The sequence below is a fragment of the uncultured Enterovirga sp. genome (assembly GCF_964242715.1).
In the GTDB taxonomy this organism is placed as follows: Bacteria; Pseudomonadota; Alphaproteobacteria; order Rhizobiales; family Beijerinckiaceae; genus Enterovirga.
Map to the genome: position 1 here is coordinate 1 of NZ_CAXTAZ010000016.1, position 56280 is coordinate 56280.

A 56280-nucleotide genomic window follows, 5' to 3' on the forward strand; every position below is an offset into this window, starting at 1 on the left:
GGCGACGAGGCCGTCCTCAAAGCCGTTCGAGAGCCTTCTTCAACAGCCTGCTAGGAGAAGAAGGTTGCGGCTCTGGCCGCTCCTCTGCCCGTTCAGAGCGTCAGCGCCCGCCGGCGATGATGCTGAGGTGCCCGGCTTCCGCCCCGACAATATACTTCACGATCTCGTCCATGATGTCTCGACCATGTATCAGGTCGCAGACCGGGAAGATATCCTGAAGGCGATACTGATTAGTATCACGGATTCGCCAGCTTCCTTGAGGTGCCGCACGGTGTCGAAGCACCTTTCCCACCTCTCTCACCGCGAGCGCAGCGGTAGGCTCATCCATTGGGTAGGCTCCTGATGTCCGGTGATGGCGCAACCGAGACTCAACATCCTACCATTGCGAGACGAGCGTAGGCGGTCCCCGGCCGGCTCGGATGCCAGCATGCCGTTAGCACCGAGAGGTGGAGGGCGGGTCCAAGCAGGGCCGCCAGCACCGTAGCCGCGAGGACCTAGCCGAGGCCTCGCTGTCCGAAGCTAGCCCTGAGCGCGGTTACGCCCCGATTAGCTGGACCCACGATCCTGACCAGGCGCGGTGATCGGGCATGCCGCGCAGGAAGCGTAGATTCTCCTGAGGTAGGGCCAGTCGCACACCAACTCCGCGGTCACATGATCCAGATCACTTGGCGGCTCGAGAGCGGCCGGACCGCTTACGGCCAGGTCCGGCCGCAAGCTGATCAGTCTGGATGTGCTGCCGCCGCCGCGGCGCGCCGTTGGACGTCCGGAGTCGGGCAGGCACCTTGAGTTCGGTTGTTGGCCCGAGGCAGACCGGTCCACGTCGTGGCGCTGCTGACGGCGTCCCGACTGCTAGCGCTCGACGCTTATAACGTGCCCGACACTGTAGCAGGCTTTAAAGTGACCCAAGGCGAGCACACCATACCGGACGAGTTCGACTACGTAATCGTGGGAGCCGGAGCGGCTGGCAGCTTGCTAGCAAATCGCCTGACGGAGGACGGCACAACGACCGTGTGCCTTCTGGAAGCGGGGCCGGCCGACCGCAATCCATTCATCCACATACCCGCCGGCTTCATCAAGACGCTATTCGATCCATCCTGCACATGGCAATTCAAGACCGAGCCGACGGAACTGACTGGGGGGCGAGCGATCTCGACGACGCAGGGACGGACGCTCGGAGGCAGCTCGTCGATCAACGGTCTCGTTTACAACCGGGGACAGCCCGCGGATTTCGACAGCTGGGCTCAGCGCGGCAACCAGGGCTGGGGCTGGCAGGACGTGCTGCCCTATTTCCGGCGTTCTGTGCGCCGGATCGCGATCGACGACGATCAGGAGGGCATGCTGCCTGTCAGCCGAATGGACTGGACCCATCCCGTATTGGAAGCTTTCATTCGCGGTTGCGTCAGAGCCGGCATCCCGCTCAACCCCGACTACAACAACGGCCACCAGGCCGGCGTGGGCTATTTCCAGCGCACGATCCTGCGCGGTCGTCGGGTCAGTGCCGCACGCGCGTTCCTGCTGCCTGCCACGGGGCGTCGTAGCCTCGAGGTGCGAACGAACGCGCGAGCGTTCCAGATCCTGCTGGAGGATCGGCGCGCCGTGGGCATCCGGTACGTGCGGCAGCGCGGGGACGTCGGTACGACCGTTCGGGCGCGGCGCGAGGTGATCCTGTCGAGCGGAACGGTCAACACTGCCCGTCTCTTGCAAGTGTCGGGGATCGGTTCGAACTCGCTGCTCGCACAACTTGGCGTGCCCCTTCGACACGCGTTGAACGGCGTCGGGGAGAACTTTCGAGATCATTATGCCGTCCGGGTGGTCATGCGGGCGAAGCCCGGGATCCCCACCTTGAACGAGCTGTCACGAGGATTGCGCCTTGGCGGGCAGATTGCCCGTTGGGCGGCCGGCCGGCCCAGCATCCTGGCCACCTCGCCTTCCCAGGCCCACGTTTTCTGGCGGTCTTCGGACGCTTTCGATGAGCCTGACCTGCAATGCGTGTTCACCCCTGGCTCCTACAGACAGGGTGCCGTCTACGTGCTCGACGACTACCCCGGCGTCACGGCTGGCGCCTGGCCGCACAGGCCGGAAAGCCGGGGCCATGTCAGAGCGCGGTCGGCCGATGTGTTCGATGACCCCGTCATCCAGCCGAACTATCTCGCCGACGTGCAGGATCGCCGTGTCACCGTGGAGGGGCTCCGCCTCATTCGTCGCCTTCTCGCGACGCCGGAACTCGCTCCCTATCTCGCCCACGAGACGTTGCCGGGGCCGGCCGTGCAGACCGATGACGAGTTAATCGACTTCGCGTATCGCAACGGCAGCACCTGCTACCATCTGATCGGCACAGCCCGCATGGGCCCAGCGAGCGACCCGAATGCCGTCGTGGACGATCGGTTGCGCGTACACGGCCTTGAGGGCCTCAGGATCGTCGATGCTTCGATTATGCCGTCTATGCCGTCAGCAAAAATCCCGGTGAGGGTTCTGAGTCAGTCTCGGCCTGTCTCGTGCAGCCGCCGGATAAGGTCGTTTGGATTGAAGCCGATAACGTCGGCCAAGTCGAGTAACTCGACCACGTCGATCCTTCGCTGCCCGTTTTCGATGTTTGAGATGAAGGGTTGATGTCGCCCGAGCCGCTCGGCGACTTCGGCCTGCTTGAGGCCGCTCTCCTCGCGGTACAGTATCAGGAGCTCGACCAAGCGCCGGTGGCGAGGGGAACGCAGCGAGCGAGGCATGCCGGGCCGGGTTGAGGAGAGCCGGCCGGCTGAGTAGGCGCAAGAAGCGGATATCTAAAAATCAGATAATTCTCTGGACTGTCCCGCACAGGAGAGCGACACCGCTCGTCGCCCTGTTCAGGAACGCTGCCATGTCCTCAGCCATTAGCAAAAGCCCAGGTACCTCGGCCGTCGAGGTGCTCTCGCCGCCGCCGGTGCGCTACATCAAGCTCGGCCCGGGCGGGCGCTGGGCCAAGCGCTCGCTCTCGGCCGGCGAGATCCATTTCGGGCACTCTTCCGTTCCGCACAAACTTGCGGCTTCGGGAAATCGCGAGGCGCTCGTCACCGTCCTCGTCGAGCGCGGACGGACGGCCGGCAAGGCTAGCGACTTCGCCCGCGAGATCACCGACTTCTACCAATTGGGACCTGAGACGATCTGGATCACGATCGAGGCCGGGCAGCTCTGGTGGGCGAGGGCGGAGACCGAGGTGATCCCGATCGAGGAGACCGAGAACAACGGCGGGCGCTATCGCCGAACGATCGGCGGCTGGCGCAACACGGACGCGCTTGGACGGCCGCTCCTCCTGGAGACACTCAGCACGAAGCTCACCAAGGTCGGGGCCTACCGCCAGACCCTGTGCGCGGTCGAGGCGTCCGACTACCTGCTCCGCAAGCTCGCGGGCGAGGCCGAGCCGGTCATCGAGGCCGCGCTGAAGGCCCGCACGGCACTCGTGGCGTCGGCCGAAAACCTGATCGCTGGCCTGCACTGGGCTGACTTCGAGACCATGGTCGACCTGATCTTCGCCCGCGGCGGCTGGCATCGGGTGTCAGCGCTCGGCGGCACGATGAAGGATGCCGACCTCGTGGTCGAGCAGGCCGTGACCGGGGAGACCGCGCTCGTGCAGGTGAAGTCGGTGGCCTCGCAGCGCGTCCTCGACGATTACGTGGCCCGCTTCGACGCAAACCCGGCATGGTCGCGGATGTTCTTCGTCTGCCACAGCCCGCGGGGCGACCTCAGCCCGAAGGATCGGACCGAGGTCGCGGTGTGGGCCCGTAAGACCCTCGCCGAGACCGCCATCCGCAACGGCCTCTTCGACTGGCTCGTCGAGCGCGCCGGGTAGTGATCAGGGTGGGTCAGGCTCTCCGTCTTCGGCATCAGGCGCGATCGCGCTCCGAGGTGGCTCCGCGGCCTCAGGAAGTGCGCCCTCAACGGCGGCGCGGCCCTCGTGGATACGGGTACCCGGCCGACCCGTGACGGCCTCGTAGCGGCGTAAGACCACGTCCACGTACAGCGGGTCGAGTTCGATCCCGCGGCAAACCCGGCCGCAGCGGTCGGCCGCGAGCAGGGTCGAGCCGGAGCCCAGGAACGGGTCGAGCACGACTTCGCCCCTGTGCGTGAGGTCGAGGAGCGCGTCCTCGAGCATGGCGACCGGCTTTACGGTCGGATGCAGCTGCAGGCCCTTTCGGGAGTCCGAGCCGATGCTGGACGCGCCCGGATAGGTCCACACGTTAGAGCGCCAGCGTCCGTGCTGCCCGAGCGCGACGTTGTTCACATGCGGGGCTTTACCCTTCTTGAACAAGGGCAGGAGCTCGTGCGCGCTCCGGTAGAGGCTGCCCATCCCGGCATTCGTTTTCGACCAAACGACGAGGTTCAGCGGTTCGAGCCCGTTTCTCTCGGCCGCGGTATGAACCGCCGGATAGCCGCGCCAATCGATGAATGTACCAAGCACGCCGCCGTTGACGAGGTAGCGAAGGGCGGCCGCGATCCAGGCGGCGTTGAAAGTTCCGAACGCCTCCGAGGTCATCTCGCCGCTTGCCATCGCGAACTCGCGATGGTCACCGCCACTCACGTGACCGCGGATCGGGACGTTGTAGGGCACGTCCGTGAGGACGATGCGGGCCTCGTCTCCGGCCATGAGAGCGGCGAGGAGGTCGGGGTCTCGCGCGTCGCCGCAGGCGATCCGGTGTGGACCGAGGCTGAAGATGTCGCCGGGCCGGACGATCGGCTCGGCGCCGACCTCCGGCTCAAGCGGTCCGGTCTCGTGCGGGTCCGGCTCGTCCTCGAGCGCGATCTGGTCGATCTCGAGGGAGGAGAACCCCGTGATCTCAATCGGCGCGTTCTCGATGATGAGCTTGGTCATTTCGAGCTTCAGTTCGGCCAGGTTCCAGCTGCCCTTCTCGCCGACCCGATTCAGGGCGATCCGGATGAGGCGACGTTCGGCCGGCGTGAGATGCCCCGCGAGGATACAGGGGAGGCGCGTGAGCCCGATCTGGCGCGCCGCCTCGACCCGCGCCCAACCGTCGAGCACGCGGTCCTCCTGGTCGATAAGGACCGGCGCACAGAACCCGAGGGTTGCGATCGAGTTTGCGATCTCGCGGACATGGGCCGGGTCGGCAGGCCGAACGTTCCGGGCCGGCGGCCGCAGCCTTTCGACCGGGCGGTCGACAAGGTCCAGTTGGGGCAAGAGGTCGTTTCGGGGGCGAGCAACCGCGGCGTCAGCCGTCGTGAGCTTGGTCAGCCCGTCCCGGCGGCGGCGGCTCTTCCGCTTCAGGTCATCGATCAATCTTGCCATCCTACGACTCCAGACGTGGTTGGCTCGCGCGATCGGGCCTCGAGTCCACGTCAGTACGCCCCGATGAGAAATCCGGACGTGGCTCGCCTCGACCGGCGCAGGGCAAGGTGGTTCAAGGCCTGCGAGAGAGCGTCCACCTGGTCGTCGTGCTTTCCGGCCGGGAAAGCCAGGATTTCGCGTTTGAACTCGTGAAGCCATGCCGCCTCACTCGGCAGCCACACGGCCCCGCTCTCGATCGTCACAGAGGGGCCGTTCATGCGATCGACCTTTTCGCGGGTGGCAACTACTGGGATGGCATGGATGCCCCGTGACCGGAGGTCTTGCCAGAGAGACAATCCTGAGCCGTTTTGCTCGATCAAAAGGCTAAAGGACGCGGCAAGGCCTTTCCATTGGCGATGCATGGCGATCACCCGCGCCCTCAGCTGAGGGAAGCCAAGGCGCTCTCGAACGATATCGAGGACGAACACGCGCTCGCCCCGGACTTGGAGCACGATGCCGACTGTGTAGTCCGCGGTGGTGGTCTCGCTGGAAGCCGTATCCCAGTTTACGATGATCTCATCTCCAGGCAGGATGTCCGGAGCGCGATCATAGGACTTGAACCAGCTCCACTTCACGAGATTGCCGTCGACCTGCACCGGCTCCTGCTGGTACTGGGCTGCAAAGTTCATCGAGCCGATGTTGGCCCTGATCATCTCAAGCGTCGCTCGCGACTCCCGCTCCGGATGCAGCACGTCGCCGATCTCGCGACGGTACGATCGTCCACCTCCGAGGCCGAATGCCCTGCCTTCTTCGGCGATAGCCTGAAGGTAGAGCTGCTGCCATTGTCCCGTCGCGAGCAGGCGCCCGGCGAGGTCGTCCATGTGGACGCGCTGCATCACGACGATGATGTTGCCTTTCGCCTTGTCGTTCAGGCGGGTGAAGGCCGTGGTCGTGAACCATTCATAGGCGGTCTCTCGAGCCGCCTCGGAGAAGACATCCTGGGCTTTGAGTGGGTCGTCGATGATGATGAGATCGGCGCCCCGGCCGGTCATCGTGCCACCGGTGGACGTTGTGAAGCGCCCGCCACCCGCGATCGTCTCGAACTCCCATACTGTGTCCTTCTTCGGGCTGATCCGGGCGCCCGGGAACAGGTTGAGGTACCAAGCCGAACGCATCAGCCGCCGCGTGTCGCCGGCAAGAAGATTTGTCGGCCGCCAAAGACAGCCTCCTCTTCCTTCGAGCGCCCAACCTTTCAGGTCAGACCTCTGAGCTGAGAACTTTCTTGGAGGTTTTCGACCGAGTCGTTCAGGCCAGGCCAACCTTCAAATTTACTATCGCAGACTGAGCTAACGTTAGGCATTGGTTGCCTGACGTGCCATCTCTCCGTTTTACGAGGCCAAGGCTCTTGCGGAAGCCTGATCCTGGGAGCAACATCAAGGGAGATCAAGTCGGCGGGCGGCGATCATGGTCTCCTTTGATTGCGTTCAGAATTCCTTGAATCGTTACGCGGTTGAGAGACCGTACGACGTGAGCCTCCGTCGAGCGACTAGGGTCGTGCTTAGCGGTCTAGCTATCGTGGCGGCTAGCCTCGTTCCTCATACCGCTACGGCGCAACAATCGCCGCCCCGCCGGATCGTTCACGCCGACGTGGTCGCGCTGGACCAGCTCCTAGTCTACAACCGGTTTGGGTCGTTCAACCCTTATGGGATGATTTTCGCGCTACGCCGGGACGTGTCCGCCCTGGCCACGGGCGAGCCGGTCGATGCCGATGCCTGCTCGGCCCGGGACGGATCGGAGGCGGGAGTCGGCAGCCTCGAGCCTGGAGCGGTCCGGCTGAAGGACTGCAAGCGTCCGAGGCCGCTGACGCTGCGCGCCAATGTCGGCGACATCCTTGAGCTCAACGTCGAGAACCTGCTGATCGAGGGGCGGCAGCAACCCGATATCTCCAGGCGTTGGTGCGGCGACCGGCAGGCCGATACCGGCAATATCCCGACGCGGCGGGACGAGCGCCGGACGTATGACGAGCAGTGCCGGGAGGCCGCGCGCATCGAGGGGGAAGCCGATCCGCAGGAGCAGGCCGAGCTGAGGCGGGAGGCAGGAGGGGACTGGCCGGCGACGCGACGCGTGTCGCTGACCATCCCCGGGCTGGAGCCGCTGCCGACCGCTGACGGGACCGTGCACAGGGCCTGCCTCGGACTGTCCGCCGTCGATCCGGGCGAGCGCTTCGCTTGCCGTTTCAGGCTCGACCGGGAAGGCACTCACCTGTTCTCAAGCGTCGCCGCGCCGTCAGGTGGCGAGGGTGATGCAGGCTCGCTGGGCCACGGCCTGTTCGGAGCCCTGATCGTCGAATCGGAAGGGGCCTCCGTCCTGCGAAGCCAGGTCACGCGCGCCGCCTTCGACGCCGTCTGGAAGCCAAGCCCTGCCGCGCGGCACGCACGAGAGAGCGCCGTCAGCTATGCGGTCGCCTCGGCGCGACCGGACTCGATCGACACCCGGCCGGGCGCCTTTCCGTGCGGGTCGACGGGCGTGCCGATCCTCATGATGATCCGGCCATGCGCTGGCACGGAAGCGGTCGGCGGCTTCAACTACGCCAAGGCCGAGATCGTCCACGGCGACCTGAACGCGATCGTGGCGCCCGATCCCGGCCGTCCGCTGCCCGCGATTCCGGCGGCGCTCGTCGGCGAGGATCGACGCACCGCCGAGCGGCTAGCGACGGAGGCGAAGCTGCCGTTTCGCGAGTTCACGGTCGTCTTTCACGACGAGCTGAAGACCTTCTATGCGGACCCGTTCCGGGAGCTGGGCGAGTTCGGCCAGCTCTCGGCCGCCCGCGACGGCTTCGCCATCAACTACGGCGCGTCCGGAGCGGGGCCGATGGTGGTCGCGAACCGTAAGGGCATCGGCCCCGCGGCCGGCTGCCCGGAATGCCTCTACGAGGAGTTCTTCCTGGAAAGCTGGGCCAACGGGGACCCGGCCCTCCTCGAAAGCTACGCGGACGACCCATCCAACGTCCATCATAGCTACCTGAACGATAAGGTCGTTTTCCGGAACTTCCACGCCGGCAAGGAGACGCATGTCTTTCACCTGCACACGCACCAGTGGTTCGCGGGAAACGACGAGAACCGGGGCGCCTACCTGGACAGCCAAACGATCGGCCCCCAGCAAGGCTTCACCTACAGGATCTACCACGGTGGCCATGACCGCAATCGGCCGGAGGGCTCGGCGTCCGGCTGGTGGGAGGACGGCCACGGGTCTGGGAACCGCAACCGGACCGTCGGCGATGCCATCTTCCATTGCCACCTCTACCCCCACTTCGCGCAGGGCATGTGGGCCCTGTGGCGCGTCCACGACGTGCTAGAGGACGGGACGAGAGTCCTGCCCGACGGGCAGAAGCAGCCGGGGCCGTCCGTGTCGGAGAACGGGACGCCCAACGAGAGGCGGCTCGGTTCCGTCGAGCCAGCGATGGGCCATTGGCTGGGAGGCGGCCAGGGCCAAGGCACGCCCGTCCCGGGCCTTATCCCACTTCCCGGTGAAGCCGCGCCCTTGCTGCCGACTTACGCGGCGAACGCGACTCCGCAGGGCGGAGCGGACGGCATGCCCGGCTTCCCTTTCTATCTTGCGGGCGAGGCCGGCCATCGCGCGCCTCAGCCCCCCCTCGACATGGCGCGGGGCGACGGCGGGCGCCTGCTCGACGGCGGCCTGCCCCGGCATCTCGTGACAGGCGGGCTCGCCCTGCCGTCGGTCCTGACGCCAGACGAGCGCGAAGCCATCAAGACCGATCCCACGCAGGCGCGAGCCCTCCGGCAAACCCTGGTCGCGCGCATGCTCGCGCTGGGCGACGTCACCTCCGAGTTCGAGCGGCTCGACCTCAGGCTCCTGCCGCATGCCGGAACGCGGCTCGAGCAGAACGCAATGGGCTTCCACCATGACGGGACCCGTCCGGGCGGCGGGCAGCTCTCGCTGCTCACGCCACTCGGGCAGGCGCCAGGCGCACAGGCCCTGGGAGGCTACGCCACCTTCCGCATGCCGCCGCTCGTCGGCGCGCCGAAGACGGATCCGCCGCGTTTCGGTGTCAACGGTGCGCCGCCCGCGCCGGGCGCGCCTTTCGCGGATCCGTGCGGAGCGCCCACCACCCTGTCGGGCGCTCCTTTCAGGCGCTTCATCGGCCATCGACCGATGACGAACGAGCGGGACGTCTTCGAGCCCGCCACTCTCACGCTAACCCCAGATCCAGCGATCGCCGGGGACGCGGCGCTGCAGGCGCTCCGGGGTTCCCTGGACTTCGTTCCCGATCCCGCCCTGCTCGGCTTCCGTCGCTACGACGTTTCGGCCGTCCAGTTCGACATGACGGTCAACAGGGCCGGCTGGCACGACCCGCAGGCCCGCATCGCCGTTCTCACTTCCAAGGCGGATAACTGGAAGGAGAGCCGAAGCGCTCGCGCCGAGCCATTCTTCTTCCGGGCGTTCTCGGGCGAATGCATCGAGCTTCGCCACACCAACGATCTGCCCAAGGATCTTGAGCTTGACGACTTTCAGCTTAAGGTCCCGACGGATACGATTGGGCAGCACATCCACCTCGTAAAGTTCGACGTCACCTCATCGGACGGTTCCGGCAACGGTTTCAACTACGAGGACGGAACGTTCGCTGCGGACGAGCTGCTGGCCCGCATTTGCGCGGCCAGGAAGCCGGGCGGCACGATCGTCGGCGAGACCGCGGATCGCCGCGTCGCCGATCGGGCCGCTGAATGCGCCGCCCTCGGGGCCGCCAAGGCCCGCCTCGACGAGGGGATCGCGCGAGGCGACGCCGGCGCCATTCGCGAGGCGCGGCTCGCGCTGCGGCAGGCGCAGCTCTGGTGGCGCAAGGGGGCGGACAGGAAGGACTACTTCCAGACCACGGTCCAGCGCTGGTTCGCCGACCCGATCCTCTCCAACACCGGCGACGGCAAGGCGGCGGATCGAACCCTCAGAACCGTGTTCACGCACGACCATTTCGGTCCGTCGAACATCCAGCAGCACGGCTACTATGCGGCGCTGCTGATCGAGCCGAACACGCACGCCGTGTCACGGTTCGCGGGACCCGACGAGGCGAAATCGGACATGCCCGGGCGGGAGCTGCCGCCACCCCTGCCGGGACCGGGCCAGCCTGTGCAGCCCGTCCTAACAATGGGGGGCGAATCGCTCGTCGGGACCCGCGCCGTCGTGCGGGCGATTACGAAGGCGCAGCGGCCTTGGTTACCATCCGCCGACAACGTCTTCGAATATGGCGAGCCGATCCATCCCAACGCCCGTGAGTTCGCGCTCGCTATCGCGGATTTCGCCTTGCTCTACGATGGTCACGCGCAGAGCCGGAGCGAGTTCGACCGAGAGGCGTCCGCGGCGGGGGGCGATCCGAAGGGCCTCGTCCGCCTCGTTGCCGAGGCGAATTGCCGGATCGACGAGGTCGACGAGGCGGCCACGCGCGCCAACCCGGATCTCGAGGGCGGTGAGCCGATCCCTGCCCGGCGCGGCCGGCTCTGCGTCAATGGGTTGGGCGAGGCGCCGAAAGACGAGCCGGCGAGCCGGCGGGAGGCCGGAACGCCCAACCCTCTGTTAGCCGGTCACGTGGTCGCCCTGGAGGACCATGCGCGGGAGGTCCGCGCCAAGCATGGTCGCCCGGTCGCTCCGCCGCCTCGACCCGAGTCGTTCAGCCAGAAGCATCACGACCCCTATCTCGTGAACTATCGCAACGAGCCCGTGCCGCTCCGGATCGGAGCGCGCGACAGCGCTGGCACGCCTTTCGCCTTCGTCCGCAACCCTTGCGCCTACCCGGCGGCCTCGCCTCTAGCCCTCCCGGAGGATGACAGCCAAAGGCGAAACACGGCGTCGCACAACGATATTCGGCATCAGCGCCACGGCGAGGAGGGCGACCTCTCCAACGTCTTCCGCAGCCTGTGGGCTCGGACGGCGCCAGGAGCCGAGGCGGGTCACGGCGATCCGTGCACGCCTCTAATCGAGGCGTTCGGGCAGGAGCGCGTGCTCCTTCGGATGGTGCAGGGCGCACAGGAGGTGCAGCACACGTTCCGGGTCGAAGGCGTCTCCTTCCGGCGCAACGTCGATCAGGCCTTCCCGACGGCGCGCTCGCATCTCGCGCGGCTCGCCGGCTCGCCTCGCCCCCGGACGGAGCGCTGCCAGGATGACGCGGTCGCCCGCGACGGCCGCCCGCGACAGTATCGCGACTGGGTCTGGGGCGGGCTCGACGCCCCGCCGGGCGACCGGGCGTTCTGGGCGGCGTTCGAGGCCCTCGCGGCCGGCTGCGACAACCTTTCGGGGGTCGTCTCCGCGCAGGAGATCGGCCTGTCGGAGCATTTCGAAATCGGCGGCTACTACCGCTCCGAGTCGCCGAACGTGTCGACCTTGCGTGAGGTCGCGAGCGGCCCACCTTCGCCGGACGGAACCCGGACAGGCCGTGACCTGCTGGCGAACCGGAGCTCCACGAACCCGCTGCTTCATCCCGAGCTGCTGCAAGGCCAGAGGCCGGGAGCCTCGGAGGCCGACCTCCGGCAGTCGCTCGACTACATGTACAATTTCGGATCGTCGGACGCCGTCTGGAATGGCGCCTGGGGACTGATCAGGGTCTACGACAGCCCGGGCTCGAAGGACCTCGGCCGCTGCCTGCGTGACCCAGAACAGGTCGATCGATGCCTGGATGGCTCGGCGGTCCCTGTGATCTCCGCGCGGCTGGACCTTCTCGAGCCGCGGCCCCTGCCGACGGCGCCCACGCCGCCTACCGCAGGGAGCACGGCACCGCCTTCCGTGAGCACGACCGCCGCATCTCGTGTCGCCACCGCCGTCAAGCTCGCCTGCCCGTCCTCCGCGCCGCAGGTCGAGGCGATCATGGTCGCGGTGCGGGCCGGCGAAATCCTAGACAAGGCGGCGACGCCGCTTCCAGGCATGCCATACGATGCGGCGGCGGCGGCAGGCATCTTCGATCCGGACGGCCTGATGATCGTGCCGTTGTCGCTAACGTCCGACCTTGCACCGCGTATGGCGTCCGGGCATGCCGCGTCGTCGTTCTACGACATCCTCGCCGGGCCCGGTTTTCCGTCTCGTGAGGCGGTCCTCTCCATCCTCAAGGCGCGCTACGTGGGGCAGCGTCGGCCCGAGCCTTACGTGCTTAGGGTGAACGCCGGCGACTGCGTGTCCGTACTGATGGTGAACGCGCTCCGGCCGCTGGGCGGAGAACCCGACGCGATCCGCGATGTCCCGGGCGATGCCCTGATGCCCAAGATCGTGCCGCTCAACACCGATCCGCTGCAGAACGGCGCGCCAGGCGACGGCGTAAGGCCATCGACCCGCGTGACGTTCACGCTGCCGGCCGCGATCACGACGCCTCGTGCCGGCGTTCCGTTCCCCTTCGGCGTGAACCAAGCTCCGGCCCTGAAGACGCAGGCGGAAGCGGGCGGCCCCGCCATGTGCAGGGGCGCGCCCTGCTTGCCGGACGCGTCGCGCGCCACCCAGACGTTCTACGCGGGTAACCTGTGGGTGGATACGGCCGACCTCAGGGCCGCGCTCGGCCACCCTGCGGCGCCATGGTCGACCGCGATCGTCGGCGCCGGCGCCGCGACGGTCCGGGCCAGGGAGGAGACGGGGTGCGGGCCGATGATCGAGCTCGCGATCCTGGGCAGCCTGTTCTGCGTCGAGCATGGGGCCATGCCTCTCGATTTCAGCCCTGGCGCGACCGGTCCGGCGGCCGCCAACGCAGCTATCGTGGCGGAGCGGCTCGTCGCGCATCTGAGATCGAGAGAGGGGCAGTTCCTCAAGGCCATCCCGTACGCCTTCGGGGCGCTCCCGATCCGGGTCGCCGGCGACCTGATCGGCCATGCGTCCCACGGCCTGTCCGGAACGCTCGTGGTGGAGCCGAAAGGCGCCGATTATGCTGGGCGGGTCGCGAGCCTCGTCCCGGGTGGCCCCAACCTCGTCGAGGTGCTGCCGCCCGCATCCGGCGAGGGCGTGCTCGTCGCCATGAAGCCGGTGCCCGATTGCGGGAGTGAGCCCGGTTGCACGACGAGGCTGGGGGCGGGCGCGGTTCGCGAGCACGTGCTGCTCTGGCAGGACGGCCTCAACCTTTGGTCCCGACGCTGGTCGGGTCCGTCCGGGACGGGCGAGCCTCAGCCTTGGGGATACGACGATGGCATCGATCGCCCCTGGGACGAGCGCCTTCCGGCGTCGAAGCGCGGCTTCGTGGGCCATCCGCTCCCGAACTGTCCCGTGTGCGACGATTCCTACGACCTCGGCGAGCGCGCCGTGAATTACGCGACGGCCCCTTTCAGCCGTCGCCTGGCCGAATGGGACGGCGCCCCGTCCTCGCTCGACCTGACCGATTATCCGGACAGCAAGATCAACCTGAACAGGCAGGTCTTCCCGAAGGCCTTTCTCGACCCGCGCGCGAAGGCGATCCCGACGCCGATCCTGAAAGCCCATCCGGGCGAGGAGGTGTCCATCCGCGTCACCCATCCGGCCGGGCGCGCGCGTCAGCGGGCCTTCGTGATGCTCGGCGCATCGTACGACGACGTGCTGCCGGGCTTCGGATCGGGCCATTCAGGGCTGCTTGCTCCCGGAAAGGCGATCACGGCCTCGATCTGTGCTTCCCGCGCGGCCGGCGACTATCTCTGGCGGGACGGCCCGCAACCGATCTTCGCGGCCGGAGTCTGGGGCCACCTGCGGGTGGACGGAGCGCTGCCCAGTGCGCAGCCCTCATGCGTGCCTTGAGGAGACGGGCGACGGCGGTCGCGCGCTTGGCGATCGGGCTCGCCTTGTCCGGCGGCGGTGCCGCAAGCGGTCAGCCGAGCTCCTTCGAGACGGCGGGATTGTCGGTCGCCGTCTCGCTTGCAGACGCTGATGGCCGGCCCATCCCAAATGCGGAGGTCGACCAGCCTTTCTGGGTGAGGCTGCGGTTCTCCGAGGCCTCGGGCGCGGCGATCAAGCCCGGCCTCAGCCCGGCGGCATGGCTCCGGAGGTCGGGGATTGGCCGCTCCGCCTGCCAAGACGCCGGTCGAGCGGCCCGGGCCACGGGCAGACTTCCATCGGACAGCGTTCCCCTCGCCGGGCTCTCTGTCGTCACGCTCGATGGCGAGAACCGGATCGCGACGGTCGATCCGCATCGGCCGTCCAGCGCCAGGATCGTGTCCTCCATCGTCCCCATCGGGGAACGCCCCGCCGCGATGGTCGTCCATCCCGGCCTAGGCGAGCTTCTGGTATCGCGTCCCGAGCGCGGCGATGTCCTCGCGATCCCGCTGCCCTGGGGACGCGCCACCGTTCGAGCGGCGGGGCTCGGACGGCCAGGCGTAATCCTGCCGTCTTCGAGCGGGCGCATGTGGGTCGAGGACACGAGCGGGGATCGAGCCCTGCTGCTCGACCGGGCAGGCGGGATCGTCAGCGAGGCGCGGATAGCCGCCCTCCGCCTCATCGAGGCAGGACCGGACCGCGTCCTCGCGACGGGTGCCGATGGCGGGGCCCGGCTGCTCGACCGCGCGACCGGCGAAGAGGTCGGGTCGTACCCGCCTCGGAGCCTCTCGACCGTCGTGGCGGCGACCCGCGAATCCGTGCTGACGACCAGGGGCGGCCGCCTCATCCGCCGCTACGGCGACGCGCCTCTCGCCGCCGAGCCGATCGACGTGCCCGGCGACGTTCAAGGCCTGGCGCTGGACGGCGCCGGCCGCTGGGCCGTCGCGTGGTCGCGCGTCCAGTCCGGGAGGGTCGAGCTCAGCGTGGTCGACCTCGTCAGGGGCCGGCGGGTCCACGGCTTCGAGGCGGCCGATGTCGTGGACGAGGCGCTTATCCTCGGCGACGTCGTCTTCCTGACCTGGCCTACGCGGGCCGTCGTCACCGTCGTCGATCTCGCCGCGCTCGGGAGCGGCGACGCCGCCGTTCGGGAGGTGCGCCTGTCCGAGCCCGACCTGGCCGAGCCGGCGACCCGGACCGGCAAGCTGATGGTTCCCCTCAGCCCGCTCTCGGCGGTCGCAGTCATGCGCCCGGGCGGCAAGACGTTGCATACGGTCGTCGGCGGAGGCGGCCTCGCATCCGCCCCGGTGGGAGCCATAACGCTGAAGGGAGCGCCCCCGGCCGCCATTACGGCCTTCCCGAGAAGCCTGGTCGAGATCGAGGACGGCGTCTTCGAGAGCAGCGCACGATTGCCGCGAGGAGGCGGCTGGGAGCTCGTCGTGACCACGGGCGTCGGCGGCACCACCGCCTGCCTCCCGATCGCGGCAACGGACGAGGCCGAGCCACCCCTTCCGGCCTCGATCAGCGCCGAGGTGGAGGGGGCGCTCGGTCAGAATTCCGTCCTGGCGGTCCGTCTTCGCCACTGGACACGTGCGCCCGAGCCGACCTCGCTGACGCTTCGCCTGTCAGCCCTCAACGGAGGTGTGTCCCGCGATCTCGAGGCCCGGCTCGGCCCGGACGGCCTCTTCAGGACGGCGCCGTTCGACGTGGCGCCCGCCCCATACGTGGTCAGCCCGATCCGGATGCCGATCGCGATCCGGCCCGCCTTCATCGATCTCACGCGCCGCCGATCGGCGACGGGAGGACAGCCGTGAAAGATTTCTTGGCGCTTGTCGGGGCGGCGGCGCTGGCCACGATCGTAGCGTCCCCAACCCGGGCCTCCGAGGAAACCGCTCGCCTGGCGGCCCCGCCCCCTATCGTTGTCGAGGCCAGGCTCGAGGACCATCGAGGACGGTCCCAGCGGTTCCGCCGCGACGTCCTTGGGAAGGCGCTGACGCTTGTCTCGTTCACGTTCGTCGGCTGCACGGTCCAGTGCCCCATCTCGGACACCTACATGACGCTCGTGGAGGACGAGCTCACCCGGGCGGGGCGGCAGGACGTGCGCCTCGTCACCCTCACGATCAATCCCGACAACCGGCCGGACGACCTAAAGGCTCACGCCGCGCAGTTCGATCCCGGTCCGTTCCGGCTCTTCCTCACGGGCGGGTTCAGCGAGCTCATGCCCCTACTCGACGGCCTCGGAATGCGGTTCGGGTCGGCGTCGGATCACCCCTTCTTCTACCTCGTCTTCGATGCGCGAGGCGGATTTATCGGCCGCGTCGAGGAGAAGGACGCTTCGCCAGAGGTCCTTCTCGCGAGGCTTGGCGGCCTGGCCCGACAATGACGCTTGGGTCGGCCCGACGGGCCGGTGCCGCACTCGTGCTGGCCGGTGCGTTGTCGCCCGCCGTGGTCGCCGGGTCGGAGCGCGAAGCGCCAAGCCTCGCCGAAGCGCTCTATCTCGGATTGCCCGGAGAGTCGCGCGTCGCGGCCCTGGTGGGCGCGGCGTCGGCTTCCGTTCCCGCTTCCGGGTTCGGCTGCCGGAACTGCCACGGCCGGGATGGCCGAGGCGGCCGCGAGGGGGCGCTCTCTGCCCCGTCCATCGAACGCGCCGTCCTCGATCGGGCGAGCGCCCGCCGGCCCGCCTACACCGAAGCGGCGTTCGGAGAGCTCCTCCGGACCGGACGCGATCCGGGAGGCCGGCTGCTGGACAGCTCCATGCCCCGCTACGTGCTCGACCCGGCGGCCGTGCATGCTCTCTGGTCGTATCTCGACATTCGAGCAGGGATTGAGCGTCGCAGGGTCTCGGCGGATGCGGTCGTGCTCGCGTTCGACGGCCGGGCCGGCGCGGACCTTCCGGCGGCCATGGCGCGAGCGCTGGGAGCCGACGGGCTCATCCTGCATGGGCGACGGCTGCGCTTCGTCTCGATCGACGAGCCCGAGCGGCTCGATGCGATCGAGGCCTTCGCGCTCCTTTTCGCGACCGTGCGCGTAACCGAGTTCCGGGACAGGAACATTCCCCTCTTGTTCCCGCTGACGCCGCTGCAATCGCGGCCACGTCCCGATGAGGTCCGCGGCATGTTCGCGTCGCGTAGCGATCAGGCGGACGCGCTGCTGAAGGCCGCCCCCGCGACGGCCCGGGTCGTCGTCGACCGGTCGGGCCGCTCCATGATCAGTGATCTGATCGCTTCGGAGGGGCGGTCGCTCGTCGACCCGTCCTCTCTGACCGAGCTGGACGGCGACGTGATCGTCATCGGCGATCGCGAGACCTGGGACCAGGTGGCGCGGCTCGCTGGGCCCGGGTCCCGGATCTTCGGGCTCGGGTCGGAGATGGCGGGCGCGTTCGAGAGGCTCGCTTCCTCGGGCGCGCATCTGGTCCTGACCGACGCCACCATGGCGTCCGACGCCTCCGCCGAAAGCCCGGCGCGCGACCGCTTCGCCCGAACGGCCGCCGCCTTGATCGTCGAGGCGGTGTCGCTGGCGGGGCGCGACCTGACGCGAGGCGGGTTGATGCGCGCCTTCGACAGGATCCGCCTCTCCCGTCGCGATTGGCCCCCCATCGACTACGCCCGCCACCCCGCGACCGGCACGCGCGAGAGCGTGATCCGCCACATCCCGTCTCGACCGGCGCCGGACCGCCGCGACGGGAGGACGATGAGCCGAAACGAGCCATGATCCGCATCGCCCTGGTCGCGTGGATCCTCGGCATCGGCTCGCTTGCCCTGGCGCAGGAGCCGGCCGGGTCGCTGACGATCCCGCTACGGACGGGGCCCCTGACCCTGGCCCCGGCACAGCCGATCGCCCGAGGCCCTTCAGCCGCGGCGCCTCCCGCCGCCGCGCCCGGCCCGCCGCGGGCGCGCCGATCGCGGCCGGCTTCGGCGAGCGGCGGCCCCATTACGGCCGCGGCCCGCTACATCGTTAAGTTCCGGTCGCTTCCGAGCGAGGCCGAGACCGCCGCCCTGGCCGGGGCAGGCCTCGCCATCCACGACTACACAGGAACGAACAGCTACTACGTCACAGCCTCGCGCCCGATCGCCGAGATCACCGCCCGTTTCGCGAGCATCGAGGGCGTTGCGCCCCTGTCCCCTGCCGTGAAGATGCACCCGGACCTGCAGAGGCCGGCCCGGCCGGACGCGGCCGCCATCAACCTGCCGATTGCGATCCGAGCGTTCCCGGGAACCGATCTCGACGTCTTGTCCGGCCAGATCGCCGCCCGCGGCGGCTCGATTCTTCGCGTGAACCGCACGACGCTGACGCTCGGCGCGACGCTCCCGAGAGCCCGCCTGACGGATTTCGCAGAGCTCAACGACGTCATGATGCTCGAGCCCGCAGCCCCGCAACGGCGCCGCTTCAACGACCTCGTCCGCGAGAGGGTCGGGGCGACCATCGTGGCCGAGCCGCCTTACGGCCTCACGGGCGCCGGCGTGACCGTCGGGATCTGGGACGAGGGTGTGGTGGCCGCCGCACATCCGGATCTCGCCGGGCGCGTCACGGTGGTGAGCCAGGGCGTCCCCGAGCATCTGCACCCGACCCATGTCGCGGGCACGCTCGGTGGCGACGGGCGAGGCAGCCTCGCGGCCGGCCCCGAGACGTCACACTCCACGTCCCCGGTCGGAGCGCTCGGCGCGGCGCGGGACGGCCTCGTGCCGCAGGCCGGCGGCGCGGCGTTCCAGTGGAAGGGGATCGCGAGCGGCGTGCGGATGGTCTCGTTCGACTGGGCCAACGCCGTCGACATGCACGAGGTCGCCATACATCGGCACGGCATCCACGTGTCCCAGAATTCCTGGGGATCGACGGTTGCGGGCGACGATTGCGGGCTGTTTGGGCAATACACGCTCGAGGCTGAGGAGTTCGACCGCATCGTCGTCGGCTTCTTCGGCCGCCCCATCCCGGTCGTCTTCGCGGCGGGCAACGCCCGCAACGATCGCGATTGCGGGCTCTCGCCCGACCCGCCCTTCCTGAACTACCGGGTCATCCCGCCCCCGATCACGGCCAAGAACGTGATCGCGGTCGGCGCCGTCAACTCGGACGACGATGGGATGACGAACTTCAGCAGTTGGGGGCCGACAGCCGACGGCCGCTTGAAGCCCGACCTCGTCGCGCCCGGATGCCGGCGCGGCGGGCAGCAAGCGATCTTCTCCGCCGCCCCGCCCGCGCGATACCGCGGCCTGTGCGGGACGTCGGTCGCGGCCCCGGTCGTGTCGGGCGCGATCGCCCTGATGATCGAGCAGCATGAGAAGTTCGGCGCCGGCCCTCCGCTCCTGCCGTCGACCATCAAGGCGGCGCTCGTCCATGGCGCGATCGACATCGAGCCTCCAGGACCCGATTACCGGAACGGCTACGGGCGCCTCTCGATCAGGAGCTCGGTCGACCTCATCAGGAGCAGGTCGTTCGCAGAAGGCGTCATCCGAGCCGGCACGGATTCCAGCATCCGCGAGATCGCCGTCGCGGCAGGTGCGACGGAGCTGAAAGCGACGCTCGCCTGGGACGACGCGCCCGCCTCGACAAATGCACCGGTCTCGCTCGTCAACGACCTCGAGCTGCGCCTCATCTCGCCTCAGGGGACGGAGCATCGTCCCCTGGTTCTTGATCCGAACCGCCCCGACAAACCCAGCGAGCCGGGGTCTGATCACATCAACGTCGTGGAGCAGGCGCTCGTTCGTCAGCCGATTGCGGGTTCGTGGAAAATTCGGATCACCGCCGCAAGTCTTCCAAAAGCGCCGCAAACCTTCGCCATCATTACAAGCGTAAAGTAAGATCACGACGTGACCGTGAAGGCGGCACGGCAAAAATCTTTGAGGTAGTTTGGGCTGCCTTTTAGCCGGTGGCCATGGCTCACCAGACGCAGGTACTGATAAAAAGGATCGAAATCGGTCGTTAGTTTATATCTCAGCAGACTCGCCCCGACGGCCTTGACTTAAGAATCATGAGGTCCGGGTCTGAGGCTCAACCGGCCATGAAAGTCCTCAGGTCGAGGGACGTCTGCTCTCGGGCAGGCAGCTGATGTCCGCAGTTGGCGCGATCGCGACTCTCGCCTACGCCCGTTGACGGCCGGGGTCGCGCCCATGTCACTCATTTGGGAGGCCGCTTGGATGGCTCGAAAGCCACACCCGGCGACCGGACCGGCGGACCGGCAGCTTTTGGATGGGCGCAGCAGGCTTACGGACTTACCGTTCCCAACCGGTCTCGACCAACTCTGTCAGTGCAGTTTATTTGCGCCGCGCAGAAGCGGTTGTCTGCCGCCCCTATATTCGCAGAAGTTTCTCAAGCTCCATGAGTACCGTCTCGGGCCCGGCCGGCTTCTCGACACAGCGAATATGCGCGTACGACGCCGGAATGCTCGCCTGATCGTAGCCGGTCATGAACACGAAGGGCACGCCGCGTGCAATCAAGGCGTCCGCGAGTGGGTACACGTTCTCGCCACCCAGGTTCACGTCCAAACTCGCGGCATCCGGAACCGTCTCGGTGGCCAGCAACTGGAGTCCGCTCTTGACCGAGGCGACCGGCCCCATCATCTCGGCTCCCGCCTCTACCAGCTCAGTGCTCAGTTCGTCCGCAATGAAATACTCGTCCTCCGCGATGAGGATGCGTCGCCCCCGCAACGTGTCTTTAGGCATCAGCTTTCCTTCTGGACATGGTGCGGCCCGATACGGGCAACGCAATGGTGCAGTGAACGCCGTCTGCTTCCATCGCGTAGGTTGTTCTGGCGCCCAGCTGGTACGGTAACGCCCGCTCGATCAGTTCGCGTCCCGAGCCACTTCGCTGCAGGCCTACTGCTGGCATGCTGACGCCGCGCTCTCGCCAGTCCACATGAAGCCAAGGCCCCTGCTCCGGGTCGGCCTCGTCTAGGTGCCAGCGGATCTCCAGGCGCGCTTGCGCTTGGGAGAGCGCACCGTACTTGACGGCGTTCGTGGCAAGTTCGTGCATGGCCAGCGCGAAGGTCTGCAGCGTCGACGAGCGCAAGGCCACTCCGGAAGGCCCCTGCAATTCAATCCTGGTTCCTCCTCCGTCGAGGGCGGCGACCTCGGTGCGGATCAACTCGTCGAAGTTGATGCGTTCACCCTCGGCAAGGCGGGAAAGTAGGCCCTGCACCCGGGACAGGGCGGATAAACGCGTGCTGTAGCGCGCCTTGAAGTCCGCGAGATCCACGCTGCGTCGCAGGGTCTTGTCAGCCGTGGCGCGCACAACGCCCATGAGGTTGCGAGTGCGATGCTGCAACTCGGAGACGAGCACGCCCATGTGCTCGGCAGTCTCCTTTTCCTCGGTAATGTCGCGCCCGACGCCACCAATCCAGCGAACCGTCCCGGACGCGTCGCGCATCGGGAAGTCGGTGTCACGCAGCCAGCGGATCTCGCCGTTGGTTGGCCGCCGGATGCGGTACTCGAAGCTGACGCGCTCTCCCATTCCGACGCACTGCAGGTTCGCGACCGCACGCTCGCGGTCCTCGGGCACGATCAGGTCGGCCCAGCCCACCATGTTGTCGCCGGAAAGGGCGGTCGCGCGGTCGAGGCCGTAGATCGTCTCGAAGGCGGGGGTAAGATACGTCCACTGGAACGTTACCGCATCCCGCATCCAAAGCACATCGGAGGAAGCCTCGCCGAATTGGCTCAGGCGCGCCTCGCTCGCCCGCAAGGCCTCATCCGCCTGGCGGCGCTCAGTGACGTCCTGGCCGATCTTCAGGAAGCCCCTCAGCGATCCGTCCGGACCACGCAACGCCGTGGTCTTTCCCTCGATGAACACCCGTGACCCATCCTTGCGAAGGTGCCAGCGCACGTTCGGGGATGAGCCCTCGCGGAAAGCGGTTTCGATTTCCTGTGCATCGACGCGCTCCTCACGATCTTCGGGCGTGAAGATGATGGCGGCAGGCTGTCCGATGACCTCGTCCGCCGTCCAGCCGAACACCGCTTCCGCGCCGGCGTACCAAGCGGTGATCCGATCCTCGGGATCGGTGGTGAAGATCGCATAGTCCCGCGCGTTCTCCACGACCAGGCGGAAGTTCTCCTCCGTCCGACGCAGGGTGGTCACCTTGTGCAGGCGATCGATCACCGGCCCGAGAATGGTCGCGTAGGTGCGCAGGAACTCCGTGTCTGCGTCACTGAACGAGCGAGGCTCCGTCGCGTCCACTTGCAGCAGGCCATAGGGCTTCCTGCCCGGCAGGAAGATCGGGACGTTCGCAAGCGCCATGACTCCTGCGTCCTTCAGGAACTCGGGGAGGTCAAAGCGCTCCTCCTGCCTCACGTCCTGCGTGATGACGGGCGTTCCCTCCATGATGGAATAGGTCTCGGACGAGCGTTCGTTCATGGGCAGGCGCACCTTCCCAACGACGCCGTCATCCCAGCCAACCCCGGCCCGCACCAGAAGGGAGCTACCGTCTTCCTGGATCTCCAGCACCTTGGCGCGGTCCGTTCCGAGCGCCTCCCCCACCAGCCTGCACGCCTGAGTGAGCACCTCGTCCAGGTCGTCGCTGAACAGCGCGAACTCGCCGAAATTCGCCAGCACCTTCTGGCGGTCGACGATCTCGTGGTGGTTCGGCATCCAAGTCTCGCAGCGCTCCTCAAGACATGTGAACGCGCCAGCCCCGAAAGGGTCCACTCGTCCCGGGAGTGTGTCCGCTTTAGGCGAGCCGTGGTTCACGCTTAGCGTCCCCGGCTTGTCGCTCAGCCCGTGAGCCGACCGGTCTGCTCCGGAGGTGGCTCTGCGGCATGCTGAACGACTGGCATGGGCGCACTCCGGCCGAACTCCTCTCGATGCGAGAACGTCCGGTCACCTTCAAACCGGACCGCAACAGGTCAGGCCCGGAACGTCCGAGAAGGCTAGACTAACGGTTCACCGCAGACGGCGATGAGGGCGAAGCTGTGCCTTCGGGGTGAGATGCGGGGCGATCAGCTTTTCGACCGCGTAGGCGACCTGGTCGTACTCTTCCCAGCAGCTCTCGGCCCGGTCCTTCGGGAGGTAGCCATTGTCGACGACAAACCCGAAGGCCGTCTCGTCGGAGCCGTAGGCGAGGCAGACGAGGTTGTAGAAGCGCTGGGCCGAGAGGCCGTGCATGTCGGCAAAGGCGTCCTTCTCCGGCTTCTCCTCCTTCGCGTAGGAGGCCAGGATATACGCGCTGCCCTCGATGACCTCGCGGGCCTGGGCCGGATCCAGGAGAAGGATCACGTAGGCTGCGACCTGGTCGGCCGCGTCCTCCTCGCGGCCGAGGACAGGGATCTTCAGGAGATCGAAGATGGCGTGACCCGTCTCGTGGAAAAGGACCTGAACAACGGGACCGACGAGCGCAGCGTGCCGCGTGATGCCGGCGGGAGAGGCGCGTTCCGGAGCCCGGTGCACGACGTCGTGGAGATACTCGTAGCAAAGCGTGACGCTGCGATCCTCGGGGGAATACCAAGCGTTGATCTGGCCGTCGCATTCGGTGAGGCGCAACGTGAGCTTCGCCGGTAGACGGATCCGTCCGATCACCTCGGACGCGCGCTCGAGCACGCGTTTCGATCTCATCGTGTCGTAGAGCGCTCGGAATCCAGGCGTTCTCGGCTCGACGTAGACGAAGTCGACCCCCGCGGCCTCACGCCCCGTCGCGGCCGGGATGTGCGTCCAGACCGAAGCCAGGACGGCGAGAGCGACCAGTCGACGGATCGTCATCATCGCCTCCTTTCGACAGCGGACACTCGGCCGCGTCCCTGTCCGGGTTCAACCGACCTTCTGGACGGGTGGTGGCGTCCAGGAGCCGTCCAGCGTCGGCGCCTTGGGCCAATAGGCGCGAATGTAGAGCGAGAAGTCGCCCTTCGGAGCGGGGAGCCAGTTCGCCCGTTGCACCGGGTCTGCCGGGGCCTCGGGCTGGACGACGATCGTGAGCGAACCGTCGGCCGCAAGCCTCAGGTCCTTGTTCTTCGTGCCGACCGAGAAGCGGTTGATCGGGTTCGCCACGAAGAAGTGGTGCTCGTTGTAGATCGAGAGCGACCAGAAACCCTCCACGGGCGGCGTGGCATCCTTCGCGAAGGTGACGCTGTAGCGACCGGCGCTGTTCAGCCGGGCGCCCGCAGCATCGAGGTCCTGATAGAAATATTTCGTCTCGTCCGGCGCATTGACCAGGATGTTGGACTTCGCCACCGCCGTGCGCGTGAAATAATCCGTGCCGAAGGCCGATACGTTGGCCACGCTGCTCCAGTGATGCGGCAAGGGACGGCCGTAGTTGCGGAACTGGAAGAGCGGATCGACGAGCGTCGCTTCGGCATCCTTGGCGGCGTCGATCATCGCCTGCTTCAACGTCGGATGGCCGCCGGCCGCTGCCAGGACGGCGAGCACCTGCGCATAGCGGGCCTCTTCTCCCGGCAGCGGCGGTGCGTCCGCGAGGACCAGCGGGAGTTCATCGAAGAACCTTTCCGGGGAGACCCAGCGCGTCTCCTCCTCGCCATGCGGCGGGCCGGGCACCCTGGGCAGGCCGCGCCAGGCGATGCTCTTCATCCGCCCGTCATAGTCGGCCAGCGGGTACATCACGATGCCCGTCAGCACGTCCTGGATGGCGCGTTTGTCCTCCGGCGTGTCGTCCTGGAAGATTCGCGGTGCGGCGAGGCCGGTACTGCTGGAGGCGCGGAACACACGGGTGATGCCTCTTGGCACCTCGCCCTGCCAGTTCGGTCCGACCAGCAGGTAGAAGCCCGGCTTCGTGCCGTGCATCTTGCCGAGCTTCACGAAGCTGTCGGTGCGCAGATCCACGATCTGGTAGACCCAGAAGCGGTCGCCGAAATCCGGGACCTGGATCACGACCGGGGACAGATCCAGGGCGAGCAGGCCGAGGCCGTAGACCACATCCTGGTTCGGGCACGCGACGTTGCGTTCCTCCGGATCGACGTAATCCGTCAGCATGGTGAGCCGGTTGAGCGGCGCTTCCAGCAGCGGGCCGACATATCGCTGCTCCTTCATCTTCGAGAAGGCGAGCCGGCGATTGTACATGTTGACCAGAGGCCAGGCCCAGAAGAAGGCGTCCCGGCCGACATGCGCAGCATAGGCCTCCGTGATCCTCACGCCTGCGTCGGGTCCGGACGGCAGCGCGCGCGACCAGCCGGGCGACGGCGGGAGAGGCTGCGGGTTCAGGGACGACGTTTGCGCGCGTGCCTCAGGGATGCCGAGCGTGGCGGCAGCCGCGAGGGTTGCTCCTGCCAGGAGGAGGTTTCGGCGATCGAGCGCCGGATCATCGGTGGTTCTCATGGCTACCTTCCCGCTCCTCACGTTGCGGCTGCGCCTCCGCCAGAGGGCGTCCGGTCCGGCCATGCCCTACTACCGCTTGGCACCGTCATTGAGCCGCCAACAGCTCGACGTCCGGCAGCACCCACTTCCTGTCGAAGAACACCTTCGTCGGCGCATAGAGCCTGAAGATCAGCTCGAATTGTCCTTGAACATCCGTTGGAATCCAGTTGGCGTCCTTTCCGTCGGGCGCCTTGGGTCCGAAATAGACGTCGGTCGAACCATCAGGATTTTTCTGCAGGTCCGCCGCGTTTGAGGCGCGGCTCGCGCGCGACATGTTCTTGATCAAAGCGTGCGTCTTACGGTCATAGACCGTTGCCGACCAATACTGTTCCACCGGTACGTTCGGCGGAACGCGAAGACGATAGGTCCTGCTGCCGTCGTAGAAGCTGCCGTCCTTGTCACGAATCGAAAAGAGGTAGAACTGTCCCGCCCCGAGGCGCTTGATCGCGACGAAGGCGTAGCTGTACGCGAGACCGCGATCATCCAGAGGATAGTCGTCGGGGCTGGTGAAGCCTTCTCCTGCCGCTTTGATCAGGGCGGGGAAAGCAGGAAAGGTCCAGTGGCTGGTCGGCGAGAAATAGGGCGGTAGGCCGGCCTCGTATCGGGCCTCCAACCAGTCGCCCGCCTCGCGCGCGGCGGCGGACAGGACGGCTTTCGCGGCGTCGCTCGGCGCGAAGGGCTTGCCCTTTTCGATGCCGATGGACCTGAGTTGGTCAATCATCACCCGGTCGCGATCGAGCCACGGCTCGCTCTGCACGATGCGGTTCAGATGATCGAAGAAGCCGGCGTCGTAACAGATCGTCGAGTCGAAATCGACATCCTTTGCGTCGGTAAAGACCGTCGGTGGCGGGGTCTTAGCCTGCGCAAGCGGATAGACCTTCATCCGCTTGCCGTAAGCGACGGAGGCCGCGATGTCGGCCTCGCTCCGGCTTTTGAAATTGGCGCGGAACAGCATGAAGCCGCCGAACGTGTCGGACGGGAGCGGAATATAGCCGGCCGGCGTCGCGCCCTTGTAGGCCGGGGGCAGGATCAGAAACTTGCCGCCCTTGCCTTTGTCGATCCCGAGGAGGCCTGCATCCTCGAGGGGCACCTGCCATGTTGTGACGATGTTGCCGTTGAACGACCCGTTCCTGTCGCCGGGCGGAAGATCGAGCACGATCGGGCCGTCGGCGGTGTTGAAGAACACCATGAAATAGAGCGCGTCCGGGTTGGGGGTCAGGGTCTGGTTGCGCCCGTCGAGCGGGCGACCCCAGTAGAGAACCTGATTCACTTTGCCGGATGTCTTCCGCAGCATCTCCTGCAGCATCAGGTCGTAATTGACCGCCGGCATGCCCCAGATCACGGCTTCGACGGCACGGCGTTCGGCGAGCCGTGCATTCAGCTCGTCAGGAGACCGGTTCTGCGCCTGCAGCGGGAGCGCCGCGCCGATCAACGCGAGCGCTAGGAGGATCACCCTTTTCATGCCTCGGCTCCCTGTCATAACGGGTTCACGTAATTCAGGATCGCGGCCTGCCGCAGGATCACCTTGCGGATAACGTGGGCCGCCTTGACATGCTCGGTGAAGATGGCGGCCGTGCCCGTGCTGCCCGCCGGCAGGCGACGGGCAACGTCCTGGTCGTCGAGCGTGATGCGGACAATGAAGGGAGCGGCCTGGCCCGGTGATCCCGAGGGCCTTGCGTCGTTCGAGTTCGCGGTCCCACTCGATCTTGTACGTCATGGCAACGTCGAGCCACTCGTCGCTCAGACGCTTGCGATCGCGTTCGGTCGTGGCAAGGAGCTCGGTGAACAGCCGCTGCGAACGCTGGAGCCCCTTGGCGGCGTTGACGGCGAGCGACCGCACGACCGCCTGAGCCATCGAGATGGAGAGCGGACCGGAGGCGTCGTTGACCTGCACGGTTCGGTAAGCCTCCTCCAGGATGATCGCTTTCAGACGTTCCTCGTTCAGGCTTGGCTCGGGCCGAGGCCGCTTCTTCGATCCGCCCGGCCGTCCCTTCGGGTTGCCGGATCGCCCGGGCGTGAACTTGGTGGCGGCCGGTGGCTTGGCATAGCCCACCTCGTAGCCGGACCGAGCCCGCCCGGACAGCGAGCGGGCGTGATCGTCGTCGGCGCTCATGCCGCGGCCTTCAGGGCAGGACGGTCGTCCAGTCCGCAGGCGACCAGGACGGCGTCGTCGCCGGCATAATGCTCCCACCGCCGCAGGATGCGGTCGCAATAGAGAGGGTCGAGCTCGCAAAGGAAGGCGCGCCGGCCGGTCTTGTGGGCGGCAATCAGGGTCGAGCCGGAGCCGCCGAACAGGTCCAGCACGATCTCGCCCCGCCCGGAGACGTCCTTGATGGCGTCAGCGATCATCTGCACCGGCTTCACCGTCGGGTGGAGCGCCAGCTCGTCCATGCGGCCGGCCCGGAAGGTGTTGACGCCCCGGTAGCTCCACACGTTCGTGCGGTGACGCCCGTGCTGGCCGAGCTCGAAGGTGTTGGTGTGAGGCGCCGTCCCGCTCTTGAAGGCGAAGATCAGCTCGTGCCGGGACCGGTAGAACGTCCCCATGCCGCCGTTGTCCTTGGCCCAGACGATCAGGTTCTTCAGCTCGGAGAACACGCCCTCGCCGGCGGCCAGCATCTCAGCCATATGCCGCCAGTCCATGCAGACGTAGTGGATGGAACCGTCGAGGCTCGATTCCACCAGCCGCTCGAACGCGGTGCACAGGAAAGCCGTGAACTCAGCCCGTGTCATCTCGCCAGACGCCATGGCGAACTCGCGATGCTTGATCGCGCCTGAGCCGCCGACATGGCCGTCGATCGGGACATTGTAGGGTGGATCGGTGAAGACCATGCGGGCTTGCTCGCCGCCCATGAGCGCAAGCACGACGTCACGCTCGAGCGCGTTGCCGCAGCACAGCCGGTGCGGCCCGAGTTCCCAGAGGTCGCCCGGCCTGCACCGGGCCGGCCCGTCTTTCGGGGGCGCCTCGTCCTCCGGTGCGCCCGGCTCCTCGACCTGCAGGCCCTCAACCAGACCGTCGATCGCCGGGATCGAGAACCCGGTGACCCCGATGTCGAAATCGAGGTCGGAGGCGAGCAGCGCGCTCAACTCCTCGGCCAGGATCTGCTCGTCCCAGCCGGCATTCAGGGCGAGCTTGTTGTCGGCGATGACATAAGCCCGCTTCTCGTCGGCCGTGAGCCGGTCGATCCGAAGACACGGCACCGTGCTCATGCCCAGGAGCTTTGCGGCCTCGACCGGACCGTGGCCGGCGAGGATGCGGTGCTCGCCGTCCACCAGCACCGGATTCGTGAAGCCGAACCGGGTAATCGAGTCGGCGATCTGCCGGACCTGCTTCTTGGAGTGGGTGCGGGCGTTTCGGTCCCAGGACCGCAGCGACGACGCAGGAATGTGCTCGATGACCTGAGGCATGGCCTGACTCCCGATGACCCAATGTCGCCCGGTACCGTTAGACCAGGAAAACACTTGGCCGAACAGATTAACTGCCGTAAACGTAAGACCTTATGAACGCATAGGATGCCGCATGGGGATAGGTGCCAGGATCACCAAGCTGCGGCTGGCCAGGTCGGAATCCTTCCAGCAGGTCGCCGATGCCGTCGGCGTCTCGAAGGCGCACATCTGGGAATTGGAGAAGGGCCGGACCGAGAACCCGTCGATGAACCTTCTGAAGGGGCTCGCCGACCACTTTGGGGTCAGCATCAGCTTCCTGGTCGGGGAGGACGCGGAAGCGGCAGATGCTGATGCGCAATTGCAACGCATGTTCAGGCAGGCCGGCGCTCTCGAGCCGCATGAGCGCAAGATCCTCGACGACATGATGCAGAGCCTCCTCTCCAACCGATCGACGAGATGACGCTCACCCTCGACCGCATGGCGATCGAGGAGGTCGGGATGAACCCGGCACGGATCGCGGCCGCGATCCATGATCAACTAGGAGACGTCCCTGGCGCAGTCTTGGTCGAGGCAGTGGCCTACGCGCTCGACATCGTCGAGATCAGGATCGAGGTGCTCGCCCGCGTCGAAGGCGCCCTGATCGCTCCGCCAGAACGGGGTAGCGGCAGCATCCTCCTCAACGCCCGGTCACACCCTCGAAGGCGCCGCTTCACGCTCGCGCACGAGCTTGGGCACTACCTCTCGCCGCACCATGTCCCGACAGCCCAGACCGGCTTCTGCTGCGATCAGAGCGACATGATCTCCCGCACATCCTCCGATTAGGACAAGAACCGGCGTCAGGAACACGAGGCCAACACCTTCGCGGTCGAGCTTCTCGCGCCCCCCTCGAAGACGCGGCCATTCTGCCGGCGCGCGCCCGACCTCGGCCTGGTTACGAGAGCCAGACAATGTCGCGCTCGCGATCCAGACACTCCATCAACGTGAGGGCTGGGCGATCACGCTGCTGCACGCCGATGATGGGCGCGATGAAGCGGATGACGTCAGTGTTAAGGACGCCTTCGAGCGCTATACCAAGTTCGGGCCCTGAAGAACGCCTGAGCCTTGCCTGATACCCGACCCAAGCTTCCCTGATCTCGCGCGATGAAATTCCCTGTTCCGACGAGCAGCGAATTCGGCTGCAAGTGACTGGCATCGCTCGCGGAACATTTATCCGGACTGACGTGATGGGCCGAAATCGACCCGGTTTCCCTGTATTTTCCCTGCTAAACAGGGACGGCGCGGCCCGGAGACCGGTTCACACGTGACTGCGTCCGCCACCATCGCCATAACCGCACAGCAACGCGTGCAACGACGTTCCGGCCTCAGATCGAGGCCGTGTCGGATGCCTGCCGGTCCGCAGATGGCCGATCGGCCGAAGCCGTGGTTGTTCGGCTGGCCAGCGCTTCACAGAATGCCGCCGCCGCCTCGTCGAGCGGACCCACATTCGTCACCGTCAGATCCGGCCGCACGTCCCGGACCTCTCCCGAGCGCCGGACGCGGCGGCTCAGGTCGCCGTCCTCAGGGCGGGACCGGGCTGCGAGCCGCTCGGCCAGGACGGAGGGCGGGGCCGTGACCTCGATCACGAGCACGTCCGGATAGCGGGCGCGAAGCACGTCTACGACCGTGCGTGACACGTTGCAGACCACGGTGCGGCCATCCGCGAGGGCGAGCCCGATCGAGGCCGGGATCCCGTAGCTCTGGCCGTGCGCGGTCCAGGAGGCCGCGAAGCCGCCCGCTTCCGCCATCCTGTGGAAGGTAGCCGGATCGCAGCTGTGGTTGTCCTCCGCGGCCGAAGCCGGCCGGGTGACCATGCGGCGGGGAAAGTGGAAGCGCGGGTCGGACGCGAATCTGTCCCGGGCGGCCCGGATCAGCGTGTCCTTTCCGGCCCCGCTCGGACCCACGACGAGGACGAGCCGCCCCGGCCCGCCGAATGCGTCTGCGCCGGGATCGGTCACACGATCCGGGCTCCCGCCCGGTAGACGTGGCGAACGACGGGCGTATCCCCGTGCCGGGCCACGCGCACCAGATCGGCGCGTCGGCCGACCGCGATCGCGCCGCGATCGGTGAGCCCGGTCGCCTCGGCCGGGTTCGAGGTCACGGTCCGGATCGCCTCCGGCAGGCTGATCGCGGGCACCCGCCGGGGCAGGTCGAAGGCCGCCATGAGGAGGCTGGCGGGAACGTAGTCCGACGACAGGATGTCGAGCATGCCTCGCCTGGCCAGATCCTCGGCCGCGACGTTGCCGGAATGGGAGCCGCCCCGGATCACGTTCGGGGCCCCCATCATGATCTTCAGCCCGGCCTCGCGCGACGCCTCGGCGGCCGCCATCGTGGTCGGGAATTCGGCGATCCCGACCCCGTCGCAGGCCGATTCGGCGACATGCTCGGCAGTTGCGTCGTCGTGGCTCGCCAGCACGATCCCGGCCTCGCGCGCCGCCTCCACCAGCCATCGCCGGTGGGGGACGGCATAGCGCTGGTGCGTCGCGAGCTTCTGGTCGATGAAGGCGTCGAGCTCCGTATTCGAGAAGGGTGTCTTGCGGGCGTAAAACGCTTTCCAGGTCGCGAGCGACGTGAATTGCCGCTGGCCGGGCGTGTGGTCCATCAGCGACATCAGGTCGGCCGGGTAGAGGGCGAGATATTCCTCGGCCTGCGCGGTCACGTTCGGCGAGGCGATCTCGCAACGCAGATGCGTACGGTGATCGACCCGGAGCAGGTTCGCGTTTCGGACCGAGGCGATCGCACCGGCAAGCGCCATCAGATCCTCGCCGATCGAGGCGGAATCCGCGTCCGACCCGACCCGGAGCGAGTCGAACACGGTCGTGATTCCGGAGGACGCGATCTGGGCGTCATAGGCCAGCACGGCGCTGACCGGATCCCAGCGCACCTTGGGTCGCGGCGCGTAATGGCTCTCGAGATGGTCGGTATGGAGTTCGACGAGGCCGGGCACGAGGGTGTCTCCCGCGCAATCCTGGCCGCGCTCGGGCGCGTCGCCTTCGCCGATCTCGGTGATCAACCCGCCTTCGGTGGCGATCCAGCCGCGCTCGATCACCCGGTCCGGGAGGACCAAAGCGGCGTTCGCGAAGAGGCATTCATCGGCCATGGGGTGATCTCTCAGGCGTGGGCGAGGTGCGGCTCGGCGAACCGGGCGACATCCACGATCCGGTCGGCCACGCGGTCCCGCATCTCCTCGTCGTGGAAGATCGCGAGGATCGCCGTGCCGGCCTGCTTCTTCTCGGCCACGAGGTCGGCCACGACGGCGCGGTTCTCGGCATCGAGCGAGGCCGTCGGCTCGTCGAGCAGCAGGATCGGACGCGACGGCGCGAAGCCGCGCGCTATGTTCACCCGGGCCTGCTCGCCGCCCGAGAAGGTCGCGGGCGGCAGCGACCAGAGCCGCGCCGGCAGGTTGAGGCGCCGGAGGAGATCGCGTGCTCGCCCTCGTGCCTCCTCCAGCCCAAAGCCTTCCGCGAGAAGCGGCTCGACGACGACGTCGAGCGTCGGCACGCGCGGGATCACGCGCAGGAATTGGCTCACATAGGCCATGGCGGTCCGGCGGAGCGCCATGATCCGGCGCGGCCCGGTCGTGGCGACATCCACGAATTCCAGGCCGTCCCGCACGAGGATGCGGCCTTCGCCGATGCGGTAATTGCCGTAGATCATCTTCAGGATGGAGGATTTGCCCGCCCCGGACGGCCCGCCGAGCACGACGCATTCACCCGGTCGGACCTCGAGGCCGACATCGCGGACCACGGGAAGGCTGGCGCCGCCCCGGAGATGAAGCACGAAGCTCTTGGCGACCCCGTCCAGGGTCAAGGCCGGCGAAACGGGGTCGGGCATGGGGGCGGATGTCACGGTCATGCGGCCAGCACCGAGGCAACGAGAAGCTGGGCGTAGGCGCCCGCCGGGTCGTCGAGCACCTGATCGGTGAGGCCGGTCTCGACCACCCGGCCCGACCGCATGACGATGATCCTGTGCGACAGGAGCCGGGCGACCGCGAGGTCGTGCGTTACGATCACGACGGCGACGCCGAGTTCGGCCACCAGAGTGCGGATGAGGTCGAGCAGCCGCGCCTGGACCGAGACGTCGAGCCCCGATGTCGGCTCGTCCATGAAGACGAGCCGGGGTTGGGTGACGAGGTTGCGGGCGATCTGCAGCCGCTGGCGCATCCCGCCCGAGAAGGAGCGCGGGTCGTCGTCGATCCGGTCCCGATCGAGCTCGACCCGGTCGAGCCAGGAGAGCGACTCCTCGCGAATGCGGCCGTAATGACGCGCGCCCGCCGCCATCAGCCGCTCGCCGACATTGGCGCCGGCCGAGACATTCATGCGCAAACCGTCGCGGGCATCCTGGCGCACGAAGCCCCATTCGGTGCGGTTGAGGAGCCGCCGCTCCGATTCCGACAGGCCGGAGAGGTCGCGCAGCGAGCCGTCGCGCATCCGGTAGCGAATCGTGCCGGCGGTCGGCGCGAGCTCGGTCGAGAGAAGCGACAGCAGCGTCGACTTGCCGGAGCCGGATTCGCCGACGATCGCCAGCACCTCGCCCTCGTGGATGTCGAAGGAGACGTCCTCGCAGCCGATCCGCGCGCCGTAATGCTTGGTGAGGCCCCGAACGGAGAGAAGCGGGCTCTCGCCCGGATCCTGCGCCACCGGCCCGTTCGCCCCGGTCATGGTCGGCCTCCCGCAAGGGCCTGGGGCGCCGTCGCCAGCATGGCGCCGCGATGGCCCTCGGCCCGGCGCTCCTCGCAATGGTCCGTGTCGGAACAGACGAACATGCGGCCGCCGCGGTCGTCGAGCACCACCTCGTCGAGATAGACCCCGTCGGCCGCGCAGAGACCGCAGGGCTGCGAGAAACGCTGCACCGCGAAGGGGTGGTCGTCGAAATCGAGGCTGCGGACGCGCGTATAGGGCGGGATTGCATAGACGCGCTTCTCGCGGCCGGCCCCGAAAAGCTGCAGGGCCGGGCAGCCATCCATCTTCGGGTTGTCGAATTTGGGCGTCGGCGAGGGGTCGGTGACGTAGCGGCCCGCGACCTCGACCGGATAGGCGTAGGTCGTCGCGATATGGCCGTGGCGGGCGATGTCCTCGTAGAGCTTCACATGCATCAGCCCGTAATCGGCGAGCGCGTGCAGCTTGCGGGTCTCGGTCTCGCGTGGCTCGAGGAAGCGGAGCGGCTCCGGGATCGGCACCTGGTAGACGAGGATCTGGCCCTCGGCGAGCGGATGTTCCGGGATGCGGTGGCGGGTCTGGATGATGCTGGCCTCGACCGTGCGGGTCGTCGTCGCGATACCCGCGGTCTTGGCGAAGAAGCGGCGGATCGAGACCGCGTTCGTGGTGTCGTCCGAGCCCTGGTCGATGACCTTCAGGACGTCGGCCGGTCCGATCACGGCTGCCGTGACCTGGACGCCGCCCGTGCCCCAGCCATAAGGCATCGGCATCTCCCGGCTGGCGAAGGGCACTTGGTAGCCCGGGATCGCGACGGCCTTGAGGAGGGCGCGGCGGATCATCCGCTTCGTGCCTTCGTCCAGATAGGCGAAGTTATAGGTGGGCGGGGTCATGCTCATTCTGCGGCCTCCCGCAGCCCGGGCAGCTCGTCGGCCGCTGCCCGGGCCGCCGTGTGCTCGGCCCGGAGCCGGCGCAGCAGCTCCAATTCGGCCTGGAAGTCGACGTAATGCGGCAGCTTCAGATGTTCGACGAAGCCGGTCGCCTGCACGTTGTCGGAATGGGACAGGACGAACTCCTCGTCTTGCGCCGGCGAGGCGGCCTCCTCGCCGAGATCCCGCGCCCGCAGCGCCCGGTCGACGAGCGCCATCGACATCGCCTTCCGCTCCGACTGGCCGAAGACGAGGCCGTAGCCTCGGGTGAATTGCGGTGAGGTCTCGGCCGAGCCCTTGAAGCCGTTGACCATCTGGCATTCCGTCAGCTGCACGCGGCCGAGCGGAACCGGGAAGCCGAGTTCCTCCGGCACGAACTCCACCGCGACCTCGCCCAGGCGAACCTCGCCGACGAAGGGGTGGTTGCGGCCGAAGCCGCGCTGCGTCGAATAGCCGAGCGAGAGGAGGAAGCCCTCGTCGCCCCGGGCCAGCGCCTGGAGACGGAGGTCCCGGTCGGTCGGGAAGGAGAGCGGATCGCGGGTCAGGTCCCCGGGCTCGGCTTGGCCCGGCGCCTCCCGGGCGATGAGGTCGTCGTCGCCCAGGATGTCGGTGACGCGGGCCATGCGATCGCCCGTCGCCGCCGCCTCCTCGGGCTCGGCCGGGTCGCCCCCGGCGGCCGCGAGCGCGAAGTCGAGCAGGCGGTGCGTGTAGTCGAAGGTCGGCCCGAGAACCTGCCCGCCCGGCAGGTCCTTGAAGGTCGCCGAGACGCGCCGCTCGACCTGCATCGCCCCAGTGTCGAGCGGCTCGGAATAGCCGAACCGGGCCAGCGTCGTCCGGAAGGCCCGGAGAAGGAAGATCGCCTCGACGAGGTCGCCCCGGGCCTGCTTGATCGCAAGCGCGGCCAGGCCACGGTCGTAGAGCGAGCCCTCCGTCATCACCCGGTCCACGGCTAGCGCGAGCTGCTCGTCGATCTGCGTGACCGTGAGGTCAGGAACCGCCGTGTCGCCGCGCCGCTCGTGGGCGAGGAGCCGGTGCGCATTGTCGATGGCAGCCTCGCCGCCCTTCACCGCGACATACATCAGGCCGCCCCGAGAATGGTGGAGGAGCGCGGGATGCCGATCGCTTCGCCTCGCGAAACGAGGAGGCAATCGACGCCGCGCGGGAACAGGCCGTGATTGGCCCGCAGCCGCGCGGCGAAACCGGCCGGCAGGGCGGCCGAGACCACGACCTCGTGGGGGATGCCCGGGCCGGCGAGACGGATCGGGGGTCCGCCGTCGAGCGCCGGCACCGCGATGACGAGCGTCGTCGAGCGATCAGGGTATTCGTCGGTGCCGTTCGCGAAACGCGAGAAGGACGGCAGGACGTCCGGGGCATTGACAAGCGCGAAGGCGGCGTCAGTCGGATCGGTTACGATCCTGGCACCGGTATGGAAGCGGAGATAGCCCGCCACGGCCGGGTCTCGGGCGAGCGGGGCGTCGAGCCAGAGCGACCCGTCCGGATCGGCGAGCGCGAGGGCGACTGCGGCGAGTTCCTGCGTCAGCGGCGCCGGTGGTTCGAGCGCGGCCGGGAGCGGCTGCCTCACGCCCGGGCGGGCGAGGGCGTCGAGCAGGGTCCGGAACACGGCCTGGGCTTCGAAGACCGGATCGGCGAATCCGGGGGCGAGGGCGGCCGACATCAATCCTCCCCACGGGCGAGGGTGAAGAAGTTGACCCGGGTGGCTGCGGCCCGGCGCTCGGCCCGGGCGTCGTTCGCCAGGATGCGGTTCCGCACCGGCGCGAGCGCCGCCTCGACGGCACCGCGCCGGGCCGGCAGCTGCCAGAGCGCATCGAGCGTCGCGGCCTGGCGGGTCTTCTCGAGGTCTCGGCCGAGGTGATAGGCGAAGCCCTGGACGGGGCTGCCGTCGACCAAACTCACGGCCGCGCGGGACACAGTCGCCTCGCCGAGATTGAAGACCGCGCCGTCGCCGCCGGCCCTGCCGCGCAGCATCACGCTGCCATTCTCGACAGGGCGCAGATCGCGGATCGGCGGCAGCGGCCCGAGGCTCAACAGGGCCGCGTCCAGCTCGGCACGGGTCGCCTCGGCGCAGAGCGCCATGACGGCTTGCCGAGGGGCTGTATCCACATCCTGCATCCGGGCGCTCCGCATGACCGATTGTCGTACCCATCGGCTGCGTTGTCTAGTATACTCGACAACTATGGACGGGATCGATGACAAGGGCATGACGGGCGAGCGGGCCGATGCGGTCCTCGTGGCACGAAGGCTCGGCGTCTCCGTCTGGCGCCAAATCGCGGATACACTCGAGGCCGAGATCGCGTCCGGCCGACTTCCGCCAGGCGCTCAGCTCGAGACCGAGGCGGTCCTGGCCGACCGGTTCAGCGTCAACCGCCACACCGTGCGCCGGGCGCTGGCGGCTTTGGCCGAGCGCGGCATCGTCCGGGCGACGCGCGGGCGCGGCACCTTCGTCGAGGCGAGGCCGCTGACCTACCCGCTCGGCTCCCGGGTGCGCTTCTCCGAAATCGTCGCCGGCGCGGGACACGAGGCCTGGGGCGAACTCGTCTCCGAGCGCGAGATCGCGGCCGGCCCATCGCTCGGCCGCGCGCTCGGGCTGCCGGAGGACGGGCCGTTGCTGGAACTGGCCACGATCCATCGAGCCGACGACACGCCGATCTCGGTGGCCAGGACCTGCCTGCCGCTGCCGCGGTTCGCCGGCTTCGGGCAGGTCTATGCGGAATGCGGCTCGATCACCCGCGCCTATGCAGCCTTCGCGGTGGCCGATTACGTCCGGCTGACCACCCGCATCTCGGCCCGGATCGCCACGGCGGAGGAGGCGCTCGCGCTCGACCTCGCTTCGGGCCGCGTCGTGCTCGTGGTCGAAAGCGTCAACGTCGATGCGGAAGGATGCCGGATCCAGGCGACCCGCTCCTGTTTCGCGGCGGACCGGGTCGAGTTCCTGGTCGAGTCCTGATTCGTCAGACGGGAACGAGAGCGCGGTGCGGACCGGCAGGAGGCTCGGCCCGGATCGCATCGCCGGCCGCGACCTCGCCGTCGCTCAGGACGACTGCCATGATGCCGGCCTTGCGGATGAGATGTCCGGCAGGGTCGCGGTCCAGCACGGCCCGCATCAGGCCCCGCTGGTAGGCATCGAGCTGCAGGCAGGGATTGCGCAGCCCCGTCACCTCGACCACCGCCGAATCACCGAGATGGAGCCGCGTTCCGGTCGGCAGGCCGAGGAGGTCGATGCCCAGCGTCGTGACGTTCTCGCCCATCGCGCCGGGCTCGATCGCGAAGCCCCGGCCGGCCAGTTCGTCGAAGAGCTCGGCATGAATGAGATGCACCTGCCGCAGGTTCGGTTGGCCAGGATCCTTGGCGACGCGGGAGCGATGCTGGACGCGCTCTCCCAGATGGGCGTCGCCCTCGACGCCGAGGCCCTTCAGCAGGCGGATACGGTCCGTCGTCGGCTTCCCGAAGGAATGCGTCGCGCTCCGTGCGACGGCTTTCACCTGCCCGGTCATCGTGCCCTCAATAGAGCGTCGCCCTGACGCGCTCCGGAAGGGCGGCATCGTAGCCGTCGCCGTCGAACTCGCCCCGGCTCAGGGCGGCCAGGATCGTGCCGGTGCTGGGCAGGGCGGAGCGGGGCAGGCGCTTGTCCGGGTTCCAGATATCCGCCCGGACGAGCGCACGCGAGCATTGGAAGAACACCGTTTCGATCGCCACGACCAGCACCGAACGGGGTGGCCGGCCGGCGACGCCGAACCGCTTGAGCAGGATCGGATCGATGGAAATCTCGGCCCGACCGTTCACGCGCAGCGTCTCGCCCAGGCCCGGCACGAGAAAGAGGAGCGCCACCCGCGGATCGACCAGGATGTTGCGCAGGCTGTCGATGCGATTGTTGCCGCGGCGGTCCGGCAGAAGGAGGGTCTTCCGGTCGCCGATCTCGACGAAGCCGGCCCGATCGCCCCGGGGCGAGGCGTCGAGGCCGCCGGGGCCGGCCGTCGCCAGGATGCAGAGCGGGGCCGCCCGGACGAAGGCTGCATAGACAGGATGGAGATGGTCGATCTCCTTCTCGATCGATCGGGCGTCGACGGAGCCGTACAGGGCCTCCAACGCCGAGACGTCACGAATCACATGCCGGTCCATGCCTGGCTCAAGCTCCGTCGTCCCAGCCGCTTAGGCGAGCGCGTTCTGGGGCGACCGGCCGATCATGGCAAACCGGAGCCGGGACGACACGAAATCGATGGCCGACACGGTCACCAGGATCATGAGGACCAGGAAGGCGACCTGCTGCAATTCGAGGGTGCGGATGAGTTCGGTCAGGTAGCTGCCGATGCCTCCGGCACCCACGATGCCGATGATCGTGGCCGAGCGCGTGTTCGACTCGAAGTAATAAAGCACCTGGCTCGCTATGACGGGCAGGATCTGCGGGACGAGGCCGTAGCTCACCTCGTGAAGGCGGCTGCCGCCGGTCGCGGTGACGCCCTCGATCGCCCGCCGGTCCGCGGTCTCGATCGCTTCGGAGAACAGCTTGCCGAAGACCCCGAAATCCGAACACGCGATGGCGAGCGCGCCGGCAAAGGGCCCGAGCCCGACGACGTTGATCCAGATCAGGGCCCAGATCAGGACGTCGACCGAGCGGATCACGTCGAAAACGCGGCGGCTCACGAAATGGACCAGGATGTTCGGCACGACGTTGCGGGCTGCCAAGAAGGCGACCGGAAAGGCCAGGATGGCGGCGACGAGCGTTCCCAGGAAGGCGATGGCGAGCGTCTCGCCGAGCGCGACGAGGTAGAGCTGGAATCTGCCTCCGCTGCTCGGCGGCAGCATGTGCAGCGCATAGCTGCCGAGCTGCCCGAAGCCGCGCAGGATCCTCATCGGCGAGACGTCGAGCTGGATCAACGCCAGGAGGGCCACGCCGACGAGAAGGGCGACGACCGCGATCGCGGCCCTGTGCTGGCCCCAGGCTCCGACGAAGGCGGCCGGATGCCGGGCGCGCAGGTTCCGGAGGTCTCGGAGAGCCTCGACCCGCAGAGCCGAAGGGGAACGTTGGCCCGTCAATGCCTTGCCTCGGCGGACATCAGGAGGTGCCGCAGTCTTTCGGTCGCGAGATCGATCCCGATGACGGTCACGACGATGAGGAGCAGAATTGCGCTGATGTCCTGATAGTAGAAGCTCCGGATGGCGACCAGAAATTCCATTCCGATGCCGCCGGCGCCGACGAAGCCCATGACTCCTGCCGCCCGGACATTGATCTCGAAGCGGAGCAGCGCGTAGGAGGCGAAATTCGCGAGGACCTGGGGCAGGACCGCGAAGCGGATGATCTCGACCCAGGATGCGCCGGTCGCCTCGATCCCCTCGACCGGCTTCATGTCGATATTCTCGGCCACCTCGGCGAACAGCTTTCCGAGCGCGCCTGTCGTGTGGATCGCGAGCGCCATGACGCCGACCACGGGGCCGAGCCCGAAGGCGAGCACGAAGATCAGCGCGAACACGACCTCCGGCACGGTGCGGCAGAATTCGAGGTAGCGTCGCGCCGCGAAGCGGAGCCAGGGCGAGCGGACGAGATTGGCCGAGGCTGCGAAACACAGCAGGAAGGCGCCGATCGCGCCGACCACCGTGCCGAGATAGGCGATCAGGATGGTCTCCCCGAGCAGGGCGAGCCATTTCGGCAGGTTCCAATACCACCCGGCGAGGTCGCCCCGAAGGTTCGACCAGGTCAGCTGGGGCAGGATCTGCGCGAGGTAGTTCGTGAAATTCCCGATATTGTCCGCGAAGGTGCCGAGACGGACCTCCGCCATCCAGCCCGCGAGGAGCGTGAGGCCCGCCAGCACGGCGAGCCCCACGATCACACGTTGCCGCTTGCCCCGGGCCGCGGCCTGGTAGCTGGCGAGCAGGGTTCCGGCCTGCCGCTCGGGCAGTACCCGGATCGCGCTCGTCATACCCGTGTCGTTGCCTTGCCCTGAGCCCGTTCTCTCGCGCCCTTAGGAGCGCTTACGCTGCTCGTCGTTGAAGCGGACCATGTCGATGATGGGCTGGAAGTCCTTGAGCCCGACCGGCTCCAGGCTGAGGTCCTTGCCATCGGAGAGCTTGTCGAAGGTGGCCTTGTCCTTCTTCGGCAGGTCGAGCAGCGCCTGCTTGATCTTGCTCTTGAGGTCGTCCGGCAGCGTCGACAGCACGCTGAACGGCCCTTCGGGCAGGAAGTCCGACTTGAACACGACGCGGAAATCCTTCTGGGTCAGCTCCTTGCCGCTGATGTCCTTGAGCATGCCCTTGGCGTTCATGCGGGTGATCGTGGTGTCGGTCTCGGAGTTCCACAGATTCGCGGCGGCGTCCGTGGTGCCCTGGGCTAGCGCCAGGACGGCATTCTCGTGGCTGCCGGCGAAGAAGGTCTTGCCGAAGAACTTCTCCGCATCCTTGCCGGCGCGCTGCAGGAAGAAGCGCGGCGCCTGGTTGCCGGAGGTCGAGTTCGGGTCGACGAAGGCCAGCGTCTTGCCCTTGAGGTCGTCGATCGACTTATACGGGCTGTCGGCCCGCACGTAGATGACCGAGTAATAGCCGTTGACGCCGGTCTCGTGCTTCTGGTTCGCGAGCGGCTCCGTCTTCACGCCCGTGATGACGGCGCGGGCGAAGGAGGCCGGGCCATAGAAGGCAAGCTGGATGTTGCCGGCGCGCTGACCCTCGATCACGGCCGCGTAGTCGTTGGCGACCCGCAGCTTCACGGGCACGCCGAGTTCCTTGGCCAAGTAGGCGGTGAGCGGCTGCCACCGGTCGGTGGTGGTGGAGGCGTTCTCGGCCGGAATGACGCCGAGTGTCAGCTCCGGATACTTCGCCTTCCAATCCTGCGCGAAGCTGGAGGAAGCGGCTGCGAGGGTGAGGCCGAGCGCGGCGGCGCCCATGGCGTGACGACGAGTGAGCATGATGCTGTCCTTCGGTGTTGGTGACGCAAGCGTGAGGCGACGGGGCCGCCCCGTCCGTCAGGCCGGAACGGCGGACCCGTATTCGGGCGCGACGCTCGCCTTCGCGGGGCGGGCCGCGGCCATGACCTCTCCGGCCTCGAGGCCGTAGAGTTCGCGCGCCACGTCCTCGGTCAGGCGGTCCGGCGCATTGTCGAAGACGATGCGGCCGGCCGACATTCCCACCAGGCGGTCGCAATAAGTCCGGGCGACCTCGAGCGAGTGCAGGTTGCACAGGACGGTGATGCCGTAATGCTTGTTGATACGCAGCAACGCATCCATCACCACCCGGGTATTGCGCGGATCGAGCGAGGCGATCGGCTCGTCGGCCAGGATGATGTCCGGCTCCTGCACCAAAGCCCGGGCGATCGCGACCCGCTGCTGCTGGCCGCCCGACAGGCTTTCCGCCCGTTGCGAGGCGAGCCCGGCGATGTCGAACTGCTCCAGCGCCGAAAGGCCGATCGCCTTGTCGGTCTCGCTCCAGAGGCGGAACAGGGACCGGGCCGTCGGGACATGATTGAGGCGACCGGTCAGCACATTCGTCAGAACGTCGAGTCGCCCGACGAGATTGAATTGCTGGAAGATCATGGCGCAGCGAGCCCGCCACGCCCGAAGCTCGCGGCCCTGCAGCGCGCTCACCTCGACGCCCTCGAAGGTGATCCGGCCCTCGCTCGGGTCGATCAGGCGGTTCACCATGCGGAGCAGCGTCGACTTGCCGGCGCCCGACCGGCCGATCACGCCGACGAAGCTTCCGGGCGCAATCTCGAGGTCGACATTCGACACAGCCGTCTTGCCGCCGAACCGGCGCGACACGCTCTCCAGAACCAGCATCCGTTCACTCCTGGCGGACGGGCTAGCGGGCTTCTGCAACGTCCTCGTGACAGAGCGCTGCGCCTGGCGAACGTCACGCCGTCGTCACATGGCTCTGGGAAGCGGGCCGTTTCGGAGACATATGATGGCGCGCGAACTCGGACCGGAGCCTCTCATCCACGACGGGGCGGAGGTCGGCGGGACGACGTTCGGCCGCTACACGGAAGTCGGCCGGCGGACCTCCGTCGTCGAATCCACGTTGGACGACTATTCCTATGTCGCCAATGACAGCGACATCATCTCGTCCCGGATCGGCAAGTTCTGCTCGGTCGCGGCCCATGTCCGCATCAATCCCGGCAACCACCCGATGGACCGGGCGAGCCAGAGCCATTTCACCTACCGGGCGAGCCGCTATTTTCCGGGCGAAGAGGACGAGGCGGCGTTCTTCGCGTGGCGCCGCGCGTCGCCGGTGTCGATCGGCCACGACGTCTGGATCGGGCATGGGGCAGTCGTGCTGCCGGGTCGCAGCGTCGGTACGGGTGCGGTAGTCGCGGCCGGGGCCATCGTGACCAAGGATGTCGCGCCCTACACGATCGTCGCCGGCAACCCGGCCCGGCCGATCCGGCCCCGTTTTCCGGCCGACGTCGCGGAAGCGCTGCAGCGTCTCGCCTGGTGGGACTGGAGCCATGGTCAGCTCCGCGAGGCGCTGCCCGATTTCAGGACGCTGCCGGCGGCGGCCTTCCTGGCGAAATATAGCTGACCGGCGGGCCGCCGAAGGGAAGGCGGGCCAGGACGCGGAACGGGCCGGCCCGATCTGGCTGCCTGAAGATCGCGACCGCATCCACCCTGAGGCCCGGCCGGAGCGCGGCGTAGCGCTGCTGCAGGGAGGCGCGAACCGGCTCCCGGAGGCGGTCGGGCAATGGCCCGGTCAGGGTCATGTGGAAGCGGAACTCATCGAAGACATACGGATATCCCCACCGGTCGAGATGGCCGATCTGGCGCCCGGAGAGAGGTGCCCTGAGGCGCCGCTCCCGGTCGGCCGCCGACAGCGGGGCCCGGAAGGGCTCGAATGCCCGCACGCTGTCGGCCGCGAGGTCCTCCAGCGCGTTCGATCGGGAGGTGGGCGCGAGTGCCGTGAAAGCGCCGATCGTCACCACGTCGAGGCCCGGCAGGTCGAAGGCGCTCCGTCCGGACGCGAAGTCCCGGGCGGCCGTCACCAGATCGGAGTCGGCCGAGCCGCCGGCCAGCGAGAACGGAGCCTTGAGCGTGCCGTGAAAGCCGTAGCGGCGCGGCTCCTCCGTCAGAGCCCGCCACTCCGCCGGCGGACAGGGCAATCCTTCCGGACAGGGAAGCGAGGCCCCGCTCTCCGCATCGTAGCCGATGAGCCCGGAGCCGAAAGCCCAGAGGGCGCTGTCGGGGGAAGGGGCGTAGAAGACGGCGTAGCGCGAGGTCACGATGCCGAATTCTGCGGCATCTCTGCTCATGCGTTCGACAAGCCCGCACCCTGGCGCTGCGCCTTCAGCATCTCCCGGCTGAGATGCGCGTAGAGGGCGGTCCAGGCCTTCCGAACCTCCGGCGTGAATCTCGGACCGAGGAGCTCGGCGAGGCTCGCCAGCAGCGCTTCCCCGGCCGGGCCGTAATGGGCCGGCTCGACGCCATATCGGGCGTGACGCCGGCCCAGATTCGAGATGGCCCCGCCGAGCAGGTCCGGGTGGGTGAGATAGCCGACGAGGCTGCCCAGCGTATCCAGCAGCTTTTGCTTCTGCCCGGTGAGGTCGTCCTCGAACATGGAGCGCGTCTCGGGTGCGAGGGCGAAGAGCCGGTCGTAGAAGATGTCCGCTGCCCGCAAATTCGCCGAGAGCAGCACGTCGCAGGTGGACTGGATCAGCCCAACTTGCGCGGGGGTCGGGCCGAGGGCGGCGGCTGCGAGATCGAGGTCGTCCGGCGGATGGGCAGTCCCGTTCGGGTCGAGGATCTCGACCACGAGCCCCCGCTCTTCCATCTGCCGGGCGAGCCGGACCGCCTCCGCGCTATCCCCGGCCAGGAGCCGGAAGCCGCTCTGCTCGTCCGAGCGCGGACGGATGATGAAGAGGGCAGGCACGTCTGGAAGCGTGGAGATGGCCGATCCGCCTTTCGGCGCGACCCTTGCACGCCCAGGGTCGTGCCGCCAGCCAGGCCTGCAAGAACCGGCCGTTCTGCCTTGCCGGATCGGAATCTGTGACGTCTTATGGCGGCCCGATTTGAGAGGAGTTCCGTGGATGCTGGTCCGACGCGCCATATTGGCCTTGGCCGGACTTGCCCTGGCGCTGTCGCCCGTGTCGGCCCAGCAGACGATGCGGGTCGGATCGACCCCCACGGGCATCCCCTTCACGTTCCTGGACACGGCCTCGAACCAGATCCAGGGCGTGATGGTCGATATCGTGACCGCGATCGGCAAGGATGCCGGCTTCGAGGTCAAGATCGAGCCGATGCAATTCTCGACGCTGATCTCGTCTCTTACTTCGAGCCGCATCGATCTCATCGCCGCCGCCATGTACATCACCGACGCCCGCAAGCAGGTCGTCGACTTCTCCGAGCCGATCTACACCTATGGCGACGGGCTGTTCGTGCCGAAGACCGACACGAAGGCCTACAAGGATCTCGCCGACCTCAAGGGTATGGTGGTCGGCGTGCAGCTCGGGACGGCTTTCGTCGAGCCGCTGCAGAAGAGCGGCCTCTTCGCCGAGGTGAAGCTCTACGACACCATCCCGGATATCATGCGGGACGTGAATGCCGGGCGGATCAAGGCCGGCTTCGCCGACGGCCCGATCGTCGCCTACAACCTGCAGCAGGGCCGCTTTCCCGAGGTGCATCTCGTCAAGGGCTACAAGCCCATGGTGGTGGGCTCCGTCGGGATCGGGACGCGCAAGACCGACCCGGATCTCCTGAAGCGCGTCAACGTCGCGCTCGCGAAGCTCAAGGCCGACGGCACGATCAAGAAGATCCTCGTCAAATGGGGGCTCGAGGAGTAGCGCCCGGCCGGCGGCCCGAAGCGCTTTGCCGTGGACGGTTTCCTCAAGCAATCCGTCGAGTTCCTGCCGATCCTGGCGCAGGGGCTCCGCCTGACCGTCATCGTGACGGCCGGCTCCTTCGTGCTCTCGACCGTGCTCGGCCTCGTCTGGGCCCTGATGCGGGTGTCCGGCAATCCGGTCCTCTCCGGGATCGCGAAGGTCTTCGTGAACGTGATCCGGGGCATCCCGATCATCGTCCAGCTCTTCTACATCTACTTCGTGCTTCCGGATTTCGGCATCTCGCTCTCGGCCGTGCAGGCCTCGATCATCGGACTCGGCATCGCCTATTCGGCCTACCAGTCCGAGAATTTCCGGGCCGGGATCGAGGCGGTCGACCGGGGGCAGGTCGAGGCCGCGCAATCGATCGGCATGGGCTGGTGGCTCACCATGCGGCGGGTGCTCCTGCCGCAGGCCTTCAAGGTCGTGCTGCCGCCCTACGGCAACATCATGGTCATGATGCTGAAGGATTCCTCGCAGGCCTCCACCATCACGGTCGCGGAGCTCGCCCTCCAGGGCCGGCTGATCGCCTCCTCGACCTTCCAGAACACGACCGTCTTCACGCTCGTCGCGCTTCTCTACCTGTGCATGAGCCTGCCGCTCATCCTCCTCGTCTCACGGCTCGAGGCCCGGAGCGCGCGGCGTTGATGCGATGGCGCTGATCGAGCTGCGAGACGTCCGCAAGAGCTTCGGCAGCGTCGAGGTGGTGCGCGGCGTGAGCGCGGCCGTGCAGATCGGCGAGGTCGTGTGCATCATCGGCCCGTCCGGGTCCGGCAAGTCCACGATCCTGCGCTGCGTCAACGGCCTCGAAAGCTATCAGGCCGGCCACATCGTGGTGGACGGCATCGCGGTCGACCGGGCGAAGCGGTCGATCACGGCCGTCCGGACCCGCCTGTCGATGGTCTTCCAGCGCTTCAACCTTTTTCCGCACCGCACCGCGCTCCAGAATGTCGTGGAGGGACCGATCTACGTGAAGCGGGAGCCGAAGGCGGACGCGCTCGTGCGAGGGCGCGCGCTGCTCGACCGGGTCGGGCTTGCCGAGAAGGCGGATGCCTATCCTGGGCAGCTTTCCGGCGGCCAGCAGCAGCGCGTCGCGATCGCCCGCGCGCTTGCGATGCAGCCGAAGGCGATCCTCTTCGACGAGCCGACCTCGGCGCTCGATCCCGAACTCGTGGGCGAGGTCCTGGCCGTGATGCGGAGCCTCGCCGACGAGGGCATGACCATGGTCGTCGTCACCCACGAGATGAGCTTTGCCCGCGAGGTCGCGGACCGGATACTCTTCCTGGACCACGGCGCGATTGTCGAGGAAGGGTCCGCCCGGGAACTCCTGTCCGAGCCGCGCGAGCCCCGCACCCGCGACTTCCTGCGCCGCATCCTCTGAGATGGCGCCTGCGAGCGACGCCCCGGGTTTCCGGGCCACCCTCGCACCCATTCTGCTCCTCGGCTTCGTCATCACATCCTGGGGCGGCAATTACGTCGTCATGAAGCACGCCGTGGCGACGAACGGCCCCTGGACCTTCAATGCCCTGCGCTACGGGCTCGCGGTGCTCTTCCTGGGCGCCTGGCTCGCCGCTCGGGCGGGCTGGCGCGGCCTGCTTCCCGTACCGGGCGAGCGGGCCGCGATGGCGGGCGTCGGCCTGCTCCAGGCCGCTATCATGACAGGATGCACGACCTGGGCGCTGACCCATATCGACGCGAGCCGGACGGTGCTGATCGCCTATTCGATGCCGATCTGGGCGCTTCTTTTCGCCTTCCTGATGTCGCGCGAGGCCGTCACGCCCCGAATGGCCGCAAGCGTGGCACTCGGCTTTTCAGGCCTCGCGGTCCTGTTCGCACCATGGGGAATGGATTGGACCGGGCCTGGCGCCCGGGCCGGATCGGCCGCCACGCTCGTCGGCGCGATGGCCTGGGCGCTCGGCGCCGTGCTCTACCGCAGGCGGCGCTGGACCTCGTCCTTCGGCAGCCAGATCTTCCTGCAGATGCTGACGGCAGCCGGATTCGCCGGCCTCTGCGTTCTCCTGTTCGAAGGGCAGCCGCTGCGGCTCGATCCCGAATTCGGTCTCATCGTCCTCTACAACGCGCTCGTCCCGACCATCCTGGCCTTCTTGGCCTGGGCCAAGATCCTGACCCGCATGCCGGCCGCGACCGCGGGGCAGTTCGTGCTGCTCTCGCCGATCTTCGGCATCCTGCTCGGACACCTCGTCCTCGCCGAACCGCTCACGCCCACCCTCGTCCTCAGCGCGCTCATGATCCTGGGCGGCGCCCTGCTGGCCTATCTCAGTCAGGCCTGACGCGACCTAGCGAAGCTCAGACGATTTGGTTCCGGAGCGTGGTCTCGCCGCGCCAGAGACGGTCGAGATTGTCCATCAGGATCGCGAGTACGTTCTCTTCGTAGCGCCGCGTCTCGCCCGCGAGATGCGAGGTGATGACGACATTCGGCAACGTCCAGAGAGGCGAGCTGGCCGGCAGGGGCTCGTCCACAACCGTGTCGAGCGCCGCTCCCCCGATCCGTCCCGACTGGAGCGCCTCGATCAAATCCGCCTCCACGACGCAGCCGCCGCGGGCCACGTTCACGAGGTGGGCGGTGGGCTTCATCCGCTCCAGCTCCGCCCGGCCGATCAGGTCCTGCGTCTCGGAGGTGAGCGGGCAGGTCAGCACCACGTAATCGGCCTCGGGCAGCAGCCCGCCGAGGTCCCCCATGCCGTGGACGGAATCGGCCCCGTTCGCCCCCGCCGCGGGATCCCGGCGCGTGCCGACGACCTTCATGTCGAAGGCCTTGGCCAGCGAGGCGAGCCGGCCGCCGATCGTACCGAGCCCGACGATCAGCATCGTCTTGTCCGTCAACTCGTCCTCGCGGAGCGCGAAATCGCCCTGCATCGGCCGCCACAGCTTCCGGACCTGGTTGTCGTGCGCCTCGGGCAGCCGCCGGGCGATCGCCAGGACCAGCGCCATGGCATGCTGGGACACCGCCCGGGCATTGGCGCCCTGGGCGCTCGCCAGCCGGATCCCGCGCGCCGCGATTGCCTCCCGGTCGTACTGGTTCGTACCGGCGCTGATCGATTGGATGAAGCGGAGCTTCCCGGCCCTCTGGAGGAGCTCGTTATCCCAGAGGCCCGAGACGGAGATGACGTCGGCCTCGTGGGCGCGGTCGGCCAGCTCCTGTTTCGAGCCGACCTGAAAACAGGTGATCCCGGTGCCGAGGGCGTCGAAACAGCTCTTCATCTGATAGGCCGGATGAGCGAAGCCGATGATGAGGCTGTCTCGGGACGGAAGCATGGAGATCTCGCGTTAGGAGCTGCGCGGCCCGGTCGCTCAGGCGACCTGAGCGATGTCCGGCTCGGCCGGGAGGCAGGCCTGCATCGTCGCGAGCAGGCGGTCGACATCTTCCACGCTGCCGTCGAAGCGGCATACGAAGCGTGCGAGACCGCCGCCGCGGTCGAAGAACAGCACGCCCTTGCCTTTCAGGGCCGCGATGGCGGAGAGCGGCAGGATCGCGTGGACGATATTCGCCTCCACGGGCGCGTGCAGCCGCAGGCCGGGCAGCGCGGCGATCCCGGCGCCGAGCCGGGAGGCGAGGGCATTCGCCTGCCGGGCGGAGCGGAGATACAGGTCGTCTTCGACATAGGCGAGGAGCTGGATGGCCGCGAAGCGCATCTTCGACCAGGTCTGCCCGGCCCGTCGCAGCCGGTAGGCGAGCTCTTCGGCGAGGTCGCCGTCGAAGACGACGATCGCCTCCGCATTCATGCCGCCATTCTTGGTGACGCCGAAGGACAGGATATCGACGCCGGCTCGCCAGGTCATCTCGGCCGGCGAGCAGCCGAGCGTCGCGACCGCGTTCGCGAAGCGGGCCCCGTCCATGTGGAGGCGGACCCGGTGGCGCCGGGCGATCTCGCCGATCCGGCCGAGCTCGTCGAGCCGATAGACCGTTCCGGCCTCCGTCGCCTGGGTGACCGAGATCGCGTCCGGCTGCGGCTTGTGGTGGCGGCCGCGCTCGGCCCGGGCGATCGCCGCGTCGAGTTCGTCGGCGGCGAGCCGGTAGCCCTGGCCTCGCAGCGGGATCAGCTTCGCGCCGGCCGTGAAGGCCTCGGTCGCGCCGCCCTCGGAGGTGTGGATATGGGCGTCGGCATGGCAATAGATGCCGCCATAGGGACGGGCGCAGGCCGAGAGGGCGAGTGCGTTCGCGGCCGTGCCGGTCGCGACCGGAAACACCTTCGCCGGTCCCTCGAACACCTCCGAGAAGCGCCGGTCCAGCTGGTCGCTCAGGCTGTCCGCGCCGTAGGACGCCTCCGTCCCGGCATTGCTCTCGGACAGCGCCTTCAGGATCTCGGGGCTGACCGTCGCGACGTTGTCGCTCCGGAAGTCGATCACGGCCGTCGACATCGCGCTCATCTCCATCGCGCCTGGGCGAGGCGGATCATGGTATCGCAAAGGGCTGCCGCACCAGCGGCGGGTGCCGTTCCGTCCGGGGCCCTGCTTGCCTCGGAACGCCCCGCGCCATGGCAGGCGCGCGGCCGTCACGTTCTGGTTGGCGATCCCGGGAAGACTCGAACTTCCGACCTTCGGTTTAGGAAACCGCTGCTCTGTCCTGCTGAGCTACGGGACCTCGGGCCGCTGCTAGCATAGGATCGGCCGGACACCAATCGCGGGAGGACTCGGATGCAGGGTGCGGGGTGGCGGGGGCTCGTCGTATTGGCCCTTCTCGGCCCGGCCTACGCCCTGGCCGAGGATCGCCCGGCCGCCGCCCCGCCAGGCTCTTGCCCGGGCGAGGTCGCGACGGACCGGATCCTCCGGGTCGAGGACAGGGGCGAGGTCGCGCTCGCCTCCGGCGGACGGGTCCGGCTTGCCGATATCCGGATCGACCCGTCTGCGGGCGAAGGGGCCGGGCGCCCTGGCCCGCGATCCTGGCTGGCGTCGCTTGCCGGCCAGGAGGTCGCGGTCCGAAGGATCGGGCCGCCCGATCGCTGGGGTCGAGCCCCGGCCAGCCTCGCGCTGGTTGAGGGCGCGGCGAGGCACGACCTCGCCGCGTTCCTGGTCTCGGAAGGATGGGCGCTGGTGGATGCGGGCGAGCGCGACACCTTGTGCGAGCCGGCCCTCCTCGCGGCCGAGGGGCGGGCCCGGGCTGGGCGTCTCGGGCTGTGGAAGATGGGCACGCTGCCGCTCGCGGCCGGCGATCCGGAGCCGCTCCGGGCGCAATCGGGCCGCTTCGCCGTGGTCGAGGGCCGGGTCGTGAGCGTGGGCGAGCGCAAGGACCGGACCTATCTCAATTTCGGTCGCGACTTCTCGCGCGATTTCGCGGTCGTCGTTCCGCGCCGGCTCTGGGCCGCGATGAAACGAAGCGGCGTGAGCGCGGCCGAGCTGAAGGGGCGCACCGTCCGGGTTCGCGGCATCGTCGAGATCCGCCGCGCTCCGCAGATCGAGCTCCTGTCGGACCACGCCTTGGAATGGAGGGGCGCCGCCATCCGGCCCTGAGCGCGGCTCTTGACGGGAACCCTCGCCGCCTTCCGGGTGCCCCATGCCGTCCTGCGCCTCGAGGGTGGACTTGTCCCCGAACGACGTTGTCCGTTTATGCTCGCCCGAGACGCGTCCACCGGACGACGCGGATCGACCCACATCCTGGACCCCAGATGCTGTTCAACGTAGAGCGCGACACAGGACCGACCATCGCGGGCTACCTCATTCCGGATACCTTCTCCGGAACGGGCGAGATCGTTGTGCAGCGGGGGAACGACGAACTCCTGCGCATGCCCGCCGGCGACTTCCGGCCCGGCCTCGTCCAAGCGGGCCGGCACGAGACCGGACACGTTGGGTTCGAGATCGACGAGGCGGCGATCCCCGGCCTCTCCCAGATTAACGATCTCGACATCAGGGAAGCCGAGACCGGCCTCCTCATCTACCGCCGCGTCAGCGACCCCGATAAGCTGATCCAGCGGAAGGTCTTTCGCCTCGAGACGCAGCTCCTTCCGCTGGTAAGGCTCGATCGCGCCCTCCAGCAGCGCTTCCGCTTTCAATACACAAACATCGAGCGCTTCGGTTTCGAGACCAACTGCCAGATGTTCCTGATGAGCCCGCCGGAATCGACCTTCATCAGCGGACGGATCGAGTACAAGCGGCTTGAGCAATACCTCGCCAGCGGGTTCTACAAGATCATGCTGATGCGGGACCCGTTCGAGGAACTCGCGGAGCGAATCCTGGTCTTGCGACAAATCGCGCAGATGGGCGGCAACATCCTCGGCGAACGCGACTCGCTCCTGTTCGAGGAGGCCGTGGCCTTTGCATGCGATCTTCCTCTCGATACGGAAAAGCAGATCAACCGCGCCTTCAAGGCAATCTCGCCGGAAGCGGCCTCGGTACTGGGCAATCCCCTGATCCGGCAGCTGACGACTCGGTTGCCGAGCGACGCAGTAAAGACCACGTCGGTGAGCGCGGCGCTGGACGTGCTGGCCGACTTCGATCTGGTCGGCCTTCGATCGGAGCCCGACCTCTTTGTCGACACTCTGACGGACGCCTTGTCGCTGGACCGCGGTGCGCTCCCGTCCCTTGATCCTCTCCCCGTTAGCCGCAGGCTCGGCGACGAATTGCGAGAGTGCCCGCCAGCCGAGATGTTGCTTGAACTCGACCTTCAGCTCTACGTTGAGGTGAAGGCGGCCTTTCAGAAATTCCCGAGCCTAGCGGGCTCCTAGATTGACCCGCACGCCAGGCAGCGCGAGCCCCGCAATCGGATCGAAATTGACCTCAGCGTATCAAGGTGGCACTCGGATCATCTTGCGGCGAGGGCGCTGCTTCGGTTAGCAGAGATGTCAGAGAGAGCGGCATGACAAGCGTTATCGGTAAAATCAGCCAAGCTGCGGCTGATCTCCTCCGGGGGCGCTCTGCCCCAAGGCCGCTCGAGAAGTTCACGAGGGACCAGTACAAGGCGATCTGGAACTCCGTGTCAGGCTCGGAGGACTTGGCTAAACTTGCCGTGAGCGGCTACACTGATGAAGAGCTTTATACACAGCTTGGCGGCGCGACGGTCGAGCTGTTGCGCGCCACTGTGGGCGTCAAGCCGGACGACGTGATCCTCGAGATCGGCGCCGGGGTCGGCCGTGTAGGGGCTGCCCTGGCGCCTCTTTGCCGGGAGTGGATCGGGACTGACGTGTCGGAAAATATGGTCTCGCATATCACCCGTCGTCTCGCCGCCTTTTCCAACGTACGCGCCGTGGTGACCAACGGATACGACCTTGCGCCGATCCCATCCCAGTCTGTCGATGTCGTCTATTGCACAGTCGTCTTCATGCATCTCGATGAATGGGACCGATACGGCTACGTCAGCGAAGCCTACCGTATCCTCAAGCCGGGTGGCCGATTGATGGTCGACAACGTCAACCTGCTGTCCGATGGCGGCTGGGCCTTTTTCGAGGAGCACCGGGCCATTCGCCCGGATCAACGCCCTGCCCAGATTAGCAAGACATCGACGCCGCAAGAACTCGCAGCCTATTTCAATCGCGCATCCTTCTCAGAAATCGGCCAGCTCGAGGCCGGGCTTTGGATTGTGACGCACGGGGTCAAGCCTCTGAGCTAGTCCTTCGGCCGACCGGGCGCGTGCTCGGCGCCATCACGCCGCATGAATGACGAAAAAGCCCGGCGCGAGGCCGGGCTTTCGTCACATGTCGATCGGATCGGAGCGGTCAGGCCGCCTCGTCCTGGAGGTCCGCGTCGGCTTCCCCTTCGCCGGTCTTGGCGCGCTTCGGCGACTTGGCGAGATTGGCCTCGATCAGCTTCGTGGCCTCGGTGTCGGTGATCCTGTTCACGTGGGCGAGTTCGCGCACGACGCGGTCGAGCGCCGCCTCGTAGAGCTGGCGCTCGCTATACGACTGCTCGGGCTGGGACTCGGCCCGGTGCAGGTCGCGCACGACCTCGGCCACGGCGATGAGGTCGCCTGAATTGATCTTGGCCTCGTATTCCTGGGCACGCCGCGACCACATGGTGCGCTTGATCCGGGCCCGGCCGGTCAGCACGTCGAGCGCCTTCTGCATCCCGTCCGGCTCGGCGAGCTTGCGCATGCCGACGCTCCCGGCCTTCGCGGTCGGAACGCGGAGCACCATCTTGTCCTTGTCGAACGATACGACGAACAACTCGAGCTTGAACCCAGCGATCTCCTGCTCCTCGATCGCGGTGATGCGGCCGACGCCATGCGCCGGATAGACGACGGATTCGCCGACCTTGTAACCCTGGCGATTGACTGACTTCTTCGGGGTGGTCATGCGAGACTAGCCTTCCGTCTGTCACCCGCCGAAGACGGGTGAGGGATGACCCGGCCGGGCGCCCGGGCTGAAAACGACCGGATGGGGGCCGCCGGCCCTCACCACTCTCGTCCCGGATGGCAGCGGCAAACCTCCTCTGCCCTCGGCCAAACCGCGCCGAGGTGCTCGAAAGTCAGGCTATTGCGAGCTGTTCGTCCGGGTTGGAGCCCAATCGGTCCGGCGATTGGACGGCACGTCTCATGATTACCACACCAGGGCTGAAATTCAAAACCGATCCGGCCTCGCGGCCCGCTCGCGGCCGGTCTCGCCCGGTGATAAGGTCGGCGATCAATCGACGAGGTCGGGCGGGCGGGAGCCGGCGCGGCCGGCAGTGTACCGACACACGAGGGCGGGAACGATGAGCCAGGCAGCCGAGACGGCAGCGCAGAATTACGAGCCCGCGATGGCGCGGGCGCCGAGTGCGGCGTTCCAGTGGGAAGATCCCTTCCTGCTCGACGACCAGCTCTCCGACGACGAGCGCATGATCCGAGACACGGCCCGCGACTACGCACAGGAAAAGCTCCTGCCCCGGATCGTGGAGGCCTATCAGAACGAAACCACCGACCGCTCGATCTTCAACGAAATGGGCGAACTCGGGCTCCTCGGCGTCACGGTCCCGGAGGAATTTGGCGGGGCCGACGCGGGTTATGTCGCCTACGGGCTCGTCGCCCGCGAGGTGGAGCGGGTCGATTCCGGCTATCGCTCGATGATGAGCGTGCAATCCTCGCTCGTCATGTACCCGATCTATGCCTATGGCGACGACACGCAGCGCAAGAAATACCTGCCGAAGCTCGCCTCCGGCGAATGGGTCGGCTGTTTCGGGTTGACCGAGCCGGATGCCGGCTCGGATCCAGGCGGGATGAAGACCCGGGCCGAGAAGACGGCGTCAGGCTATCGCATCTCGGGCGCCAAAATGTGGATCTCGAATTCGCCGATCGCGGATGTCTTCGTGGTCTGGGCGAAATCCTCCGCCCACGGCGACCAGATCCGCGGCTTCGTGCTGGAGAAGGGCATGAAGGGTCTCTCCGCCCCGAAGATCGGCGGCAAGCTCTCGCTCCGGGCGTCCGTCACGGGCGAGATCGTAATGGACAACGTCGAGGTCGGCGAGGAGCACCTCCTCCCGAACGTCTCCGGCCTGAAGGGGCCGTTCGGTTGCCTGAACCGCGCCCGCTACGGCATCTCCTGGGGCGCCATGGGGGCGGCCGAGGATTGCTGGCACCGCGCCCGCAGCTACACGCTCGACCGCCGGCAATTCAATCGGCCGCTCGCCCAGACCCAGCTCGTCCAGAAGAAGCTCGCCGACATGCAGACCGAGATCGCGCTCGGCCTCCAGGGCTCGCTCCGGGTGGGCCGCCTCTTCGACGAGGGCCGGATGGCGCCCGAGATGATCTCGATCGTGAAGCGCAACAATTGCGGCAAGGCGCTCGACATCGCCCGGCAGGCTCGCGACATGCACGGCGGCAACGGCATCATGGGCGAGTACCACGTCATGCGGCACGCCCAGAACCTCGAGACGGTGAACACCTACGAGGGCACCCACGACGTCCACGCGCTGATCCTCGGCCGCGCGATCACCGGGCTGCAGGCGTTTTTCTAAGGGTTGGGACCGGGCAATTCGGGACTCGCCTTTGAAACGCCGAAACAGGATGCTCAGCGTGAGTACGACGCGGCCAGGATCGTAGAGTAGCCAAGCTGGGGAGATGAATGAAGCAGGACGACCACGCCACGTTGCAACCGGCCCGGGAAGGCTCCAGGCCCGCCGCCTGGACCGGAACGGCCCGGGGCGAACGTGAGACGCTCTCCAACGTCATGGGGCCGGACGGCCATGTCAGGGTCCGGATCGCCCGTGACGTCCTCATCGAGGCGGCGCGCCAGACGGGGAAGAGACCCGCGCGATGACGGCCGGCGACGAGCGGTCGTTCTCGACCGCTTTCGACAAGCTGGTGCGCACGGACGCGTCCGGTGACGAGGACATCATCGGCCTCCTCGCCTACGCCATCTACAAGCGGGATAAGCGCGATCTGGCCGTCTCCGGAGCCCTCGACGAGACGCATCTTCGCCAGCATCACAAGACCCTGACGCCGGGTTTGGTCGAGCAGTATCGTGACGGTGCGCTGAGGCGGCTCGAGATCTTCAGTTCCGCCGTCCTGGCCCGCGCCGAGCCGGATATCCGCGAAGCTGCCCGTGTCGAGGCTGTCGAGAGAGCCCGCGACGACATCATCTCCGTCGTCCGAACGAGCACCACGTGGTGGGTTTCCATCCTTTGGAACGTGATCGCCTGGTTGATCTCGCTCGCGATAGTGTTCCTGGTCACGGTCGGAACCGGAAAGGTGTCCTTCCAAATCTCGGGCTGACCGCGGAGCGTCGTCAGCCGGTCTCCGCGACTGACCTCCCAGCATCCACGACCTCCTCCCTCTGGCTCGCCGCATTGGCGCCACGTCACGGGATGCGAAAGCCGGTCGCCCATGCTAAGCGCGCGCTCAAGCCAGGACGGGTCCATGCCTCACGACACGCGACGGATCGCGCGCGCGCTTCTCTCGGTCTCCGACAAGACCGGGCTCGTGCCCTTCGCGGAAGCGCTCGTCTCGCGTGGGATCATCCTGCTCTCGACCGGGGGCACCCGGGCCGCGCTGGCGGCGGCGGGCCTTCCGGTCGAGGATGTCTCCGACGTCACCGGCTATCCCGAGATGATGGACGGGCGGGTGAAGACGCTCCATCCGGCGATCCATGGCGGGCTTCTCGCGATCCGGGGCAATCCGGAGCACGAGGCCGCCATGATGGCGCACGGGATCGACGCGATCGATCTCCTGGTCGTGGACCTGTACCCGTTCGAGGAGACGGTGAGGGCCGGAGGCGGCTTCGCCGATTGCGTCGAGAATATCGACGTCGGCGGCCCGGC

50 protein-coding genes, 1 tRNA gene and 3 pseudogenes (1 of these 54 only partly in view) are annotated in these 56280 nt (G+C 67.6%); 22 read left to right on the forward strand and 32 right to left on the reverse strand.

Annotated elements, in window-relative coordinates; translation table 11 throughout:
* Positions 1 to 100 precede the first annotated feature (100 nt).
* Positions 101 to 328, reverse strand: coding sequence for a hypothetical protein (locus ACFE87_RS10080; protein ID WP_375459499.1), 228 nt, complete (start codon positions 326 to 328; stop codon positions 101 to 103).
* A gap of 494 nt (positions 329 to 822) precedes the next feature.
* Between ACFE87_RS10080 and ACFE87_RS10085 the strand changes: the two genes are divergently transcribed.
* Positions 823 to 2610: a GMC family oxidoreductase gene (locus ACFE87_RS10085; protein ID WP_375459500.1), complete on the forward strand. Its 1788-nt coding sequence runs from the start codon at positions 823 to 825 to the stop codon at positions 2608 to 2610.
* Here ACFE87_RS10085 and ACFE87_RS10090 read toward each other — a convergent pair.
* Positions 2565 to 2723 (reverse strand): annotated as a pseudogene (locus ACFE87_RS10090) (helix-turn-helix domain-containing protein); the annotation flags it as partial. The gene ACFE87_RS10085 and the pseudogene ACFE87_RS10090 sit on opposite strands and share 46 nt — an antisense overlap.
* 131 nt (positions 2724 to 2854) lie before the next feature.
* On the opposite strand from ACFE87_RS10090, the gene ACFE87_RS10095 reads away from it, so the two are divergent.
* Positions 2855 to 3823, forward strand: coding sequence for a restriction endonuclease (locus ACFE87_RS10095; protein WP_375459501.1), 969 nt, complete (start codon positions 2855 to 2857; stop codon positions 3821 to 3823).
* A 3-nt stretch (positions 3824 to 3826) separates the two neighbouring features.
* Here ACFE87_RS10095 and ACFE87_RS10100 read toward each other — a convergent pair whose 3' ends face one another.
* On the reverse strand, positions 3827 to 5275 hold the full coding sequence (locus ACFE87_RS10100) for a site-specific DNA-methyltransferase (RefSeq protein WP_375459502.1): 1449 nt from the start codon (positions 5273 to 5275) through the stop codon (positions 3827 to 3829).
* A gap of 50 nt (positions 5276 to 5325) precedes the next feature.
* Entirely contained in the window at positions 5326 to 6429 is a 1104-nt protein-coding gene (terL, locus tag ACFE87_RS10105) for a phage terminase large subunit (RefSeq protein ID WP_375459503.1), read from the reverse strand.
* Between the two features lie 472 nt (positions 6430 to 6901).
* Here terL and ACFE87_RS10110 point away from each other — a divergent pair, with 472 nt between their 5' ends.
* From ACFE87_RS10110 to ACFE87_RS10130, 5 genes are read left to right on the forward strand one after another with little or no spacing between them, the layout of a single operon-like run.
* Positions 6902 to 13999: a hypothetical protein gene (locus ACFE87_RS10110; protein WP_375459504.1), complete on the forward strand. Its 7098-nt coding sequence runs from the start codon at positions 6902 to 6904 to the stop codon at positions 13997 to 13999.
* Complete coding sequence (locus ACFE87_RS10115) at positions 13987 to 15825, forward strand: hypothetical protein (protein WP_375459505.1); 1839 nt, start codon at positions 13987 to 13989, stop codon at positions 15823 to 15825. The genes ACFE87_RS10110 and ACFE87_RS10115 overlap by 13 nt, the downstream gene beginning before the upstream one ends.
* The gene (locus ACFE87_RS10120; protein ID WP_375459506.1) at positions 15822 to 16394 is read left to right on the forward strand and encodes an SCO family protein; all 573 of its coding nucleotides are present in this window, start codon (positions 15822 to 15824) and stop codon (positions 16392 to 16394) included. Before ACFE87_RS10115 ends, ACFE87_RS10120 begins: the two co-directional genes overlap by 4 nt.
* Entirely contained in the window at positions 16391 to 17722 is a 1332-nt protein-coding gene (locus tag ACFE87_RS10125) for a hypothetical protein (RefSeq protein WP_375459507.1), read from the forward strand. The genes ACFE87_RS10120 and ACFE87_RS10125 overlap by 4 nt, the downstream gene beginning before the upstream one ends.
* Positions 17719 to 19803: a S8 family serine peptidase gene (locus tag ACFE87_RS10130; protein WP_375459508.1), complete on the forward strand. Its 2085-nt coding sequence runs from the start codon at positions 17719 to 17721 to the stop codon at positions 19801 to 19803. Before ACFE87_RS10125 ends, ACFE87_RS10130 begins: the two co-directional genes overlap by 4 nt.
* Before the next feature lie 489 nt (positions 19804 to 20292).
* Here ACFE87_RS10130 and ACFE87_RS10135 read toward each other — a convergent pair whose 3' ends face one another.
* From ACFE87_RS10135 to ACFE87_RS10170, 8 genes and pseudogenes are all read right to left on the reverse strand, one after another.
* Positions 20293 to 20664 (reverse strand): response regulator, encoded by a 372-nt coding sequence (locus tag ACFE87_RS10135; protein WP_375459509.1) that lies wholly within the window; start codon positions 20662 to 20664, stop codon positions 20293 to 20295.
* Complete coding sequence (locus ACFE87_RS10140) at positions 20657 to 22582, reverse strand: PAS domain S-box protein (protein ID WP_375459510.1); 1926 nt, start codon at positions 22580 to 22582, stop codon at positions 20657 to 20659. The genes ACFE87_RS10135 and ACFE87_RS10140 overlap by 8 nt, the downstream gene beginning before the upstream one ends.
* 291 nt (positions 22583 to 22873) lie before the next feature.
* On the reverse strand, positions 22874 to 23686 hold the full coding sequence (locus ACFE87_RS10145; RefSeq protein WP_375459511.1) for a DUF4344 domain-containing metallopeptidase: 813 nt from the start codon (positions 23684 to 23686) through the stop codon (positions 22874 to 22876).
* A 48-nt stretch (positions 23687 to 23734) separates the two neighbouring features.
* Positions 23735 to 25252: a DUF1254 domain-containing protein gene (locus ACFE87_RS10150; RefSeq protein WP_375459512.1), complete on the reverse strand. Its 1518-nt coding sequence runs from the start codon at positions 25250 to 25252 to the stop codon at positions 23735 to 23737.
* An 85-nt stretch (positions 25253 to 25337) separates the two neighbouring features.
* Positions 25338 to 26771 (reverse strand): DUF1214 domain-containing protein, encoded by a 1434-nt coding sequence (locus ACFE87_RS10155; protein ID WP_375459572.1) that lies wholly within the window; start codon positions 26769 to 26771, stop codon positions 25338 to 25340.
* Positions 26768 to 26944 (reverse strand): annotated as a pseudogene (locus tag ACFE87_RS10160) (efflux transporter periplasmic adaptor subunit); the annotation flags it as partial. The pseudogene ACFE87_RS10160 and the gene ACFE87_RS10155, both read right to left, overlap by 4 nt.
* Positions 26945 to 27065: 121 nt before the next feature.
* Positions 27066 to 27404: pseudogene (locus tag ACFE87_RS10165) on the reverse strand (DUF5681 domain-containing protein); the annotation flags it as partial.
* A complete protein-coding gene (locus ACFE87_RS10170; RefSeq protein WP_375459513.1) occupies positions 27401 to 28696 on the reverse strand; it encodes a site-specific DNA-methyltransferase in 1296 nt (431 codons plus the stop codon). The pseudogene ACFE87_RS10165 and the gene ACFE87_RS10170, both read right to left, overlap by 4 nt.
* 112 nt (positions 28697 to 28808) lie before the next feature.
* On the opposite strand from ACFE87_RS10170, the gene ACFE87_RS10175 reads away from it, so the two are divergent.
* On the forward strand, positions 28809 to 29135 hold the full coding sequence (locus ACFE87_RS10175; protein ID WP_375459514.1) for a helix-turn-helix domain-containing protein: 327 nt from the start codon (positions 28809 to 28811) through the stop codon (positions 29133 to 29135).
* A complete protein-coding gene (locus tag ACFE87_RS10180) occupies positions 29132 to 29497 on the forward strand; it encodes an ImmA/IrrE family metallo-endopeptidase (protein WP_375459515.1) in 366 nt (121 codons plus the stop codon). The genes ACFE87_RS10175 and ACFE87_RS10180 overlap by 4 nt, the downstream gene beginning before the upstream one ends.
* 539 nt (positions 29498 to 30036) lie before the next feature.
* On the opposite strand, the gene phnN is transcribed toward ACFE87_RS10180, so the two are convergent.
* The 8 genes from phnN to phnG are packed head-to-tail and all read right to left on the reverse strand — an operon-like array spanning position 30037 to position 36416.
* A complete protein-coding gene (gene phnN, locus ACFE87_RS10185; RefSeq protein ID WP_375459516.1) occupies positions 30037 to 30669 on the reverse strand; it encodes a phosphonate metabolism protein/1,5-bisphosphokinase (PRPP-forming) PhnN in 633 nt (210 codons plus the stop codon).
* Positions 30666 to 31811 carry an alpha-D-ribose 1-methylphosphonate 5-triphosphate diphosphatase gene (locus ACFE87_RS10190; protein WP_375459517.1) on the reverse strand — a complete coding sequence of 382 codons (1146 nt, stop codon included), beginning with the start codon at positions 31809 to 31811 and terminating at the stop codon, positions 30666 to 30668. Before ACFE87_RS10190 ends, phnN begins: the two co-directional genes overlap by 4 nt.
* 11 nt (positions 31812 to 31822) lie before the next feature.
* Positions 31823 to 32566 (reverse strand): phosphonate C-P lyase system protein PhnL, encoded by a 744-nt coding sequence (phnL, locus tag ACFE87_RS10195; RefSeq protein WP_375459518.1) that lies wholly within the window; start codon positions 32564 to 32566, stop codon positions 31823 to 31825.
* A complete protein-coding gene (gene phnK, locus ACFE87_RS10200; protein WP_375459519.1) occupies positions 32563 to 33372 on the reverse strand; it encodes a phosphonate C-P lyase system protein PhnK in 810 nt (269 codons plus the stop codon). Before phnK ends, phnL begins: the two co-directional genes overlap by 4 nt.
* The gene (locus ACFE87_RS10205) at positions 33369 to 34265 is read right to left on the reverse strand and encodes an alpha-D-ribose 1-methylphosphonate 5-phosphate C-P-lyase PhnJ (protein WP_375459520.1); all 897 of its coding nucleotides are present in this window, start codon (positions 34263 to 34265) and stop codon (positions 33369 to 33371) included. Before ACFE87_RS10205 ends, phnK begins: the two co-directional genes overlap by 4 nt.
* Positions 34262 to 35374: a carbon-phosphorus lyase complex subunit PhnI gene (locus tag ACFE87_RS10210; RefSeq protein ID WP_375459521.1), complete on the reverse strand. Its 1113-nt coding sequence runs from the start codon at positions 35372 to 35374 to the stop codon at positions 34262 to 34264. The genes ACFE87_RS10205 and ACFE87_RS10210 overlap by 4 nt, the downstream gene beginning before the upstream one ends.
* Positions 35374 to 35970, reverse strand: a complete 597-nt coding sequence (gene phnH / locus ACFE87_RS10215; RefSeq protein ID WP_375459522.1) for a phosphonate C-P lyase system protein PhnH — start codon at positions 35968 to 35970, stop codon at positions 35374 to 35376. Before phnH ends, ACFE87_RS10210 begins: the two co-directional genes overlap by 1 nt.
* The gene (gene phnG / locus ACFE87_RS10220; protein WP_375459523.1) at positions 35970 to 36416 is read right to left on the reverse strand and encodes a phosphonate C-P lyase system protein PhnG; all 447 of its coding nucleotides are present in this window, start codon (positions 36414 to 36416) and stop codon (positions 35970 to 35972) included. Before phnG ends, phnH begins: the two co-directional genes overlap by 1 nt.
* 73 nt (positions 36417 to 36489) lie before the next feature.
* On the opposite strand from phnG, the gene phnF reads away from it, so the two are divergent.
* On the forward strand, positions 36490 to 37260 hold the full coding sequence (gene phnF, locus ACFE87_RS10225; RefSeq protein WP_375459524.1) for a phosphonate metabolism transcriptional regulator PhnF: 771 nt from the start codon (positions 36490 to 36492) through the stop codon (positions 37258 to 37260).
* A gap of 4 nt (positions 37261 to 37264) precedes the next feature.
* Here the strand turns inward: phnF and ACFE87_RS10230 are convergent, their stop codons facing one another.
* The 6 genes from ACFE87_RS10230 to phnC are packed head-to-tail and all read right to left on the reverse strand — an operon-like array spanning position 37265 to position 42073.
* Positions 37265 to 37807, reverse strand: a complete 543-nt coding sequence (locus ACFE87_RS10230; protein WP_375459525.1) for an MOSC domain-containing protein — start codon at positions 37805 to 37807, stop codon at positions 37265 to 37267.
* 7 nt (positions 37808 to 37814) lie between these two features.
* The gene (locus tag ACFE87_RS10235) at positions 37815 to 38432 is read right to left on the reverse strand and encodes a pyridoxamine 5'-phosphate oxidase family protein (protein WP_375459526.1); all 618 of its coding nucleotides are present in this window, start codon (positions 38430 to 38432) and stop codon (positions 37815 to 37817) included.
* A gap of 30 nt (positions 38433 to 38462) precedes the next feature.
* Positions 38463 to 39347 (reverse strand): phosphonate ABC transporter, permease protein PhnE, encoded by an 885-nt coding sequence (gene phnE / locus ACFE87_RS10240; RefSeq protein ID WP_375459527.1) that lies wholly within the window; start codon positions 39345 to 39347, stop codon positions 38463 to 38465.
* Positions 39344 to 40228, reverse strand: coding sequence for a phosphonate ABC transporter, permease protein PhnE (gene phnE, locus ACFE87_RS10245; protein ID WP_375459528.1), 885 nt, complete (start codon positions 40226 to 40228; stop codon positions 39344 to 39346). The genes phnE (ACFE87_RS10240) and phnE (ACFE87_RS10245) overlap by 4 nt, the downstream gene beginning before the upstream one ends.
* Positions 40229 to 40270: 42 nt before the next feature.
* Positions 40271 to 41206 carry a phosphonate ABC transporter substrate-binding protein gene (gene phnD / locus ACFE87_RS10250; protein ID WP_375459529.1) on the reverse strand — a complete coding sequence of 312 codons (936 nt, stop codon included), beginning with the start codon at positions 41204 to 41206 and terminating at the stop codon, positions 40271 to 40273.
* A gap of 57 nt (positions 41207 to 41263) precedes the next feature.
* Positions 41264 to 42073 (reverse strand): phosphonate ABC transporter ATP-binding protein, encoded by an 810-nt coding sequence (phnC, locus tag ACFE87_RS10255; RefSeq protein ID WP_375459530.1) that lies wholly within the window; start codon positions 42071 to 42073, stop codon positions 41264 to 41266.
* 121 nt (positions 42074 to 42194) lie between these two features.
* Between phnC and ACFE87_RS10260 the strand changes: the two genes are divergently transcribed.
* Positions 42195 to 42812 carry a DapH/DapD/GlmU-related protein gene (locus ACFE87_RS10260; protein WP_375459531.1) on the forward strand — a complete coding sequence of 206 codons (618 nt, stop codon included), beginning with the start codon at positions 42195 to 42197 and terminating at the stop codon, positions 42810 to 42812.
* On the opposite strand, the gene ACFE87_RS10265 is transcribed toward ACFE87_RS10260, so the two are convergent.
* Together ACFE87_RS10265 and ACFE87_RS10270 are read right to left on the reverse strand one after the other, a co-directional pair.
* Entirely contained in the window at positions 42769 to 43536 is a 768-nt protein-coding gene (locus ACFE87_RS10265; protein ID WP_375459532.1) for a DUF1045 domain-containing protein, read from the reverse strand. The two genes, ACFE87_RS10260 and ACFE87_RS10265, sit on opposite strands and share 44 nt — an antisense overlap.
* A complete protein-coding gene (locus ACFE87_RS10270; RefSeq protein WP_375459533.1) occupies positions 43533 to 44153 on the reverse strand; it encodes a globin domain-containing protein in 621 nt (206 codons plus the stop codon). The genes ACFE87_RS10265 and ACFE87_RS10270 overlap by 4 nt, the downstream gene beginning before the upstream one ends.
* 157 nt (positions 44154 to 44310) lie before the next feature.
* Between ACFE87_RS10270 and ACFE87_RS10275 the strand changes: the two genes are divergently transcribed.
* The 4 genes from ACFE87_RS10275 to ACFE87_RS10290 are packed head-to-tail and all read left to right on the forward strand — an operon-like array spanning position 44311 to position 47390.
* Positions 44311 to 45063 (forward strand): substrate-binding periplasmic protein, encoded by a 753-nt coding sequence (locus ACFE87_RS10275; RefSeq protein ID WP_375459534.1) that lies wholly within the window; start codon positions 44311 to 44313, stop codon positions 45061 to 45063.
* Positions 45064 to 45093: 30 nt separating this feature from the next.
* A complete protein-coding gene (locus ACFE87_RS10280) occupies positions 45094 to 45747 on the forward strand; it encodes an amino acid ABC transporter permease (protein ID WP_375459535.1) in 654 nt (217 codons plus the stop codon).
* Positions 45748 to 45757: 10 nt separating this feature from the next.
* Positions 45758 to 46480, forward strand: coding sequence for an amino acid ABC transporter ATP-binding protein (locus ACFE87_RS10285; protein ID WP_375459573.1), 723 nt, complete (start codon positions 45758 to 45760; stop codon positions 46478 to 46480).
* A gap of 1 nt (position 46481) precedes the next feature.
* Positions 46482 to 47390, forward strand: a complete 909-nt coding sequence (locus tag ACFE87_RS10290; protein WP_375459536.1) for a DMT family transporter — start codon at positions 46482 to 46484, stop codon at positions 47388 to 47390.
* Between the two features lie 16 nt (positions 47391 to 47406).
* Here the strand turns inward: ACFE87_RS10290 and ACFE87_RS10295 are convergent, their stop codons facing one another.
* The 3 genes from ACFE87_RS10295 to ACFE87_RS10305 form a co-directional block, all read right to left on the reverse strand.
* Complete coding sequence (locus ACFE87_RS10295; RefSeq protein WP_375459537.1) at positions 47407 to 48375, reverse strand: D-2-hydroxyacid dehydrogenase; 969 nt, start codon at positions 48373 to 48375, stop codon at positions 47407 to 47409.
* Positions 48376 to 48411: 36 nt separating this feature from the next.
* Positions 48412 to 49488, reverse strand: coding sequence for a threonine aldolase family protein (locus tag ACFE87_RS10300; protein WP_375459538.1), 1077 nt, complete (start codon positions 49486 to 49488; stop codon positions 48412 to 48414).
* Positions 49489 to 49625: 137 nt separating this feature from the next.
* A tRNA-Arg gene (locus ACFE87_RS10305) sits at positions 49626 to 49702 on the reverse strand.
* Positions 49703 to 49755: 53 nt separating this feature from the next.
* On the opposite strand from ACFE87_RS10305, the gene ACFE87_RS10310 reads away from it, so the two are divergent.
* From ACFE87_RS10310 to ACFE87_RS10320, 3 genes are all read left to right on the forward strand, one after another.
* Positions 49756 to 50568, forward strand: a complete 813-nt coding sequence (locus tag ACFE87_RS10310; protein ID WP_375459539.1) for a thermonuclease family protein — start codon at positions 49756 to 49758, stop codon at positions 50566 to 50568.
* A 155-nt stretch (positions 50569 to 50723) separates the two neighbouring features.
* Positions 50724 to 51779 (forward strand): hypothetical protein, encoded by a 1056-nt coding sequence (locus ACFE87_RS10315; protein WP_375459540.1) that lies wholly within the window; start codon positions 50724 to 50726, stop codon positions 51777 to 51779.
* A gap of 131 nt (positions 51780 to 51910) precedes the next feature.
* Complete coding sequence (locus tag ACFE87_RS10320) at positions 51911 to 52660, forward strand: class I SAM-dependent methyltransferase (RefSeq protein WP_375459541.1); 750 nt, start codon at positions 51911 to 51913, stop codon at positions 52658 to 52660.
* 106 nt (positions 52661 to 52766) lie between these two features.
* On the opposite strand, the gene ACFE87_RS10325 is transcribed toward ACFE87_RS10320, so the two are convergent.
* Positions 52767 to 53342: a CarD family transcriptional regulator gene (locus ACFE87_RS10325; protein WP_375459542.1), complete on the reverse strand. Its 576-nt coding sequence runs from the start codon at positions 53340 to 53342 to the stop codon at positions 52767 to 52769.
* A 442-nt stretch (positions 53343 to 53784) separates the two neighbouring features.
* Here ACFE87_RS10325 and ACFE87_RS10330 point away from each other — a divergent pair, with 442 nt between their 5' ends.
* From ACFE87_RS10330 to purH, 4 genes are all read left to right on the forward strand, one after another.
* Positions 53785 to 54978, forward strand: a complete 1194-nt coding sequence (locus tag ACFE87_RS10330; RefSeq protein ID WP_375459574.1) for an acyl-CoA dehydrogenase — start codon at positions 53785 to 53787, stop codon at positions 54976 to 54978.
* A gap of 107 nt (positions 54979 to 55085) precedes the next feature.
* The gene (locus tag ACFE87_RS10335; RefSeq protein ID WP_375459543.1) at positions 55086 to 55280 is read left to right on the forward strand and encodes a hypothetical protein; all 195 of its coding nucleotides are present in this window, start codon (positions 55086 to 55088) and stop codon (positions 55278 to 55280) included.
* On the forward strand, positions 55277 to 55735 hold the full coding sequence (locus ACFE87_RS10340) for a hypothetical protein (RefSeq protein WP_375459544.1): 459 nt from the start codon (positions 55277 to 55279) through the stop codon (positions 55733 to 55735). The genes ACFE87_RS10335 and ACFE87_RS10340 overlap by 4 nt, the downstream gene beginning before the upstream one ends.
* 144 nt (positions 55736 to 55879) lie before the next feature.
* A protein-coding gene (gene purH / locus ACFE87_RS10345; RefSeq protein ID WP_375459545.1) for a bifunctional phosphoribosylaminoimidazolecarboxamide formyltransferase/IMP cyclohydrolase crosses the window boundary here: on the forward strand, positions 55880 to 56280 show its 5' end (the start). Its footprint extends 1192 nt past the window's final position; 401 of the gene's 1593 nt are visible here — the first part of the coding sequence; the start codon lies at positions 55880 to 55882; its stop codon lies off the right edge, out of view.

Bases quoted from the DNA above. Each gene is read 5' to 3' on its own strand.
- ACFE87_RS10080 (WP_375459499.1), bottom strand. From the start codon at position 328: ATGGATGAGCCTACCGCTGCGCTCGCGGTGAGAGAGGTGGGAAAGGTG.
- ACFE87_RS10095 (WP_375459501.1), top strand. From the start codon at position 2,855: ATGTCCTCAGCCATTAGCAAAAGCCCAGGTACCTCGGCCGTCGAGGTG.
- ACFE87_RS10100 (WP_375459502.1), bottom strand. From the start codon at position 5,275: ATGGCAAGATTGATCGATGACCTGAAGCGGAAGAGCCGCCGCCGCCGG.
- terL (WP_375459503.1), bottom strand. From the start codon at position 6,429: ATGCGTTCGGCTTGGTACCTCAACCTGTTCCCGGGCGCCCGGATCAGC.
- ACFE87_RS10115 (WP_375459505.1), top strand. From the start codon at position 13,987: ATGCGTGCCTTGAGGAGACGGGCGACGGCGGTCGCGCGCTTGGCGATC.
- ACFE87_RS10125 (WP_375459507.1), top strand. From the start codon at position 16,391: ATGACGCTTGGGTCGGCCCGACGGGCCGGTGCCGCACTCGTGCTGGCC.
- ACFE87_RS10130 (WP_375459508.1), top strand. From the start codon at position 17,719: ATGATCCGCATCGCCCTGGTCGCGTGGATCCTCGGCATCGGCTCGCTT.
- ACFE87_RS10135 (WP_375459509.1), bottom strand. From the start codon at position 20,664: ATGCCTAAAGACACGTTGCGGGGGCGACGCATCCTCATCGCGGAGGAC.
- ACFE87_RS10140 (WP_375459510.1), bottom strand. From the start codon at position 22,582: ATGCCGAACCACCACGAGATCGTCGACCGCCAGAAGGTGCTGGCGAAT.
- ACFE87_RS10145 (WP_375459511.1), bottom strand. From the start codon at position 23,686: ATGACGATCCGTCGACTGGTCGCTCTCGCCGTCCTGGCTTCGGTCTGG.
- ACFE87_RS10150 (WP_375459512.1), bottom strand. From the start codon at position 25,252: ATGAGAACCACCGATGATCCGGCGCTCGATCGCCGAAACCTCCTCCTG.
- ACFE87_RS10155 (WP_375459572.1), bottom strand. From the start codon at position 26,771: ATGACAGGGAGCCGAGGCATGAAAAGGGTGATCCTCCTAGCGCTCGCG.
- ACFE87_RS10170 (WP_375459513.1), bottom strand. From the start codon at position 28,696: ATGCCTCAGGTCATCGAGCACATTCCTGCGTCGTCGCTGCGGTCCTGG.
- ACFE87_RS10175 (WP_375459514.1), top strand. From the start codon at position 28,809: ATGGGGATAGGTGCCAGGATCACCAAGCTGCGGCTGGCCAGGTCGGAA.
- ACFE87_RS10180 (WP_375459515.1), top strand. From the start codon at position 29,132: ATGACGCTCACCCTCGACCGCATGGCGATCGAGGAGGTCGGGATGAAC.
- ACFE87_RS10190 (WP_375459517.1), bottom strand. From the start codon at position 31,811: ATGGCCGATGAATGCCTCTTCGCGAACGCCGCTTTGGTCCTCCCGGAC.
- phnL (WP_375459518.1), bottom strand. From the start codon at position 32,566: ATGACCGTGACATCCGCCCCCATGCCCGACCCCGTTTCGCCGGCCTTG.
- phnK (WP_375459519.1), bottom strand. From the start codon at position 33,372: ATGACCGGGGCGAACGGGCCGGTGGCGCAGGATCCGGGCGAGAGCCCG.
- ACFE87_RS10205 (WP_375459520.1), bottom strand. From the start codon at position 34,265: ATGAGCATGACCCCGCCCACCTATAACTTCGCCTATCTGGACGAAGGC.
- ACFE87_RS10210 (WP_375459521.1), bottom strand. From the start codon at position 35,374: ATGTATGTCGCGGTGAAGGGCGGCGAGGCTGCCATCGACAATGCGCAC.
- phnH (WP_375459522.1), bottom strand. From the start codon at position 35,970: ATGTCGGCCGCCCTCGCCCCCGGATTCGCCGATCCGGTCTTCGAAGCC.
- phnF (WP_375459524.1), top strand. From the start codon at position 36,490: ATGGACGGGATCGATGACAAGGGCATGACGGGCGAGCGGGCCGATGCG.
- ACFE87_RS10230 (WP_375459525.1), bottom strand. From the start codon at position 37,807: ATGACCGGGCAGGTGAAAGCCGTCGCACGGAGCGCGACGCATTCCTTC.
- ACFE87_RS10235 (WP_375459526.1), bottom strand. From the start codon at position 38,432: ATGGACCGGCATGTGATTCGTGACGTCTCGGCGTTGGAGGCCCTGTAC.
- phnE (WP_375459528.1), bottom strand. From the start codon at position 40,228: ATGACGAGCGCGATCCGGGTACTGCCCGAGCGGCAGGCCGGAACCCTG.
- phnD (WP_375459529.1), bottom strand. From the start codon at position 41,206: ATGCTCACTCGTCGTCACGCCATGGGCGCCGCCGCGCTCGGCCTCACC.
- phnC (WP_375459530.1), bottom strand. From the start codon at position 42,073: ATGCTGGTTCTGGAGAGCGTGTCGCGCCGGTTCGGCGGCAAGACGGCT.
- ACFE87_RS10260 (WP_375459531.1), top strand. From the start codon at position 42,195: ATGATGGCGCGCGAACTCGGACCGGAGCCTCTCATCCACGACGGGGCG.
- ACFE87_RS10265 (WP_375459532.1), bottom strand. From the start codon at position 43,536: ATGAGCAGAGATGCCGCAGAATTCGGCATCGTGACCTCGCGCTACGCC.
- ACFE87_RS10275 (WP_375459534.1), top strand. From the start codon at position 44,311: ATGCTGGTCCGACGCGCCATATTGGCCTTGGCCGGACTTGCCCTGGCG.
- ACFE87_RS10290 (WP_375459536.1), top strand. From the start codon at position 46,482: ATGGCGCCTGCGAGCGACGCCCCGGGTTTCCGGGCCACCCTCGCACCC.
- ACFE87_RS10295 (WP_375459537.1), bottom strand. From the start codon at position 48,375: ATGCTTCCGTCCCGAGACAGCCTCATCATCGGCTTCGCTCATCCGGCC.
- ACFE87_RS10300 (WP_375459538.1), bottom strand. From the start codon at position 49,488: ATGAGCGCGATGTCGACGGCCGTGATCGACTTCCGGAGCGACAACGTC.
- ACFE87_RS10310 (WP_375459539.1), top strand. From the start codon at position 49,756: ATGCAGGGTGCGGGGTGGCGGGGGCTCGTCGTATTGGCCCTTCTCGGC.
- ACFE87_RS10315 (WP_375459540.1), top strand. From the start codon at position 50,724: ATGCTGTTCAACGTAGAGCGCGACACAGGACCGACCATCGCGGGCTAC.
- ACFE87_RS10320 (WP_375459541.1), top strand. From the start codon at position 51,911: ATGACAAGCGTTATCGGTAAAATCAGCCAAGCTGCGGCTGATCTCCTC.
- ACFE87_RS10325 (WP_375459542.1), bottom strand. From the start codon at position 53,342: ATGACCACCCCGAAGAAGTCAGTCAATCGCCAGGGTTACAAGGTCGGC.
- ACFE87_RS10330 (WP_375459574.1), top strand. From the start codon at position 53,785: ATGGCGCGGGCGCCGAGTGCGGCGTTCCAGTGGGAAGATCCCTTCCTG.
- ACFE87_RS10335 (WP_375459543.1), top strand. From the start codon at position 55,086: ATGAAGCAGGACGACCACGCCACGTTGCAACCGGCCCGGGAAGGCTCC.
- ACFE87_RS10340 (WP_375459544.1), top strand. From the start codon at position 55,277: ATGACGGCCGGCGACGAGCGGTCGTTCTCGACCGCTTTCGACAAGCTG.